Annotated in this window: 53 protein-coding genes, 1 tRNA gene and 2 rRNA genes (2 of these 56 only partly in view); 33 read left to right on the forward strand and 23 right to left on the reverse strand. The window is 71.3% G+C overall.

Annotated features, from left to right (window positions below):
* From ACK4TT_RS10290 to ACK4TT_RS10315, 6 genes are all read left to right on the forward strand, one after another.
* Nucleotides 1-1049 (forward strand): 23S ribosomal RNA (locus ACK4TT_RS10290); it begins 1738 nt to the left of the window's first position.
* A gap of 71 nt (nt 1050-1120) precedes the next feature.
* Nucleotides 1121-1235: ribosomal RNA gene (rrf, locus tag ACK4TT_RS10295) — 5S ribosomal RNA — on the forward strand.
* 61 nt (nt 1236-1296) lie between these two features.
* Nucleotides 1297-1373, forward strand: a tRNA-Met gene (locus ACK4TT_RS10300).
* A gap of 169 nt (nt 1374-1542) precedes the next feature.
* Nucleotides 1543-3384 (forward strand): transglycosylase domain-containing protein, encoded by a 1842-nt coding sequence (locus tag ACK4TT_RS10305; protein WP_410212951.1) that lies wholly within the window; start codon nt 1543-1545, stop codon nt 3382-3384.
* Nucleotides 3385-3406: 22 nt separating this feature from the next.
* Nucleotides 3407-3823, forward strand: a complete 417-nt coding sequence (locus tag ACK4TT_RS10310; RefSeq protein WP_409639193.1) for a hypothetical protein — start codon at nt 3407-3409, stop codon at nt 3821-3823.
* Nucleotides 3824-3888: 65 nt separating this feature from the next.
* Complete coding sequence (locus ACK4TT_RS10315; RefSeq protein ID WP_410212952.1) at nt 3889-4365, forward strand: hypothetical protein; 477 nt, start codon at nt 3889-3891, stop codon at nt 4363-4365.
* Here ACK4TT_RS10315 and ACK4TT_RS10320 read toward each other — a convergent pair.
* Entirely contained in the window at nt 4362-5126 is a 765-nt protein-coding gene (locus ACK4TT_RS10320; RefSeq protein ID WP_409639199.1) for an SDR family NAD(P)-dependent oxidoreductase, read from the reverse strand. The genes ACK4TT_RS10315 and ACK4TT_RS10320 overlap by 4 nt on opposite strands.
* Entirely contained in the window at nt 5123-5857 is a 735-nt protein-coding gene (locus tag ACK4TT_RS10325) for an SDR family NAD(P)-dependent oxidoreductase (RefSeq protein ID WP_409639202.1), read from the reverse strand. Before ACK4TT_RS10325 ends, ACK4TT_RS10320 begins: the two co-directional genes overlap by 4 nt.
* A gap of 120 nt (nt 5858-5977) precedes the next feature.
* Between ACK4TT_RS10325 and ACK4TT_RS10330 the strand changes: the two genes are divergently transcribed.
* From ACK4TT_RS10330 to ACK4TT_RS10345, 4 genes are all read left to right on the forward strand, one after another.
* Complete coding sequence (locus ACK4TT_RS10330) at nt 5978-6943, forward strand: alpha/beta fold hydrolase (protein WP_410212953.1); 966 nt, start codon at nt 5978-5980, stop codon at nt 6941-6943.
* A 2-nt stretch (nt 6944-6945) separates the two neighbouring features.
* Nucleotides 6946-7581, forward strand: coding sequence for a glutathione S-transferase family protein (locus ACK4TT_RS10335; protein WP_410212954.1), 636 nt, complete (start codon nt 6946-6948; stop codon nt 7579-7581).
* Between the two features lie 96 nt (nt 7582-7677).
* Nucleotides 7678-9528 carry an AMP-binding protein gene (locus ACK4TT_RS10340; RefSeq protein WP_410212955.1) on the forward strand — a complete coding sequence of 617 codons (1851 nt, stop codon included), beginning with the start codon at nt 7678-7680 and terminating at the stop codon, nt 9526-9528.
* A gap of 14 nt (nt 9529-9542) precedes the next feature.
* The gene (locus ACK4TT_RS10345) at nt 9543-10385 is read left to right on the forward strand and encodes a crotonase/enoyl-CoA hydratase family protein (RefSeq protein ID WP_410212956.1); all 843 of its coding nucleotides are present in this window, start codon (nt 9543-9545) and stop codon (nt 10383-10385) included.
* Nucleotides 10386-10457: 72 nt separating this feature from the next.
* On the opposite strand, the gene ACK4TT_RS10350 is transcribed toward ACK4TT_RS10345, so the two are convergent.
* The gene (locus ACK4TT_RS10350) at nt 10458-10742 is read right to left on the reverse strand and encodes a hypothetical protein (protein ID WP_410212957.1); all 285 of its coding nucleotides are present in this window, start codon (nt 10740-10742) and stop codon (nt 10458-10460) included.
* Nucleotides 10743-10945: 203 nt separating this feature from the next.
* Nucleotides 10946-11686, reverse strand: coding sequence for an SDR family oxidoreductase (locus ACK4TT_RS10355; RefSeq protein WP_409639220.1), 741 nt, complete (start codon nt 11684-11686; stop codon nt 10946-10948).
* A 58-nt stretch (nt 11687-11744) separates the two neighbouring features.
* Between ACK4TT_RS10355 and ACK4TT_RS10360 the strand changes: the two genes are divergently transcribed.
* On the forward strand, nt 11745-13748 hold the full coding sequence (locus tag ACK4TT_RS10360; protein WP_410212958.1) for a TonB-dependent receptor: 2004 nt from the start codon (nt 11745-11747) through the stop codon (nt 13746-13748).
* On the opposite strand, the gene ACK4TT_RS10365 is transcribed toward ACK4TT_RS10360, so the two are convergent.
* Nucleotides 13745-14953 (reverse strand): LLM class flavin-dependent oxidoreductase, encoded by a 1209-nt coding sequence (locus tag ACK4TT_RS10365; RefSeq protein ID WP_410212959.1) that lies wholly within the window; start codon nt 14951-14953, stop codon nt 13745-13747. The genes ACK4TT_RS10360 and ACK4TT_RS10365 overlap by 4 nt on opposite strands.
* 181 nt (nt 14954-15134) lie before the next feature.
* Here ACK4TT_RS10365 and rlmJ point away from each other — a divergent pair, with 181 nt between their 5' ends.
* From rlmJ to ACK4TT_RS10395, 6 genes are all read left to right on the forward strand, one after another.
* Nucleotides 15135-15962: a 23S rRNA (adenine(2030)-N(6))-methyltransferase RlmJ gene (rlmJ, locus tag ACK4TT_RS10370; RefSeq protein ID WP_409639229.1), complete on the forward strand. Its 828-nt coding sequence runs from the start codon at nt 15135-15137 to the stop codon at nt 15960-15962.
* Nucleotides 15963-16024: 62 nt separating this feature from the next.
* Nucleotides 16025-16474: a hypothetical protein gene (locus tag ACK4TT_RS10375; protein WP_409639232.1), complete on the forward strand. Its 450-nt coding sequence runs from the start codon at nt 16025-16027 to the stop codon at nt 16472-16474.
* Nucleotides 16475-16529: 55 nt separating this feature from the next.
* Complete coding sequence (locus ACK4TT_RS10380; RefSeq protein WP_409639394.1) at nt 16530-17090, forward strand: sugar transferase; 561 nt, start codon at nt 16530-16532, stop codon at nt 17088-17090.
* A gap of 173 nt (nt 17091-17263) precedes the next feature.
* Nucleotides 17264-17497, forward strand: coding sequence for a hypothetical protein (locus ACK4TT_RS10385; protein ID WP_409639235.1), 234 nt, complete (start codon nt 17264-17266; stop codon nt 17495-17497).
* A 59-nt stretch (nt 17498-17556) separates the two neighbouring features.
* Complete coding sequence (locus tag ACK4TT_RS10390; RefSeq protein WP_409639239.1) at nt 17557-18063, forward strand: c-type cytochrome; 507 nt, start codon at nt 17557-17559, stop codon at nt 18061-18063.
* A gap of 4 nt (nt 18064-18067) precedes the next feature.
* A complete protein-coding gene (locus tag ACK4TT_RS10395; RefSeq protein WP_410212960.1) occupies nt 18068-18739 on the forward strand; it encodes a cytochrome b/b6 domain-containing protein in 672 nt (223 codons plus the stop codon).
* Here the strand turns inward: ACK4TT_RS10395 and ACK4TT_RS10400 are convergent.
* Nucleotides 18736-19068 (reverse strand): hypothetical protein, encoded by a 333-nt coding sequence (locus ACK4TT_RS10400; RefSeq protein ID WP_409639245.1) that lies wholly within the window; start codon nt 19066-19068, stop codon nt 18736-18738. The genes ACK4TT_RS10395 and ACK4TT_RS10400 overlap by 4 nt on opposite strands.
* 164 nt (nt 19069-19232) lie before the next feature.
* On the opposite strand from ACK4TT_RS10400, the gene ACK4TT_RS10405 reads away from it, so the two are divergent.
* The 3 genes from ACK4TT_RS10405 to ACK4TT_RS10415 all read left to right on the forward strand — a co-directional run bounded on the left by ACK4TT_RS10405 (nt 19233) and on the right by ACK4TT_RS10415 (nt 21454).
* Nucleotides 19233-19973, forward strand: coding sequence for a PaaI family thioesterase (locus ACK4TT_RS10405; protein ID WP_410212961.1), 741 nt, complete (start codon nt 19233-19235; stop codon nt 19971-19973).
* 54 nt (nt 19974-20027) lie between these two features.
* Nucleotides 20028-21170: an L-lactate dehydrogenase gene (locus ACK4TT_RS10410; protein WP_409639250.1), complete on the forward strand. Its 1143-nt coding sequence runs from the start codon at nt 20028-20030 to the stop codon at nt 21168-21170.
* 89 nt (nt 21171-21259) lie between these two features.
* Nucleotides 21260-21454, forward strand: a complete 195-nt coding sequence (locus tag ACK4TT_RS10415) for a hypothetical protein (protein ID WP_409639252.1) — start codon at nt 21260-21262, stop codon at nt 21452-21454.
* A 183-nt stretch (nt 21455-21637) separates the two neighbouring features.
* Here ACK4TT_RS10415 and ACK4TT_RS10420 read toward each other — a convergent pair whose 3' ends face one another.
* Nucleotides 21638-22915 carry an amidase gene (locus ACK4TT_RS10420; RefSeq protein ID WP_409639255.1) on the reverse strand — a complete coding sequence of 426 codons (1278 nt, stop codon included), beginning with the start codon at nt 22913-22915 and terminating at the stop codon, nt 21638-21640.
* Between the two features lie 73 nt (nt 22916-22988).
* Between ACK4TT_RS10420 and ppc the strand changes: the two genes are divergently transcribed.
* Nucleotides 22989-25685: a phosphoenolpyruvate carboxylase gene (gene ppc, locus ACK4TT_RS10425; RefSeq protein WP_409639259.1), complete on the forward strand. Its 2697-nt coding sequence runs from the start codon at nt 22989-22991 to the stop codon at nt 25683-25685.
* Nucleotide 25686: 1 nt separating this feature from the next.
* A complete protein-coding gene (locus ACK4TT_RS10430) occupies nt 25687-27093 on the forward strand; it encodes an AMP-binding protein (protein WP_409639262.1) in 1407 nt (468 codons plus the stop codon).
* A gap of 99 nt (nt 27094-27192) precedes the next feature.
* Here ACK4TT_RS10430 and ACK4TT_RS10435 read toward each other — a convergent pair whose 3' ends face one another.
* Nucleotides 27193-28047: a pirin family protein gene (locus ACK4TT_RS10435; RefSeq protein WP_409639265.1), complete on the reverse strand. Its 855-nt coding sequence runs from the start codon at nt 28045-28047 to the stop codon at nt 27193-27195.
* A gap of 55 nt (nt 28048-28102) precedes the next feature.
* On the opposite strand from ACK4TT_RS10435, the gene ACK4TT_RS10440 reads away from it, so the two are divergent.
* Nucleotides 28103-28921, forward strand: a complete 819-nt coding sequence (locus ACK4TT_RS10440; RefSeq protein ID WP_409639268.1) for an acyl-CoA thioesterase — start codon at nt 28103-28105, stop codon at nt 28919-28921.
* Here ACK4TT_RS10440 and ACK4TT_RS10445 read toward each other — a convergent pair.
* Nucleotides 28918-29352, reverse strand: coding sequence for a hypothetical protein (locus ACK4TT_RS10445; protein ID WP_409639271.1), 435 nt, complete (start codon nt 29350-29352; stop codon nt 28918-28920). The two genes, ACK4TT_RS10440 and ACK4TT_RS10445, sit on opposite strands and share 4 nt — an antisense overlap.
* 150 nt (nt 29353-29502) lie before the next feature.
* Here ACK4TT_RS10445 and ACK4TT_RS10450 point away from each other — a divergent pair, with 150 nt between their 5' ends.
* The 3 genes from ACK4TT_RS10450 to ACK4TT_RS10460 all read left to right on the forward strand — a co-directional run bounded on the left by ACK4TT_RS10450 (nt 29503) and on the right by ACK4TT_RS10460 (nt 34908).
* Entirely contained in the window at nt 29503-31617 is a 2115-nt protein-coding gene (locus ACK4TT_RS10450) for a M13 family metallopeptidase (protein WP_410212962.1), read from the forward strand.
* Nucleotides 31618-31621: 4 nt separating this feature from the next.
* Nucleotides 31622-32434, forward strand: a complete 813-nt coding sequence (locus ACK4TT_RS10455; protein WP_409639277.1) for a TrmH family RNA methyltransferase — start codon at nt 31622-31624, stop codon at nt 32432-32434.
* A gap of 68 nt (nt 32435-32502) precedes the next feature.
* Nucleotides 32503-34908, forward strand: a complete 2406-nt coding sequence (locus ACK4TT_RS10460; protein WP_410212963.1) for an ATP-binding protein — start codon at nt 32503-32505, stop codon at nt 34906-34908.
* 35 nt (nt 34909-34943) lie between these two features.
* Here the strand turns inward: ACK4TT_RS10460 and ACK4TT_RS10465 are convergent, their stop codons facing one another.
* The 4 genes from ACK4TT_RS10465 to ACK4TT_RS10480 all read right to left on the reverse strand — a co-directional run bounded on the left by ACK4TT_RS10465 (nt 34944) and on the right by ACK4TT_RS10480 (nt 38104).
* On the reverse strand, nt 34944-35630 hold the full coding sequence (locus ACK4TT_RS10465; protein ID WP_409639283.1) for a hypothetical protein: 687 nt from the start codon (nt 35628-35630) through the stop codon (nt 34944-34946).
* A gap of 185 nt (nt 35631-35815) precedes the next feature.
* On the reverse strand, nt 35816-36355 hold the full coding sequence (locus ACK4TT_RS10470) for a hypothetical protein (RefSeq protein WP_409639285.1): 540 nt from the start codon (nt 36353-36355) through the stop codon (nt 35816-35818).
* Between the two features lie 145 nt (nt 36356-36500).
* On the reverse strand, nt 36501-37301 hold the full coding sequence (locus tag ACK4TT_RS10475; RefSeq protein ID WP_409639289.1) for a DODA-type extradiol aromatic ring-opening family dioxygenase: 801 nt from the start codon (nt 37299-37301) through the stop codon (nt 36501-36503).
* 224 nt (nt 37302-37525) lie between these two features.
* Complete coding sequence (locus ACK4TT_RS10480) at nt 37526-38104, reverse strand: NADPH-dependent FMN reductase (protein WP_409639292.1); 579 nt, start codon at nt 38102-38104, stop codon at nt 37526-37528.
* 139 nt (nt 38105-38243) lie between these two features.
* Here ACK4TT_RS10480 and ACK4TT_RS10485 point away from each other — a divergent pair, with 139 nt between their 5' ends.
* Nucleotides 38244-39170: a LysR family transcriptional regulator gene (locus tag ACK4TT_RS10485; protein ID WP_410212964.1), complete on the forward strand. Its 927-nt coding sequence runs from the start codon at nt 38244-38246 to the stop codon at nt 39168-39170.
* 5 nt (nt 39171-39175) lie between these two features.
* On the opposite strand, the gene ACK4TT_RS10490 is transcribed toward ACK4TT_RS10485, so the two are convergent.
* The 3 genes from ACK4TT_RS10490 to ACK4TT_RS10500 all read right to left on the reverse strand — a co-directional run bounded on the left by ACK4TT_RS10490 (nt 39176) and on the right by ACK4TT_RS10500 (nt 41377).
* Nucleotides 39176-40006: a DUF6644 family protein gene (locus tag ACK4TT_RS10490; RefSeq protein ID WP_409639297.1), complete on the reverse strand. Its 831-nt coding sequence runs from the start codon at nt 40004-40006 to the stop codon at nt 39176-39178.
* Nucleotides 40003-40614, reverse strand: coding sequence for a DUF6644 family protein (locus ACK4TT_RS10495; protein WP_409639300.1), 612 nt, complete (start codon nt 40612-40614; stop codon nt 40003-40005). The genes ACK4TT_RS10490 and ACK4TT_RS10495 overlap by 4 nt, the downstream gene beginning before the upstream one ends.
* Nucleotides 40615-40840: 226 nt before the next feature.
* Nucleotides 40841-41377 carry a hemerythrin domain-containing protein gene (locus ACK4TT_RS10500; protein ID WP_409639303.1) on the reverse strand — a complete coding sequence of 179 codons (537 nt, stop codon included), beginning with the start codon at nt 41375-41377 and terminating at the stop codon, nt 40841-40843.
* A gap of 109 nt (nt 41378-41486) precedes the next feature.
* On the opposite strand from ACK4TT_RS10500, the gene ACK4TT_RS10505 reads away from it, so the two are divergent.
* Nucleotides 41487-42518, forward strand: coding sequence for an NAD(P)/FAD-dependent oxidoreductase (locus ACK4TT_RS10505; RefSeq protein WP_409639306.1), 1032 nt, complete (start codon nt 41487-41489; stop codon nt 42516-42518).
* Nucleotides 42515-43684: an acyl-CoA dehydrogenase family protein gene (locus ACK4TT_RS10510; RefSeq protein WP_410212965.1), complete on the forward strand. Its 1170-nt coding sequence runs from the start codon at nt 42515-42517 to the stop codon at nt 43682-43684. The genes ACK4TT_RS10505 and ACK4TT_RS10510 overlap by 4 nt, the downstream gene beginning before the upstream one ends.
* Here the strand turns inward: ACK4TT_RS10510 and ACK4TT_RS10515 are convergent.
* On the reverse strand, nt 43681-44376 hold the full coding sequence (locus ACK4TT_RS10515; RefSeq protein WP_409639312.1) for an energy transducer TonB: 696 nt from the start codon (nt 44374-44376) through the stop codon (nt 43681-43683). The genes ACK4TT_RS10510 and ACK4TT_RS10515 overlap by 4 nt on opposite strands.
* Before the next feature lie 123 nt (nt 44377-44499).
* Between ACK4TT_RS10515 and ACK4TT_RS10520 the strand changes: the two genes are divergently transcribed.
* Complete coding sequence (locus tag ACK4TT_RS10520; protein ID WP_409639398.1) at nt 44500-45321, forward strand: transglycosylase SLT domain-containing protein; 822 nt, start codon at nt 44500-44502, stop codon at nt 45319-45321.
* Nucleotides 45322-45323: 2 nt separating this feature from the next.
* On the opposite strand, the gene ACK4TT_RS10525 is transcribed toward ACK4TT_RS10520, so the two are convergent.
* Nucleotides 45324-46520 carry a CaiB/BaiF CoA transferase family protein gene (locus ACK4TT_RS10525; protein ID WP_410212966.1) on the reverse strand — a complete coding sequence of 399 codons (1197 nt, stop codon included), beginning with the start codon at nt 46518-46520 and terminating at the stop codon, nt 45324-45326.
* Nucleotides 46521-46568: 48 nt separating this feature from the next.
* Nucleotides 46569-48350: a hybrid sensor histidine kinase/response regulator gene (locus ACK4TT_RS10530; RefSeq protein ID WP_410212967.1), complete on the reverse strand. Its 1782-nt coding sequence runs from the start codon at nt 48348-48350 to the stop codon at nt 46569-46571.
* 168 nt (nt 48351-48518) lie between these two features.
* Here ACK4TT_RS10530 and ACK4TT_RS10535 point away from each other — a divergent pair, with 168 nt between their 5' ends.
* Nucleotides 48519-49658, forward strand: coding sequence for a DUF2336 domain-containing protein (locus ACK4TT_RS10535; protein ID WP_409639321.1), 1140 nt, complete (start codon nt 48519-48521; stop codon nt 49656-49658).
* A gap of 50 nt (nt 49659-49708) precedes the next feature.
* Nucleotides 49709-50494: an NUDIX hydrolase gene (locus ACK4TT_RS10540; protein ID WP_409639324.1), complete on the forward strand. Its 786-nt coding sequence runs from the start codon at nt 49709-49711 to the stop codon at nt 50492-50494.
* A 5-nt stretch (nt 50495-50499) separates the two neighbouring features.
* Here ACK4TT_RS10540 and ACK4TT_RS10545 read toward each other — a convergent pair whose 3' ends face one another.
* The 3 genes from ACK4TT_RS10545 to ACK4TT_RS10555 form a co-directional block, all read right to left on the reverse strand.
* Complete coding sequence (locus ACK4TT_RS10545) at nt 50500-50985, reverse strand: Hpt domain-containing protein (protein ID WP_409639327.1); 486 nt, start codon at nt 50983-50985, stop codon at nt 50500-50502.
* An 80-nt stretch (nt 50986-51065) separates the two neighbouring features.
* A complete protein-coding gene (locus ACK4TT_RS10550; RefSeq protein ID WP_409639330.1) occupies nt 51066-51848 on the reverse strand; it encodes an NAD kinase in 783 nt (260 codons plus the stop codon).
* 43 nt (nt 51849-51891) lie between these two features.
* On the reverse strand, nt 51892-53001 hold the full coding sequence (locus ACK4TT_RS10555) for a DUF2336 domain-containing protein (protein ID WP_409639333.1): 1110 nt from the start codon (nt 52999-53001) through the stop codon (nt 51892-51894).
* Nucleotides 53002-53131: 130 nt separating this feature from the next.
* Here ACK4TT_RS10555 and glpK point away from each other — a divergent pair, with 130 nt between their 5' ends.
* On the forward strand, nt 53132-54628 hold the full coding sequence (glpK, locus tag ACK4TT_RS10560; RefSeq protein ID WP_409639336.1) for a glycerol kinase GlpK: 1497 nt from the start codon (nt 53132-53134) through the stop codon (nt 54626-54628).
* Here glpK and selD read toward each other — a convergent pair.
* Nucleotides 54625-55312 carry the 3' portion of a selenide, water dikinase SelD gene (gene selD / locus ACK4TT_RS10565; RefSeq protein ID WP_409639339.1) on the reverse strand. Its footprint extends 356 nt past the window's final position, so only the last 688 of its 1044 coding nucleotides appear in the window; the start codon falls outside the window, past its right edge — the gene reads right to left on this strand; it ends in the stop codon at nt 54625-54627. The two genes, glpK and selD, sit on opposite strands and share 4 nt — an antisense overlap.

Below are 55312 nucleotides of genomic sequence, written 5' to 3' on the forward strand. Positions count from 1 at the left end.
ACGCCTGCCCGGTGCCGGAAGGTTAAAAGGAGGGGTGCAAGCTCCGAATTGAAGCCCCGGTAAACGGCGGCCGTAACTATAACGGTCCTAAGGTAGCGAAATTCCTTGTCGGGTAAGTTCCGACCTGCACGAATGGCGTAACGACTTCCCCACTGTCTCCAGCATAGGCTCAGCGAAATTGAATTCCCCGTGAAGATGCGGGGTTCCCGCGGTCAGACGGAAAGACCCTATGAACCTTTACTGCAGCTTCGCCTTGGCGTTAGCGGCAACATGTGTAGGATAGGTGGGAGGCTATGAAACCGGGGCGCCAGCTCTGGCGGAGCCAACCTTGAAATACCACCCTTGTTGCCGTTGACGTCTAACCGAGGTCCGTTATCCGGATCCGGGACATGGCGTGGCGGGCAGTTTGACTGGGGCGGTCGCCTCCCAAAGTGTAACGGAGGCGCGCGATGGTGGGCTCAGAGCGGTCGGAAATCGCTCGTCGAGTGCAATGGCATAAGCCCGCCTGACTGAGAGACTGACAAGTCGATCAGAGACGAAAGTCGGCCATAGTGATCCGGTGGTTCTGCATGGAAGGGCCATCGCTCAACGGATAAAAGGTACTCTAGGGATAACAGGCTGATTTTGCCCAAGCGTCCACAGCGACGGCAAAGTTTGGCACCTCGATGTCGGCTCATCACATCCTGGGGCTGGAGCAGGTCCCAAGGGTTCGGCTGTTCGCCGATTAAAGTGGTACGTGAGCTGGGTTCAGAACGTCGTGAGACAGTTTGGTCCCTATCTGCCGTGGGTGTACGAAGCTTGAGAGGATCTGTCCCTAGTACGAGAGGACCGGGATGGACACACCTCTGGTGGACCTGTCGTGGCGCCAGCCGCGCAGCAGGGTAGCTAAGTGTGGAATAGATAACCGCTGAAAGCATCTAAGCGGGAAACTAACCTCAAAACAAGGCTTCGCTGAGAGCCGTGGTAGACCACCACGTTGATAGGCCAGATGTGGAAGTGCGGCGACGCATGGAGCTTACTGGTACTAATCGCTCGATCGGCTTGATCGTTCTTATCAAAACTCATGAGAGCCTTGTCTTTGCTCTCTGATGTCGTCTCGACAAAGCATCCGCTTCGTTGACCTGGTGGCTATGCCGAGAGGTCCCCACCCGATCCCATTCCGAACTCGGTCGTTAAGCCTCTCAGGGCCGATGGTACTTCGTCTTAAGGCGCGGGAGAGTAGGTCGCCGCCAGGTCTACCAAGCGGATGCAATGATCCAGAACCCTTCAAAACACGATCACTAACACCGGCTTTGCCGCGGGGTGGAGCAGCCCGGTAGCTCGTCAGGCTCATAACCTGAAGGTCACAGGTTCAAATCCTGTCCCCGCACCCAAGATCGATCGGCCCTCGCGCACCCCGCGGGGGCCGTTTGCGTATGTGCGGCCGCCGGGACGGACGCCTCGCAGCGGCGGATTACGGCGAATTATCTTGGCCTTAGGACCTGCGCGCGACAGAAGGGGCCGACGCTGGGGGGCGTCGTCCTGCGCTCGAGGAGCTGAAGCGTGATCGGCCTTGCCCTAGCCGCCAACCTGGTCGTGGCCCAGGCGCCGGAACTTCCGCGCCTGCCGGAGATCCGGCGCGATCCCCAGATCACCTATGTGGACCGGTCGGGCGCCGTGATCGGGGTGCGAGGGGGCCGCTACGGCCCGCCCGTGGATCTCGCCAAGCTGCCGGCCTATGTGCCGGCCGCCTTCGTGGCCATCGAGGACCGGCGGTTCTACGAGCACAACGGCGTCGATCCCCGCGGCATCGCCCGCGCCGTCGTCGTGGCGGTGGGCGAGGGGCGGGCGACCCAGGGCGCGTCCACCATCACCCAGCAGCTCGCCCGCAACCTGTTCCTCAGCCAGGACCGCACCCTGGAGCGCAAGGCGACCGAGATCGCCTACGCCCTGCAGCTCGAACGCGCCTACACCAAGAAGCAGATCCTCGCCCTCTATCTCAGCCGGGTCTATTTCGGCTCGGGCGCCTACGGCCTGGAGGCGGCGTCCCAGCGCTATTTCAACAAGCCCGCGTCCCGCCTGACGGTCCGTGAGGCCGCCATCCTCGCCGGCGTGCTGCGCTCGCCCACGAACTACAACCCCGCCGAGGAGACCGAGGCCGCGCTCCAGCGCTCGAAGCTGGTGCTGGAGGCCATGGTCGAGACCGGCGCGCTCACGCCCGCCGCCAAGGCCAAGGCGCTGGCGCAGACCCCGCGCATCTACAAGAATCCGCCAGCGGAGCCTGCCGAATACTTCATCGACTGGATCGACGGGAACGTCCGCCAGACCGTCGGCAAGGTGAAGGCCGACATGGTGGTCGAGACCACGCTCGACCTGCAGATGGAGATGGCCGCGGCCGACGCGGCCAGGAGCACCGTGGCCCGTCACAAGGCCGCTCGCGCCGAGCAGGCGGCGGTCGTGGCCGTCGACGGCCTGGGTCGCGTGCGGGCGATGGTGGGCGGCCTGGACCATAGCGCCGCGCCCTACAACCGCGCCGCCAGCGCCAGACGCCAGGCGGGCTCGGCCTGGAAGCCGTTCGTCTACCTGACGGCGCTGGAAGCGGGCTGGACGCCCGATACGCCCGTGGTCGACGAGCCGGTGACCATCGGGACCTGGTCGCCCGAGAACTACAGCCAGACCTTCCTGGGCCCCATCACGCTCGAACAGGCGGTGGCCCAGTCGATCAACACCGTGGCCGCGCGCGTGGCCGACGAGGTGGGCCGCCCGGCGGTGGCCGCCACGGCGCGGCGGCTGGGGATCGCCTCGACCGTCAACACCGACCCGGCGATGGCGCTGGGAACGACGCTCGTCTCGCCGCTGGAGATGACCACCGCCTATGCGGTGCTGGGCAACGGCGGCTACCGGGTCCAGCCCTATGGCATCGAGCGCATCCGCACGCGGGCGGGCGTGACCCTTTACCAACGCAAGGCGCCGGCGCCCGTGTCTGTCGTCGGCAATCCGCCGCTCAGCGACCTGAACCGGATGCTGCGCACGGCGATCACCTCGGGAACCGGGGCGCGGGCGAGGATCCCGGGCTACGACCTGGCGGGCAAGACCGGCACCACCTCCGACTACAAGGACGCCTGGTTCTGCGGCTACACCGGCGGGCTCGCCGCCTGCGCCTGGGTGGGCCGGGACGACAACACGCCCATGGGCCGGATCACCGGCGGCGGCGCGCCGGCGGAGATCTGGCGGGGCTTCATGACCACGGCGCTGAAGCGCATTCCGGTGATCCCGATCCCCGCCGGGCCCGCCGTGCCACCGCCGCCGCCCGAAGAGGTCGCCCCCGAGGCGCCCCCACTCGAACCCGCACAGGCGGCCGAAACGCCCGCCCAGGACTTGCCTCGTGACCCCACGGGAGGCTAGCCCTAGGACAAGGGGAGAGCCGATGCGCCTGAGGACCTGGACGAGCGCCGCCCTCGCGGCCGGACTGGCGGGCGCCGCGGCGGCCCAAGGCCCGAACCTGGCGGGCCAGATGAAGCATGTGGTGAACCCGGCCGCGCTCGCCTTCTGGGCGGCGGGCAACGAGCCGCCCGAGCGCGAGACGCCACAGGCCGCCGAGGCGCGCTGGCGCGCGGCCCAGGCCGCGGCGAAGGTGCTGGAAGCCGAGGGTCGGAAGCTCGCCCAGGCGCCCTATGCCCGCCCCGGACGCTGGACGGAGTTCGCCGAGGCCATGGCCCAGGCGGGCGCCTCGGCCGGACCCGCGCTACAGGCCCGCGATGCGGAAGGGGCGTTCGCGGCGGGCGGCCGGCTCTACGATTCCTGCGACGGCTGCCACAAGGTCTACGCCCCCGTGCTGCGCTGAGGGCGCCATACGGCCGCCGCGATGCTCGGCCAATCCGGTGGAGGTCGCCCCTTCCGGAGTTGCGCATGCGCCGTCTATTCCTCGTCTTCACCGTCCTCGCCGTTCCGACGCTGGCCCACGCCGAGCCGGTGTCGGAGGCGCGCTCGGCCGTGGGCGCGTGCCTGGCGGCGATCATCGACGGGGCGCCGGTGCCCGACCAGATCAAGGGCGACAACGCGGAGATCCGGCGGGAGAGCCAGCCCGCCACCTGCACCGTGACCGTCACCGGCGGCGAACCGGCGGCCGTGCGCGCGGGCGTGATGGAGGCGCTGGAAAAGCGGGCCGAGCGCTTCTCGCCGGCCAAGACCCGATGGGATGCCGGCGCCTTCGCCAGCCGCGAGACCTTCTGCAGCCTGCCGGCGCGGCGGTCGTTCAACGTACTCGTCAGCACCGCCAGGCCCGGCGAGCCTCTGACGCTGACCGCCACGGTGCTGGAGACGAAGGAGCGGGATGCGCGCTGCGACCGCGACGAAGGCGTGCAGAGGCCCCTTCTGACGAACTAGGCGTTCCGCGCCATCAGGCCGCCGTCCACCGGGATGGTCGCGCCGGTGATGTAGGAGGCGGCCGGCAGGCAGAGGCTGAGCGTCATGTGGGCCACCTCCTCGGGCGTCCCATAGCGGCGCAGCGCCGTGCGCCGGCGCGCGAAGGTCTCGCGGTCGACCTCGGACAGGCTCTCGGTCATGCCGGTGAGGATCGGCCCCGGGCAGATGCAGTTGACGGTGATCCCCTCGGGACCGAGTTCGACGGCCAGCGCTCGGGTGAGGCCCGTGACGCCCGCCTTGGCCGCCGCGTAGGGGCTGTCGCGCGAGGTGGCGCCCAGGGCTTCGGTGGAGGCGATGTTGACGATCCTGGGGGCCGTGGAACGGCGCAGGTGGGGCAGGGCGGCGCGGACCAGCCGCTGGTGGGCGGTGAGCAGGACGGCCATGGCGCGTGTCCAGACGTCCTCGTAGTCCTCGGAATCTATGGGAGAAAAAGCCGATATACCGGCGTTGTTGACCAGGATGTCGAGGCCGCCGAACCGCTGGGCGACCTCGTCCACCACGCGGCGGATGGCGGCCGGATCGGAAACGTCCAGCGTCCAGGCCTCGGCGCTGAGGCGGTGGGCCTTCAGGGCTTCGGCGACGGCGGCCGCGCCGTTCGCGGAGACGTCCGTGACGGCCACGTGGGCGCCCTCGGCGGCGAAGAGTTCGGCGGTGGCCTTGCCCATTCCGCCGGCGGCGCCGGTGACGAGGACGACGGAGCCTCGGACGGAACGGCTGGTCATGACAGCGAAAGGCCTCCGTCCACGATGAGGGTCTGGCCCACGACGTAACCGGCTAGCGGCGAGGCGAGTAGCAGGGCGGCGCCCGCCATGTCCGCGGGCGTGCCCATGCGGCCAAGGGGGATGGCGCGGATCGCCGCCTCGCGGCGTTCGGGATGCCCGGTCGTGACCTTGGTGAGCTTGGTGTCCACGAGGCCGGGCGCGAGGCCCACGACGCGGATGCCCTCGGGCGCCCAGGCCTCGCCCAGGGTCTTGGTCAGGCTGACCGCGCCCGCCTTGGAGGCGGCGTAGGCCGGGTTGCCCCGGTTGGATTGGAAGCCCGAGACGGAGCTGACGATGACGATGACGCCCCGGCGGGCGGTCAGGGCCGGCCTGAACTTGCGGGCGCAGTCCATCAGGCTGTCCAGGTTGACGGCCATCACCCGGTCCCAGCCCTCGGGTTCGAACTCGGCCCGGCGGTACTGCACCGTCCCCTGGCAGAGGATCAGCACGTCGAGGGGGTCGATGGCCGGCGCGGCGGCGATCTGCGCGCGGTCGCCGACATCCACCATGGCGTAGGCCAGGCCGGTCAGGTCGGAACCCTCGACACCGGCGTAGTCGGCCGCCGTGGCCTGAGTGCCCCAGACGTGGACGGCGGCGCCATGCTCGCGGAAGCCGTGGGCGATCCCGTTGCCGATGCCGCTGGAGCCGCCCACCACCAGCACCGTCTTGCCGCTGAAATCGAGCGCGTCCATCGGCGTCCTCCCGCCGCCATGCTCCGCGCGGGAAGGCGGACGGTCAACGATGACGCCGGGTCAGGCTTGCCAGGGCGCGCGGGCGGGAGAAGCATGCCCGTCAAACCGCGAGGGAAGCATATGCCCGAACTGCGCACGGTGGACGCCGGCGAGGTCCGGATCAGGGTGGCGACCAAGGGCGAGGGGCCGCTCGTCCTAATGGTGCACGGCTTTCCCGAGAGCTGGTTCTCATGGCGCCACCAGATCGACCCGATCGCCGACGCCGGTTTCACGGCGGCGGCCATCGACGTGCGCGGCTACGGCGGCTCGGACAAGCCGTATCCCGTCGAAGCCTACGCCATGGAGAAGCTGACCGCCGACGTGGCCGGGGTCGCCCAGGCGCTGCAACCGGGGAAGCCCGCCATCCTGATCGGCCACGACTGGGGGGCGCCCATCGTCTGGAACACGGCGCTCACCCGGCCCGAGGCGGTGAGCGCGGTGGCGGGCCTTTCGGTGCCGTACCTGGGCGTGCCCACGCGGCCGTTCACCGAGGTGTTCGACGCGCTGTTCACGCAGAAGGGGCGGTTCTTCTACCAGGCCTGGTTCCAGAAGATCGGGCCGCCGGAGGCGGAGGCCGAGGCCGACGTGCGCGGCTTCCTGCGCAAGTTCTACTACGCCATCTCGGGCGACGCCCCGCCGGACGCCTGGCCACAGAAGGCCGCGGATGCGACCCTGCTGGAGGGGCTGGTCGACCCCGATCCCTTCCCCGCCTGGCTGACCGAGAACGAGCTCGACTACTACATCGCCGAATTCCGGGAGTCGGGCTTCCGCGGGCCCATCAACCGCTACCGCAACCACGAGCGGGACTTCGCCTGGCTGCAGGGCTTCAAGGACCGGGTGATCGAGCGGCCCGCGCTGTTCATCGGCGGGACCAAGGACCCGGCCAGCACGGCCTTCGGCGGCATCGCCGATCCGATCGCGGCCATGCGCCCGTTCGTCCCGGACCTGCGGGGCGGCCACATGCTGGAGGGCTGCGGCCACTGGACCCAGCAGGAGCGGCCGGACGAGGTGACGGCGCTGCTGCTCGACTGGCTGAAGGGACTCTGATGATGATCGAACTGTGGCACTGCCCCGACGCCCGCTCCTTCCGCCCGCTCTGGGCCCTGGAGGAGCTGGGGCTGCCCTACGAGCTGCACCTGCTGCCTTTCCCGCCGCGTGTCCGCCAGCCCGAGTACCTGGAGGTCAATCCGCTGGGGACGATTCCCGCCATGAAAGACGGCGCGACCTTCATGACCGAGTCCGCGGCCATCGTGCAGTACCTCGTGACCCGCTACGGGCCGAGCGAGCTGGCGGTCCCGGCGGACGATCCCGCCTACGGCGCCTGGCTGAACTGGCTGCACTTCGGGGAAGCGACCCTGACCTTCCCGCAGACCCTCGTGCTCCGCTACCGCACCTTCGAGCGCGGCCGCGCCGACCAGGCCGCCGACGACTACGCCAAGTGGTTCCTGAGCCGCCTGCGCCACGTCGACCGAGCTCTGGCCCAGAGCGATTGGCTATGCGCCGACAGGTTCACGGCGGCTGATATTTCAGTGGGTTACGCACTTCTCCTGGCGAGCCATCTGAAGCTATCCGAGGCCTTCACCCCGGCCATCGCCGCCTATTGGGAACGGCTCAAGGCCCGCCCCGGCTTCCAGGCCGCCAGGGCCGCCCAGAAGATGGACCTCGCCGAGGCGCTGTCCTCCTGACCGTGACGTGACGGAAGCTTACGTGGGGGCGCGCTTGCCCGCGTTCCGCTTTGGCCTAGGCTTTCCCCAAGACCCGAGCACAAGGGGAGGAAAGCCATGAGCCCGGCCGACGATCCAGGCGCCGCCGCGACCAAGCCGCCCTTCAAGCCGCTGCCCCAGAAGGCCCCGGACGTGACCGTCGAGCGCCGGGCGGACGGCTCCTATCTGATCCGCTCGAACCATCCACCGGGCGAGGGACCGCGCTCCATCGCCCACCTGCTGGCCGACCGGGCCGGCCAGCATCCCGACCGGCCCTACATCCTGCAGCGCGCGCCGGGCCACGGGCCGTGGGTCGGCGTCACCTACGGCGAGGCCCTGGCGGCGGCCGAAGGCATCGCCCAGTCGTTGCTGGACCTGGGGCTGACGCCCGCCGACAGCGTCATGGTGCTCTCGGCCAATTCGGTGGAGCACGCCCTCGTCATGCTGGGCTGCTACACGGCCGGGATCCCGGTGGCGCCGATCAGCCCCGCCTATTCGCTGATGTCCACCGACCACGCGAAGCTGAAGCACTGCTTCGAGACCGTGAAGCCCAAGGTGGTGTTCGCCCAGTCGAGCGAGATGTTCGCCCGGGCCTTCGAGACCCTGCGGGCGCTAGACCCACGTCTCGTGTTCGTCACCGTGGATGGCGGGAACGGCACGGTTCCGCTGTCCGAGCTGACCGGCGCGCGGGCCACCTCGACGGTGCACGAGGCGCGAGAGCGGCTGCATCACGGCACGGTCGCCAAATACCTCTTCACCTCGGGCTCAACGGGCATGCCCAAGGGCGTGCCCCAGACGCACGGCATGTTCGCGGGCGTCATCGCCGGCCAGGAGGGCCTGCGCGACGAGGACCCCGATCCGGACAACCCACCCCAGGCCCTGGACTGGATGCCCTGGAGCCACATCTCGGCGGGCAATATCGCCTTCAACGGCAACCTGTGGGCGGGCGGGACCCTGCACCTGGACGAGGGCAAGCCGATCCCGGGCATGTTCGAGACCACGATCAGGAACCTCTACGAGGTCTCGCCGATGGTGTTCGGCTCGGCGCCGGTGGCCTTCGGCATGCTGGCCGAGGCCATGGAGCGAGACCCTGTCCTCAGGGCCAGCTTCTTCCGAAACCTGCGCTACATGGGCTACGGCGGCGCCACGCTCTCGAACGACATCTACGAGCGGATGCAGGCCCTGGCTATCGCCGAGACCGGCCATCGCATCCCGCTCACCACCATGTACGGCGCGACCGAGACGCAGGGGATCACGGTGGTCCACTGGATCACAGAGCGGGTGGGCCTGATCGGCCTGCCGCTGCCGGGCATCACGCTGAAGCTCGTCCCCAACGGCGCCAAGCTGGAAGTGCGGGTAAAGGGGCCGACCGTCACCAGCGGCTACCACAACGATCCCGAGAAGACCGCGGCGGCCTTCGACGAGGAGGGGTTCTACAAGCTGGGCGACGCCTGCCGCTTCCTCGATCCCGAAGACCCCAAGCAGGGCCTGGTGTTCGACGGCCGGGTGACCGAGGACTTCAAGCTGGACAGCGGCACCTGGGTCTCGGTGGGGACGCTCAGGCCCGACCTCGTGGCCGCGTGCAGCCCCTACGTTTTCGACATGGTGCTGTCGGGCCAGGACAAGCCGTTCGTCGGCGCCCTGGTGTGGGCGGCGCCGGCGGCGATGGCGGCGCTGGGCGAGGACCCGCTCGGCACGCTGACGGCGATCCTCAAGGAACGCTTCCGGGCGTTCAACGCCGCGGCCGGCGGCTCGTCGCGCCAGATCGGACGCTTCGTGATCCTGACCGAGCCGCCATCGATCGATGCGGGCGAAATCACCGACAAGGGCTATGTGAACCAGCGCGCCACGCTGGAACGGCGCCAGGCGCTGGTGGACGCGATCTACGCCGACCCGCCCGGGCCGGGCGTGGTCGTCGTGCGGGAATGAACGGAGTGTCTGAGATGAACGATCGGGTGAGCGTGGACATCCAGGGCGGCGTCGCCGACGTGCGCCTGGTGCGGGCCGACAAGATGAACGCCCTCGACAACGCCATGTTCGGCGCCCTGATCGAGGCCGGCGAGCGGCTGAAGGGCGAGACGGGCGTCCGCGCGGTTGTCATCTCGGGCGAGGGCCGCGCGTTCTGCGCCGGCCTCGACATGGGCAACTTCCAGTCCATGGCCTCGGGCGAGCGGACGGGCGGCGGCAAGGGCTCGGCCGGGCCGCTGCTGACGCCCGACCGCACGCCGGGCGGCTCGAACCGCGCCCAGCACGCCTGCATGGTCTGGCGCGAGATTCCCGTGCCGGTGGTGGCCGCGGTCCACGGCGTGGCGTTCGGCGGCGGGCTTCAGCTCGCCCTGGGCGCGGACCTGCGGTTCGTCACGGCGGATGCGCGGATGTCGGTCATGGAGATCAAGTGGGGCCTGGTGCCCGACATGGCCGGGATGGTGCTGACCCGCGGCCTCGTGCGCGACGACATCATGCGCGAGCTGACCTGGAGCGGTCGGGTGTTCAGCGGCGAGGAGGCGGTTCAGCTCGGCTTCGCCACCCGCGTCTGCGCCGACCCGAGGGCCGAGGCGCTGGCCTTCGCCCGCGACGTGGCGGGCAAGAGCCCGGACGCCATCCGCGCCGGCAAACGGCTGCTGAACCTGATGGGCCGGGGGGACCAGCACGAGATCCTTCTGGAGGAGAGCCACGAACAGGCCGCCCTGATCGGCTCGCCCAACCAGGTGGAGGCTGTGATGGCCAATCTCCAGAAGCGGGAGCCCGCCTTCAAGGACGCCGCGACGTCGAAGGTGGAGGCCTGAGGGGGGCTTTCGAAGCCAAAGACTCCGGGGGGCGTGTCGCCGCCCGCCCGGAGCCCTCTCCCCCCGGAGGTCCTAGCGCGAGGCGACCTGCGTCGGCATGGCCGCGAGCGCCGGGTTGCGCGACTGGCTGAGCGCGGCGGCGATGGTGGCCTCCATGCACGAGGCCCGCATCTCGCGCGGGAAGGCCGAGCTCATGGTGGCCCGCGCGCAGACCGACTTGGCGGCCTTCACGATCTCGGCGTGGAGCTGCTCGGGGCTCTTGCCGGCGGTCGAGATGCGCATGGTCTGGGCGCCGGCCGGAGCGGCGATCAGCGTGGCGACAGCCGCGGCGGCGGCGGCGAAGACGAAACGGTTCATGGGTTTGGTTTCCGGGTCAAAGGGTTGCGACAACCCCTTTCCGGCGTTCCTCTCGGGCGGCGGCCGGCGACTGACGTCCGGCTGGCGCGTCCTTGAGTCGGAGAATCCACGCCGTCGCTTCGCTTCGCAACTGCGATGGTGCGGCGCAGCATGAAGTTCGTGGAAGCTGCGCGGCGTGTAGGCGCCGGTCGCCCGCGAATGCGTCAGCCGCGGCCGATGAACGGCATCTGGGTGGCCATGACGGTCATGAACTGCACGTTGGCTTCCGGGGGCAACCCGGCCATGTAGAGCACCGCGTCGGAGACGGCCTTCAGGTCCATGACCGGTTCGGGCTTCAATGTCCCGTCGGCCTGGGGGACGCCCCGGGCGATGACGCGGGTCATGTCGGTGGCGGCGTTGCCGATGTCGATCTGGCCGCAGGCGATGTCGTAGGCCCGGCCATCCAGCGAGGTGGACCGCGTGAGGCCGGTGATCGCGTGCTTGGTGGCGGTGTAGGCGACCGAGCGGGGGCGGGGGACATGGGCCGAGATCGAGCCGTTGTTGATGATCCGCCCGCCGCGCGGGTCCTGGTCCTTCATCAGCCGGAAGGCGGCCCGCGTGCAGAGGAAGGCCCCGGTGAGGTTCACGTCCACCACCCGCTTCCAGGCGTCGAGCGCATGGTCCTCCAGGGGAACGGGCGGCGCGCCGGTCCCGGCGTTGTTGAACAGCAGGTCCAGCCGGCCGAAGCGGGCCTTGGTCTGGGCGAACAGGGCGTCGACCGCCGCCTCGTCCGCCACGTCGGCGGGAACCACCAGGGACTCGCCTGTCGAGAGGGCGGCGGTCTCCTCCAGCGCCTCGCGCCGGCGGCCGGCCAGGACCACGCTCCAGCCGGCGTCCAGTAGCGCCAGGGACACAGCCCGGCCGATCCCGCTGCCCGCGCCCGTGACGATGGCAACCTTGCCCATTGCGCAGCCCTTCTCCGATGGTTAGCCAAGCCTCGCCATACCAGACTTACGAGGGATCATGCCCGACCTTCCGCCGCCGCCCGCCGCCGACGTCGAAGCCGTCGTGGTCCATGCGCCGAGGCTGGCCCCGCTGGGGGGCGAGGCCGCGTTCAGCGCGGTGCGGATCGGCCCCGAGATACTGGGGGAAACCCCGCGCCTGGACGAGGCCCTGAAGACCGCGCCCGGCGTCTCGCTGTTTCGCCGCACGGGCAGCGAGGCGGCGAACCCGACGACCCAGGGCCTGTCGCTGCGCGCGATCGCGCCGTCGGGGGCGGGCCGGGCGCTGGTCACCCTGGACGGCGCGCCGCAGAACGATCCCTTCGGCGGCTGGGTGATCTGGAGCGCCCTGCCGCCCGAGGGGCTGGACGGGGCGACGGTGGTGCGGGGCGCCGGAGCGGGGCCCTATGGCGCGGGCGCGCTGACGGGCGTGGTGGCGCTCCAGGAGCGCGGCGCGCGGGACGGGCTGGCGGCGCTCGACGTCTCGGCGGGCGGGCGCGACAGCTACCGGGCGGCGGTCTCGGGCGGGACCGAGCACGTCCTGCTGACGGCGGCGGCCTCGAAGACCGACGGCTACCACGCCGTACGCGGCTCCCGGCGGGGCGCGGCCGACGCGCGGGTGTCGCTGGAGGACGCCTCGGGCGCGCTGCGGCTGCAGCACGACTTCGACGGAGTCCAGGCCGCTGCGCGCGTCTCGGCCTTCAGGGAGATCCGCGGCGCGGGCCTCGTGGGCGCCCGCTCGGTCGCCTCTGGCCAGTCGGCCACGGTGACGCTGGCGCGGCCGGCGGATGTGGGCGTCGGCGGCTGGCGGCTCCAGGCCTGGGTGCGCGAGAGCGACCTGAAGAACAGCTCCGCCGCCGTCGCCGCCGGGCGCACGGGCACGACGCCCGCCAACGACCAGTACAAGACGCCGGCCACCGGCTATGGCGTCAACGCCGCCGTCCAGGGCCGGCTGGACGGGATCGCCTGGGAGGTCGGGACCGACGTGCGCTGGACCGACGGGACGGTGCATGAGCGCTTCCGGTTCATGAACGGCGCCTTCACCCGCGATCGCGAGGCGGGGGGCAAGACGGTGGTGGGCGGGGTCTACCTGGAGGCGGCCTACGACCAGGGGCCGTGGCTGCTGACCGGCGGGGCGCGGATCGACCGCTCGAAGTCCAGCGACGCGGTCCGCCGTGAGCGGGATATCGCCACGGGGGCGCTGACGCTGGACCAGCATCCTGAGGGCTCGGCCGACACCACGCCCACGGGCCGCCTGGGCGTGCGCCACGACCTTTCCGACGGCCGCTATGTGCGGGGCGCGGCCTATGCGGCGTTCCGGCCGCCGACGCTGAACGAGCTGCACCGGCCGTTCCGGGTCGGCAACGACATAACCGAGGCCAATCCGGCGCTGAAGCCCGAGACCCTGCAGGGGATCGAGGCGGGCGTGGGCGGCGAGGGAAAGGTCGCCTGGAGCGCCACCCTGTTCTGGAACCGGCTGAAGGACCCGATCACCAACGTCACCATCGGCTTCGGGCCGGGGACCTTCCCCACGGCGGGCTTCGTGCCGGCGGGCGGGGTGCTGCGCCAGCGCCGCAACGCTGGCCAGATCGAGGCCTGGGGCGTCGAGGCCGAGGCGTCGGGCGACCTTTGGGCCGCGCTCTCCTGGCGGGTGGCGGGCGCCTTCACCGACGCCGAGGTGGCCGGCGGAACCGCCGCCCCGCAGCTCACCGGCCTCAGACCGGCCCAGACGCCGAAGTACACCGTGACCGGCGGGCTCGAATGGCGTCCCGCCGCGGCGCTGAACCTGTCGCTGGACGCCCGCTACGAGAGCGCCCGCTGGGAGGACGACCTCAACAGCCGCCGCCTGAACGCCGGGGTGCTGGTGGACGCCCGCGCCGCCTGGCGGCTGTCGGAGACCTCCGAAGTCTATCTGGCGGCCGAGAACCTGACCGATGAGGCGCTGGAGGTGGGCGAGACCGCCGACGGCGTCGAGAGCTACTCGGCGCCCCGCACGATCCGCGTAGGCTTCGCGATCCGGCGCTAATCCTTCTTGGGCTGGGCGGCGCCGACCAGGGCGGCCAGCTCGGGGCGGATGTCCTCGGCGCCCTTCTCGGCGATGTGCTGGGCGATGCGCGCGCCCATGGCGGCCATGGTCTGGCCGGTGAACTCGGCCTTGTTCCTGGCCACCCAGGCGATCGAGGCGTCGCGGTTGTCGTTGAGCTGCTGGAACTTCGGAAAGACGTAGCGCGCCATCAGCTCGTAGGACCGCTTCTTGGCCTCCCACGGCGCCCAGTTGTGGTCCATCAGCAGGAAGCAGCCGAAGCCGCCGCTCTGGTCGACGAGCTGCTGGATGCGGGCGGCCGCGTCGTCGGGCGTGCCGATCACCGCGGTGCCGCTTTCGATCAGCGCCTTCACTGGGTCGGGCCCCTCGGGCACGACAGGCAGGTTGGCGATCTCCTTGAAGTAGTAGATCCACTTTTCCAGGCCGAACCGGCAGTCCTCCATGGCCTGTTCGCGGGTCTCGGCGATGTGCATGGGGCCCACCAGGCGCCAGGCGCTGCGGTCCATGGTCTGGCCGTGCTCGGCGGCCTGCTCGCAGGCGATGTGCCAGTTCGACGCCAGCGCGTTGAAGGCGGCGGTCCCCGTGGCGCCCAGCGACAGCAGGCCCACGCCGTGGCGGCCAGCCGCCCGGGCGCCCGTGGGCGAGACCTGGCTCGCCACCGCGATCTCCACCGAGGGGCGGGAGTAGGGCGTCATCTGCAGCCTGGCCTGCCACAGCTCGAACCAGTCGGACTTGTGGGTGACCTCCTCGCCGCGCATCAGCCGGACCAGGACCTCCAGGGCCTCGTCCATGCGGTCGCGCTGCTTGGCCACCGGAATGCCCATCATGAAGGCGTCCGAGACGAGGGCGCCGGGCCCCACGCCGAACATCACCCGGCCGCGGGTCATGTGGTCGAGCTGGTTGATGCGGTCGGCCAGCATCAGCGGGTGGTGGTAGGGCAGGGACGAGACGCCGGTGCCGAGCTTGATGCGGTGGGTGCGCCCGGCGGCGGCGGCGATCATCAGCTCGGGGCTGGCGATGAGCTCGTAGCCGGCCGAGTGGTGCTCGCCGAACCAGGCCTCGTCATAGTCCAGCCGGTCCATGTGTTCGACGAGTTCGAGGTCGCGCTCGAGGGCGAGGGTGGGGTTCTCGTCCACCGGGTGGAAAGGCGCGATGAAGGCGCCGAAGCGCAGGCGCTGGCCGAACATGGGTTCCCTCCGAGGCGCGTGTGTCCGCGCTTATCGGCGATCACCATAACGGCGGTTGGAACGTGCGCGCCAGGGCGCCGCCACGTTAGGCGGCGCCCATCATCCGGCGGTCGCCCCTCTACGCGCCGGGCGGCAACGTGGTATGCGCAGGGCCGGTTCCGCCCGCAGCCTTCGGATTCCCTTGAACTATCGCCACGCCTTCCACGCCGGGAACTTCGCCGACCTCGTGAAGCACGCGGCCCTGCTGCGGCTGCTCGCGCGGCTGACGGCGGGCGGGCCGCCGCTGACCGTGATCGACACCCACGCGGGGCGGGGCCTCTACGACCTGGCCGGTCCCGAGGCGCGCAAGTCGGGCGAGGCCGAGGCCGGGATCGTGCGCCTGATGGCGGCGAAGGCCGCGCCCGAGGCCTTCCGGCCGCTCATCGAAGCCGTGGCGGCGCTGAACGGCGGGGGCGCGGTGCGGCGCTATCCGGGCTCGCCGTGGCTGATCGCCCAGGCGCTGCGGCCCGGCGACCGCTACCTGGCCTGCGAGCTTCGCAAGGAGGAGCACGACGCGCTGCGCAGCGCCCTGAAGGGCCACGCGAACGCGAAGACGCTGTGCGCCGACGGCTATGCGGCGGCGGTCGAGCGCTGCCCGCCGCGTGGGCGGGTCCTCCTCGTCATCGATCCGCCGTTCGAGAAGGCCGACGACTACGGCCGGATCGTGGATACGCTCGCGGCCGCCCGGGAGAGGAACCCGCTGGTCCAGGCCCTGATCTGGCTGCCGCTGAAGGACCTGGAGACCTTCGACGCCTTCCTGCGCGACCTCGAGGACGGCGTGGACGGCGAGGTCGAGATCGCCGAGGCCCGTATCCGGCCCCTCGCGGACCCCATGAAGATGAACGGCTGCGCGCTCGCGCTGGTCGGCGTTCCTGGCCTGACGACCGATCTTGAGGCGATCTGCGGCTGGGTCGCTCAAGCCTTGGGCGAGGGCGGCGGATCGCGCGTCTACCGGCTCGCGTCATCGTAAATTCGCAAACCGCCGGTCGCCCGCCGTGGTATGTTGCAGCGCAGCAATCGCAGGAGGCGATGATGGCGATCCTTTCCGAGACCCCTGAACTTCCCAAGGCGGCGGTGAGTCCGCAGGCCCTGGTCGGCGCGGCCTCGCCGCTGTGGGCCTATTTCGGTGGCGCGGCGGCCACGGGCCTGGCCTGGTGGTGGATGACGCGGTTCACGCCGCAGAACCTGGAAGCCATGTTCGAGACGGCGGCGGTCGCGCCGCTGAAGGCCGTGGAAGTGGCGGAAGACGCGGTGGTCGAGGAGATCGCCGCCCCGCTCCAGGCGGCGGCCGAACTGGTCCCGGCGGTCACCTCCGGGACGATCGAGGCGGCCGAGACGGTGGAACCGGTCATGGGTGGAGAGGCCGCGCCGCTGGGGCCGGTGGCCGCCGAGCTGATCCGCGAAGAAGAGGCCGTCCAGGCGGCGGCGACGCCCGTCAGGCCCCGCCGCACGCCGCCTGTTCCACCCTCCAGCGACACCTGACCTGGCGGACTCCGGCTTGGCGGACTCCGGCGGCGCGCCTTAAGAACGGGGCGTGCTGAAGCGCGCCTTCGACATCGCCGTCTCGCTCGTGGGCCTGCTGGTCCTGTGGCCGTTCCTGCTGGCCCTCGGTCTGGCGGTGCGGTTGGACAGTCCGGGGCCGGCCATCCACTGGTCGAGCCGGGTGGGGCGCGACAACCGCCTCTTCCGGATGCCGAAGTTCCGCACCATGCGGACCGACACGCCCGATGTCGCCACGCACCTGCTGGAGAACCCGGAGCGGTGGGTGACGCCGCTCGGCCGGTTCCTGCGGCGGACCAGCCTGGATGAACTGCCCCAGCTCTGGAGCGTGCTCGCGGGCGACATGAGCCTCGTGGGGCCCAGGCCCGCGCTCTACAACCAGGACGACCTCGTGGCCCTGCGCACCGAGGCAGGCGTCGCGCGGCTGCGGCCCGGAGTCACCGGCTGGGCCCAGATCAACGGCCGCGACGAGCTGCCCATCCCCGAGAAGGTCCGGCTGGACCGCGAGTACCTCGACCGCATGTCGCTGGCCTTCGACGTACGGATCATCCTGGCCACGGCGCTCGCCGCCGTCAGCGGCCGGGGCGTAAGCCACTAGCTTCCCTCGGGAACTCACCCGGGCAGGCCGCACGTTGAATGGAGGCCCGGAGCGAAACCCGTGAGCAACGAAGCCTCTCAGACCCCGCCCGGCCGCCGCCGGTCTTCCGAACGCCCGCAAGCCCCGAGGCGTCCGGTCAGCGGGCGCGGGACTCGGCGCGGATGCACCGCGAGATGACCATCGCGGGAGATCCGCACGTCCATCTCTCGTACTGGCAGCCCTCGGCCACCGTGGAACGCGTGCGCATCGTCAACGCGCCTTGGGCCGGGCGCGAACCCCCGGGGACCTTCGACAGCATCGCCGTGCGGATTGGGCTGATCCCGCTGCTCCGGAGCGACGCCAACTGCGGCGCCGTCCTGGCGAGCGCCGACAGGCAAGTCGCGCCCATGAAGGGCGAGGGCCGTTGACGCGCCCGGCCGCGCCCCGGCAATCTCCGTCGCGACGTAAGCTTGGAAGGGTGAAATTCATGGGTGTCGGTATCAGCAAGGGCGCGGCGCTGGCGATCGCGCTGGGCGTGGGCTCGGCGACGGTGGCCGGCGGGGCGCTGGCCCACAACGAGCCGATGCCGAAGGGGCCGCTGAGCCCCGGGGCCAAGGCCGCCCACCAGCGGCACGCCAACTTCGAGAAGCTGGGCGGCGCGTTCAAGGCGCTGAACGACGAGCTCAAGAAGGACCAGCCTAGCAAGGCGGTGGTCCAGGCCCAGACCAAGACCATGGCCGATCTGGCCAACGCCCTGCCCACCTGGTTCCCGCGCGGCAGCGGCGTCGAGGCCCGGCCGAATAGCGAGGCCAAGCCCAACATCTGGACCGACGCGGCGGGCTTCAGCGCGGCGGCCTCGAACCTTCAGGTGCAGGTCTCGAAGCTGAACCAGCTCGCGCTGTCCGGCGACATGGCCGCGGTGAAGGGCCAGGTGCGGGCCACCGGCGGCGCCTGCAAGGCCTGCCACGACAAGTACCGCCAGGAGAAGGACTGAGGCCGTGGCGGCGCCGGAGGGAGGCGTGCGGGCGCGGCTCTGGGACGCGCCGGTCCGCATCGTGCACTGGGCGCTGGTCGCGTTGATCCTGTTCTCCTGGTGGGCCTCGGAGGATCACCTGAACTGGCACCGCTGGAGCGGCTACACGATCCTCGGGCTGGTGGTGTTCCGCGTCCTCTGGGGCTTCGCCGGCGGCGGGGCGGCCCGGTTCGCGAGCTTCGTGAAGGGGCCCGGACAGGTCGCAGCCTACGCCCGCACCCTGTTCGACCGCGCGCCTTCCAACGTCCCCGGCCACAATCCCATGGGCGGCTGGAGCGTGCTGGCGATCCTGGCCGTGCTGCTGGTCCAGGTGGGGACGGGCCTGTTCACCGTCGACATCGACGCCTTCGAGGGCGGGCCGCTGTCGGACCGGGTCAGCTTCGAGACCGGCCGCGCGATGGCCGAAATCCATGAGCTGGTCTTCCGCGTGCTGCAGGGCCTCGTGGTCTTGCACGTGGCGGCGGTGGTCTTCTACCTCGTCTACAAGCGCACGAACCTGATCCGGCCGATGGTCACCGGCTGGCGGACGTTCCCGTCCGATCCGGGGCTGGCGGGCGCGCCGGCCTGGCGTTTCGTGCTGTGCGTCGCCGTGGCCGCCGCGCTCGCGTGGTTCGTGTCGAAGGGGCTTCGCCTCTAGCTGCGGTCGGCGTACTCGCGCAGGCAGGTGAGCCAGGCGTCCTCGCGGGCCTTCTCGGCCTCGCGCAGCTTGGCCTCGGCCTCGCGCACGCCGGCGTCGTGCTTGCGCCATTCGGCGACGGCGCCCTCGCGGGCGGCCCGGGCGGACTCCATGGTCGGGAAGCGGGCGAGGACGGCGCGCACCGAATAGCTCACCGGCGGGCCCACGGTCTCGCGGTCGGGATAGAAGCCGGTGATGGAATCCCCGGTCTCGCTGTCGATGTGGAACACGTCCGCCCAACCGGCGTGATGGCGCATCAGGGCCCAGGGACGTTCGATCCGTTCGCTCACCGATATCTCCTCATCGAATCCGCTTCTCGATGGTGCAGGCTAAGCCTTAGCGCGCCCGCTCCCCGCCTCCAACGCCGCAGCGGCGATTTCGGCTTCCATTCCCCGGCGTCGGCATGGAAAAGCCCGGGCCATTGCAACGATGGCATTCCGGTAAGAGCGTCGCTTTGTCGAAAGTCATGATCGGCCGCCAGTTCTGCGGCCCGCCGAATTCCGGCAATGGGGGATATGTCTGCGGCGTGCTGGCCGACGGCCTGGCCGAAGACCTGAACGGGCCGGTCACGGCGGTGCTGCGCGCGCCGATCCCGCTGGACGTGGACCTCGACCTCCAACGCGGCGAGGACGGCATGGTCCTGAGCGGCCAGGGCAGCCTGATCGGCGCGGCCGGCCCGGCGAGGGTGGAGCTTCCCGAGCCGCCCCCGTCACCCGGCCTCGAGGCCGCCCGCGCGGCCGGCGCGCGCCACATCGGCCACACCCAACGCACCCACCCGATCTGCTTCACCTGCGGCACGGCCCGGGAGGAGGGCGACGGGCTGCGGGTGTTCGCCGGACCGCTGGAAGGCGCAGAACCTGGCGTCGTGGCCTGCACGTGGGTGGCGCACCCGAACTTCGCCGGCCCGGATGGAACGATCGCTCCCGCGGTGGTCTGGGCGGCCCTGGACTGCCCCGGCTACTTCGCCTGGGTGGAGAAGGAGGGCCGCCACGGCGCGCTGCTCGGCACCATGACCGGCGAGATCCTGCGTCGGCCGAACGCCGGGGAGGAATGCGTCCTGGTCGCCTGGCCGATCGCCAGGGACGGCCGCAAGGAGATCGCCGGCGTGGCGATGTATGACCTGGACAATAGATTGATGGCCCGCGCCCATCAGGTCTGGATCGTCATCGGGCCGCCCCCGGGTCAGGCGGCCTGATCTTGCGCTTGGGCGGGCGAGGCTTCACCTTCGCGGCCCGGCGGGAGGGACGGCATGCGCGCGGCTTCGGTTTCCGACTATCGTGAACTTGCCCGGCGCCGTCTTCCCAGGATCTTCTTCGAATACATCGACGGCGGCTCCTACGCCGAGGTGACGCTCGGCCGGAACGTGGCCGACCTGGAGGCCATCGCGCTGCGTCAGCGGGTCATGCGGGACATGACCGACCTGAAGATGTCGGTCGAGACGCTGGGCCAGACCCTGTCCCTGCCGGTGGGCCTGTCGCCAGTGGGCATGGCGGGCATGTACGGCCGGCGCGGCGAGACCCAGGCGGCGCGGGCGGCGGCGGCGGCGGGCGTGCCCTTTTGCCTCTCGACGGTGGGCGTCTGCTCGGTGGAGGAGGTGGCCGCGACCGGGACCCCGCCCTGGTTCCAGCTCTACATGCTGAAGGATCGCGGCTACATGCGCGAGCTGCTGGCCCGGGCCCGCGAGCTGGGTTCGCCGGTGCTGGTGTTCACCGTGGACCTGCCGATCCCGGGCGCCCGGTATCGCGACATCCGCTCGGGCTTCACGGGCGCCTCGAAGCTGGAGGCGGCGCTCGCCCAGGCCTGGGACGGGATCACCCATCCGGGCTGGACCTGGGACGTCTTCGTCCACGGCCGGCCGCACACCCTGGGCTCGGTGGCCGGGGCGGTGAAGCAGGGCGGCCGGGTGACCGACTTCCTGGCCTGGATCGCACGCAACTTCGACCGTTCGGTCACCTGGAAGGACCTGGACTGGGTGCGCGAGAACTGGGACCGGCCCATCGTGGTCAAGGGCGTGCTGGACCCCGAGGACGCGCGCGACGCGGTCCGGGCGGGCGCGCAAGGGCTGGTGGTGTCGAACCACGGCGGCCGTCAGCTCGACGGCGTGCGCTCGTCCATCTCGGCCCTGCCGAAGATCGCCGACGCGGTGGGGAACGACCTGGAGCTCTTCATGGACGGCGGGGTCCGCTCGGGCCTCGACGTGCTGAAGGGCCTCGCCCTGGGGGCCAAGGCCTGTTTCATGGGCCGCCCCTGGGCCTATGCGCTCGGCGCCGGCGGCGAGCCCGCCATCCGCAAGATGCTGGACACCATCCGCGCCGAGCTGGCCGTGGCGATGATCCTGACCGGCTGCAACGACGTGCGCGCGGCGGGCCGCGACCTGCTGGACCTGGACTAGCGGGCCGCGATCACGATTTCGCAACTGCGAAACACTGGAGGAAACCCAAGCCTGTTCCGGGTGTTAAGTCGCCGGGACGGAGTACGAACATGCATGAACCGCGGTCGTTCGCCTATTCGCTGAGCCGCAGCGAAGCGGGCTGGACCTGGAGCGTCTATGACGAGGACGGCGTCACCGTCGCCCGCGGGGCCGGCGCCACGCGGGCCGCGGCGGAGTCCGCCCTGCAATCCCTCCTGAGGACCGCGCCGCCGGGCTCGGCGCCCGAAGGAAGTTGCGTCTCCTGAAGCCCACGCCTGCCTGACGGTTCCCAAGACGGTTCGAGACCCGGGCCCTGATGCTGATCCTCGGGGCAGTACCCTGGCGCCCATCTGGCTGGCGGCCGGCGCCTGGGGGCGGTCTGGCGTCTGCTGGACTGGGCGGTGCTGCGCGGGATCAGCGGCAAGGCGCGCCGATAGATGCGCGCGGGGCTACCCGAACCCCGAGAGGTCGGACGACCGCCCGTTCCAGCCCGAGACCCGCTCGAAGGCCGCGCCCAGCGCCACCACGCCGGCCTCGTCGCCCGGCCGCCCCAGGATCTGCAGGCCGGCCGGAAGCCCGCCCGCGCACAGGCCGCAGGGGACGGTGATCGCCGGCAGGTCGAGGTAGTTGGCGGCGCGGGTCAGGCGGCTGAGCGGGGAGGTGGTCTCGTCCACGTCGTCGATGGGCGGCGCCGGGATCGGGCAGGTGGGGGAGAGGAGCCCGCCGTAGGGCGCGAGCCAGTCGTGGAAGGCCCGCTGGTCGGCGGCGCGGCGGGCGTGGGCGTCCGCGAGCTGCTCGTCGGTGATGTCGCGGCCGGCCTCGAAGCGACGGACGATCCAGGGGTCCATCTCGTCGCGCCAGCGGGCGATGCGCTCTCGCCAGATGCGCCAGCCTTCCCCCGCCATCAGCAGGCCGTTGGCGGCGAAGGACTGCTCCAGCACCGCCGGCGGCTCCACCGTCTCGACCGAGAGGCCAAGGTCGCGCAGGCGGCCGATCGCTTCGCCATAGAGCCGCGTCACGTCGGGATCGACCTCGCCCAGGGCGTCGAGCGGCAGGGCGGCCAGGCGTCGGCCCCGAACCTCCGCCGACAGCGCCGCCTCGGCGTCGAAGGGATCGCGAACCGCGTCCGCGCCGTCCGGGCCGGAGATCGTCGCCAGCATGCGGGCGGCGGTCGCCACGTCGCGGGCCAGAGTTCCCACCGTGTCGAGGGCCGGGCAGAGCGGATGGACGCCCTCTAGGCTGACGAGGCCGCGGCCGGGCTTCAGGCCGACGACGCCGCAGACGGCGGCCGGAATCCGCACCGAGCCGCCGGTGTCCGAGCCCAGGGCCGCGTCGCACATCCCCGCCGCCACAGCCACGGCCGAGCCGGAGGACGAGCCGCCGGGGACGCGGTGGACCCGGGCGTCCCAGGGATTCCACGGCGCGCCGACCGCCCGGTTCGTGCCCCAGCCGCCATAGGCCAGCTCCACCGTGTGGGTCTTGCCGACCGCGCTCCACCCGGCCTGGAGCAGGCGCTGGACGGCGAGGGCGTGGCGGGCCGGGTTCGGGTCGAGCGGAACGCGCGCGCCGCCGCCGGTGGGGACGCCCGCCACGTCGAACAGGTCCTTGATGGCGAAGACGGGGCCGTCGAGGTCCTCGCCCAGCAGCGGCGGATCGAAGACCGTCACGAAGGCCCGGAGGCGGCCGTCGTGGCGGCGGATGCGGGCGAGCGCCTCGTCGGGAGTCATGGGGCGACTATCGCCGAGCGGGATCGCCGAAACCAGATGACGCGCGCGGCCCGGGCGGCTTTAACCTAACGTCATGGCGCAACCGCTTCCCATTCAGCTCCGGGCCACCGTCCGGTTCCTCGGCCGCGTCCTGGGCGACGTGATCCGGGCCCAGGACGGCCAGGCCGTGTTCAACCAGATCGAGGAGATCCGCCAGGCCTCGGTGGGCTTCCACCGGGAAGGTACGCCCGAGGCGGCGGGCCTGATGGCGCAACGGCTGGGCGCGCTCAGCCTGGAAGACACGGTCCGCTTCGCCCATTCGTTCGCCTGTTTCCTGCTGATCACCAACATCGCCGAGGACCAGATCCAGCGGGGCCGTATCCGGGCGGGCGACGAGCGGGCCGACACCCTGGCCGGCGCGCTGCGCGCGCTCGCCGCCGAGGGCGTGGGCCGCGAGGCGGTGGTCGACCTGTTGCGCGGCGCCCTGATCGCGCCGGTGATCACCGCCCACCCCAGCGAGGTCCGGCGCAAGAGCGTGCTGGACCGCCAGAGCGCCATCGCCCGGGGCCTCGACGACTACGAGCGGGCGGACAGCGACGCCGGCCGGGCCGCCGCCGAGCGCGAGCTGATGCGGGAGGTGTCGATCTTCTGGCGCACCCGGCTCCTGCGGCAGGTGAGGATCGCGGTCAGCGACGAGATCGAGAACGCCGTCTCCTATTTCGAACGCAGCTTCCTGGAGGCCCTGCCGGCCCTCTACGCCCATTGGCGCGGCGTGCTGGGCGAGGCCGAGGCCCTGCCGAGCTTCCTGCGCGTCGGCACCTGGGTCGGCGGCGACCGCGACGGCAACCCCTATGTGACGCCGCAGGTGATGCGCCAGGCCCTGGCCCGGCAGTCGCGGGCGGCGCTTCGGCTCTACCTCGACCGGGTGCACGCCCTGGGGGCGGAGCTCTCGATCTCGGCCGAGCTGGCGGGGGTGACGCCCGGCCTCCAGGCCCTGGCCGACCGGGCGCATGATCCCTCGCCGCACCGGGCCGACGAGCCCTATCGCCGGGCGCTGACCGGCGTCTATGCGCGGCTGGCGGCCACCTATCCCCTGCTGACCGGCGAGGCGCCGCCCAGGCCCGCCAGCACGCCGGGCGAGCCCTATGCGTCGCCCGCCGAGTTCCGGGCCGACCTCCAGACGGTGCTGGATTCCCTGCTGGAGAAGCACGGCGCGGCGTTCGCCGAGGGGCCGCTGCCCGACCTGCTGCGGGCGCTGGACACCTTCGGCTTCCACCTGGCGACCCTGGACATGCGCCAGAACTCGGCCGTGCACGCCCGGGTCTGCGCCGAACTGCTGGAGACCGCCGGCGTCATCGACGACTACGAAGCCCTGGACGAGGCCAGCCGCTGCCAGCTCCTGCTGTCGGAACTGCGCCATGGCCGGCTCCTGGCCTCGCCGTTCGCGACCTACGGGGAGGAGACCACGCGCGAACTGGAGGTCCTGGCGGCGGCGGCCGAGATCAAGCGGCGCTACGGCCCGGACGCGATCCGCGCCTACATCGTCTCGAACACCACCTCGGTCTCGGACCTGCTGGAGGTCTATCTGCTGCTGAAGGAGGTGGGCCTGTTCCGGCCCGGCGCGCCGCCGACCGCCGACATCCTGGCCGAGCCCCTGTTCGAGACCATCGAGGACCTGCGCGCGGCGCCCAAGACCATGGCGCGCTACCTGGAGCTTCCGCTGATCCGCGACCTGCTGGCCCAGGCGGGACTGCAGGAGGTGATGATCGGCTATTCGGACTCCAACAAGGACGGCAGCTACCTGACCTCCACCTGGGAGCTGCACAAGACCTCGCGGGCCCTGGCCTCGGTGGTGGGCGGCTGTGGCCTGCGCCTTCAGCTCTTCCACGGCCGGGGCGGGGCGGTGGGGCGCGGCGGCGGCTCCAGCTTCGAGGCCCTGCTGGCCCAGCCGCAGGGAACGGTGGGCGGGCGCATCCGCATCACCGAGCAGGGCGAGGTGGTGGCCAACAAGTACGCCGATCCTGAACTCGCCCGCCGCAGCCTGGAGACGCTGACGGCCGGCGTGGTGCTGGCCTCGCTCCGGCCCCACGCCGCCGCCGACCTGACGGCGCCCCACACCAAGGCCCTGGACGCGCTGGCCCGGACCGCCATGGGCGCCTACCGAGGCCTCGTCTACGAGACGCCGGGGTTCGTGGACTACTTCTTCGCCGCGACCCCGATCGCCGAGATCGCCGACCTGAACATCGGCAGCCGGCCGACCTCGCGCCAGGCCAGCCGCAGCATCCAGGGCCTCAGGGCCATCCCCTGGGTGTTCTCGTGGTCGCAGTCGCGGGCCATGCTGCCGGGCTGGTACGGCTTCGGCTCGGCGGTGGCCAACGGCGGCGTCGCCATGAGCCAGCTTCGCGAGCTCTGGGAGTCCTGGCCGTTCTTCGCCACCACCCTCGCCAACATGGAGATGGTGCTGGCCAAAGGGGATCTCGGCATCGCCGGGCGCTACGCGAGCCTGGTGGAGGACAGGGCGCTCGCCGAGCGGGTGTTCGGCGAAATCCGCGCCGAGTGGGACCGCACGGTCGGCGCCCTGCTGGAGATCACCGGCCAGGGCGCGCTCCTGGAGCACAATCCGGACCTGGCCGCCGTCATCCGCTCGCGCCTGCCCTACATCGATCCGCTGAACCACCTGCAAATCGAGTTGATCCGGCGCCGCCGGGCGGGCGATGACCAGGAGGCGGTGCGCCAGGGCATCCACCTGACCATCAACGGCGTGGCCGCGGGGCTGCGGAACACGGGATAGAATGTCGAACCATCTCTACGACCTGCTGGCGGGCGGCTTCCCGGCCGACCGGTCCAGGCCCTGCTTCCTGCTGGGCGACGGAAGCGCCATCAGCTACGGCGACCTCGAAGCCGGCGCGGGCCGCGTGGCCGCCCGCCTGATCGCCGAGGGCGTGCGGCCCGGCGACCGGGTGGCGCTGCAGGCCGAGAAGAGCCCCGAGGTCATCATGGTCTACCTCGGGGTGCTGAAGGCCGGCGCGGTCTTCCTGCCGCTCAATTCGGCCTACACGGCCGCCGAGGTGGACTACTTCCTGGCGAACGCCGAGCCCGCGGTCTTCATCACAGACCCGACGGCCTGGGTGCGGGACGCCGCCGTCCATGCGCCGCTCGAACGGGCGGTCCCGCGCGCGGCGGAAGACCTGGCCTCCCTGATCTACACCTCGGGCACCACGGGGCGCTCCAAGGGGGCGATGCTGAGCCACGGGAACCTGGCGGCCAACGCGCTGGCGCTGCACGCGGCCTGGGGCTTCACGCCCGACGATGTGCTGCTGCACGCCCTGCCGGTGTTCCACGTCCACGGCCTGTTCGTGGCGCTGCACTGCGCGCTGCTGAGCGGGTGTCCGATGATCTGGCTGCCGAAATTCACGGACGCCGAGGTGCTGGCGGGCCTGGAGACGGCCACCGTGATGATGGGCGTGCCGACGTTCTACACGCGCCTGCTGGCCAACCCGGACTTCACGCGCGCGCGGGCGGCGGGCGTGCGGGTGTTCATCTCGGGCTCGGCGCCCCTGCTGCCGTCCACCTTCGTCGAGTTCGAGGAACGCACCGGCCAGCGCATCCTGGAACGCTACGGGATGAGCGAGGCGGTGATCATCACCACCAATCCGCTCGACGGCGAGCGGATCGCGGGCTCGGTGGGTTATCCGCTGCCGGGCGTGGAGCTGCGCATCGGCGGGGGCGAAGACACGGGCGTCATCCAGATCCGCGGGCCGAGCGTGTTCGGCGGCTACTGGCGGATGCCCGAGAAGACCGCCGAGGAGTTCACCGCCGACGGCTTCTTCATCACCGGCGACGTGGGACGCCAGGACCCGGACGGGCGCGTCTGGATCTCGGGCCGGGCCAAGGACCTGATCATATCGGGCGGCTACAACGTCTACCCCAAGGAAGTGGAGCTGGTGATCGACGAGATGCCCGGCGTGATCGAAAGCGCCGTCATCGGCGCGCCGCACCCCGACTTCGGAGAGGGCGTGGTGGCGGTGGTGATCGGCGAGGGGGACGAGGCCGCGATCATCGCCGAAGCCCGCCGCCAGCTCGCCGCCTACAAGACGCCCAAGCGGGTGGTGTTCGTCGACGACCTGCCCCGCAACACCATGGGCAAGGTGCAGAAGAACCTGCTGCGCGAGCGCTATGCGGGGGTGTTCGCGACCTGACCCTTGTCGCCCTCTGGCGGGAAGCGCCGAAGCGCGGCGCGGGCGCGGCCTGGGTCGTCCGGGCGATCGCCTGGGCCCACGCCCCGCGATCCCGGCCGATCAGGGCGCGACGGCGTCGAACCGTCCGGCCTGGTAGTCGCGGACGGCGGCGTAGATCTCCTCGGGCGTGTTCATGACGAAGGGGCCGTGGGCGACCACGGGTTCGTTCAGCGGCTCGGCATGGCCGAAGAGCACGCAGGCGTCGGAGGAGGCCGTGATCTCGACCGTGTCGCCGGCCAGGTCCAGCTCTGCCAGGTGGAAGGCCGGGACCGCCACGCCGTTCACCGCCGCCTCGCCGCGGACGACGTAGAGGAAGACGTTGCGGCCGCGGAGGGAGCCGAAGCCAACCTTCGCGCCGGCCTTCAGGTCGATGACGCTCATGAACACGCCGGTGAGCGAGTCGAAGGGACCCGTCCCGCCGCCCCAGCGGCCGGAGACCAGACGCACGGTCGCGCCGCCCGCGTCCAGGGCCGGGATCGCCTCCGCCTGGAGTCCCGCGTAGCGCGGCCGGGTCATCTTCAGGCGGCCCGGCAGGTTCACCCAGAGCTGCAGGATCTCCAGCGGACCGCCGTCGCGCTTGAAGTCCTCGGGCGAGACCTCGGCGTGGATCAGGCCCGACCCGGCGGTCATCCACTGCACCCCGCCGGCATGGATGACGCTCTCGTGGCCGGCGGAATCGCGATGGGCGAGCTCGCCCTGGAGGATGAAGGTCACGGTCTCGAAGCCGCGGTGGGGGTGCGGGCCGAAGGGCAGGCCGCGGTTGCCCGGCGGATAGACCTGGGGGCCATGGTGGTTGAGGAACAGGAAGGGGTCGACCTGCGGCAGGCGCGGGCCGGGCAGGGGGCGCCGCGTCACCAGATCGCCGATGTCGTCGCGGACGGCGGGGTGCTGGGCCAGGACGGTCTTGGCGGGCAAGGCGGGCTCCTTTCCGGCTTGCGAAGCGCCGCCATGCGCGCTTTTGAGAACCGGGATGGACAAGCTCTTCTTCGATCTGCGCCCGACGCACAACCCGCACCGGTGGTACATGCCGCTCACCGACGACGTGTGCGTGGGCCCGCCCGGCAAGATGTTCATGTTCGGCGGCGTGGGCCTGGGCTCGGCGGTCGCGGCCATGGAGCGGACCTGCCAGCGGCCGGTGGTGTGGGCGACGGCCCAGTACCTGTCCTACGCCAACCCGCCCAGCGTGGTGGACCTCGACGTCTGGACTCCGGTCTCGGGCAAGTACAACACCCAGGCGCGCGTCGTGGGCCACGTGGACGACCGGGAGATCTTCACCGTCAACGCCGCCCTGGGCGAACGGCCGAGCGACCTGTCGCACCAGTGGGTCGAGATGCCCGACGCCCCCAAGCCCCGGGACTGCGAGCCGGCCGAGCACTGGCGGGGATCGGGGCGGGGGCTGCACAGCCGCATCGAGGTCCGCGTCGCCAAGGGGCGCTACGGCATGGACCGCAACGGCCAGGCCGAACCCGACGGCCGCTTGCTCCTGTGGATCCGGCCGCGCGAGGGCTTCGTGGTGGATGCGCCCATGCTGGCGATCATGGCCGACTTCGTGCCCTCGGGGGTCGGCAACGCGCTGGGCAAGAACGCCGGCGGCAACAGCCTGGACAACACCATCCGCATCCGCCGGATCGTGCCGACGGAGTGGGTGCTGTGCGACATCCGCATCCACGGCGTGCACGGCGGTTTCGCCCACGGGGACATGCACCTGTTCGCCGAGGACGGGGAGCTGATGGCCATGGCCAGCCAGTCGCTGATCGTGCGGGTCCGCGAGAGCGCCGACGAGCGCTAGAACGGCTCGGCGGCGACGCCCGGCCGCTCGTTGTCCCAGATCATCGAGACGATCCGCCAGCCGAGGTCGGGGTCCCTGTAGAGCTGGATCGAGTTGATCCCGCGCCGTTCGGGGACGGCGTCATCGGGCGCGCGGCGGGCCTCGTAGAGGCTCCAGGCGTGGGCCATGTTCCCCAGCACGTCGATGCGCCGGGCGATCTCCACCTCGAAAAACGGATTGGCCATGAAGAACGGGGCCACGTCCTCGGCGTAGGCCTCCTGGGACATGATCTTGATCCAGGCCCGGCCGGCCTCGTCCACGCCGGTGCGCATCTGGCGCGACTCCGGATGGAAGGCGGCGGCCTGGCGCGACCAGTCGCGGGGGCCCGCGGGGCCGGAGATCATGGCGTACATCTCGTCGATCACCGCGCCGATCGCAGCCCGTTCGTCCATGGCGGGATTCCTCCGTTACGCCCCTGCGGTCACATGCGCCGCAGGGCCGCCGCAAATGACAAAGCTGTAAGGCGCGCGACCGGCGGCGGGGTGTAAGAACACGGCCAAACGCGCGCGGCCGACGCCGCGCCCCGGAGAGAGACGTTCGAGATGACCATCCGCCTTCACGGGTTCGCGGCGGCCTCCGCCGCGGCCCTGCTCACCGCCTGCGCCACGGCCGCCCCGCCGCCGCCCGCCGTGACCGCCGCCGCGCCGGCGCCCCAGCCCGCGCGCCCCAAGCCCCAGGTCGGCGCCTTCGGCTTCGACGTGTCGGGCATGGACACGTCGGTCGCGCCCGGCGACGACTTCTTCCGTTACGCCGCCGGCAAGTGGGCGGACCGCACCGAGATCCCGGCCGACCGCTCCAACATCACCGCCTTCTCGGTGATCGCCGAGATGGCGGCCAAGCGCACCCGGACCATCATCGAGGACGCCGCCGCCTCGAACGCACCCGAGGGCTCGGAGGCGCGCAAGATCGGCGACTACTTCGCCAGCTTCATGGACGAGGCCCGCATCGAGCAACTGGGCGCGGCGCCGCTGAAGCCCGAGCTGGACCGCGTGGCGGCCATTCGCACCCGCAAGGACCTCTCGCGGGAGCTGGGCGCCGCCCTTCGCGCCGACGTGGACGCCATCAACGCCACCGACTTCTACACCGACCGGCTGCTGGGCCTGTGGGTGGCCGAGGACCTGAACGACACCTCGATCTACCGGCCCTACCTGATGCAGGGCGGCCTGGGCATGCCCGACCGGGAATACTACCTGGGCGACAGCCCGCGCTTCCAGGAGCTCAGGACCAAGTACCAGGCCCACGTGGCGGCCATGCTGAAGCTGGCCGGCTTCGAGCAGGCCGAGGCCCGCGCCGCCCGGATCATGGCCCTGGAGACCGCCATCGCCCGCCAGCACTGGACGGTGGACGAGACGAGCGACGTCCTGAAGGCCAACACGGTCTGGACCCGCGCCGAGCTGGCGAAGAAGGCGCCCGGCATCGACTGGGACGCCTTCCTGGCCGCCGCGGGACTGCAGGACCAGCAGCGCTTCGGGGCCTGGCAGGACACGGCCATCGCCGGGCTCTCCAGGCTGGTCGCCACGCAGCCGATGCAGGCCTGGCGCGACTACCTGACCTTCCACGCGATCGAGCGCGGCGCGCCCTATCTGTCCAAGGCCTTCGCGGACGAGCATTTCGCGTTCAACGGCCAGGCGCTCACCGGCACGCCGCAGCAGCGCGAACGCTGGAAGCGGGGGGTGGACTTCACCAGCAACGCGATGGGCGAGGCGGTCGGCAAGATCTACGTCGAGAAGCACTTCTCGCCCGAGGCCAAGGCCAAGGCGGGCGAGATGGCCCAGAACGTGCTGAAGGCCTTCGGCCAGCGCATCGACGCCCTGGACTGGATGAGCCCCGAGACCAAGGCCGAGGCCAAGCGCAAGCTCGCCAACTTCAAGGTCAATGTCGGCTATCCCGATGCGTGGCGGGACTATTCGGGCCTGCGGGTCGTCCGCGGCGACGCCTACGGCAACTGGCAGCGGGCCGAGCTGTTCGAATACCGCCGCAACGTGGGCAAGCTGGGCCGGCCCGTCGACCGCGGCGAGTGGTTCATGACCCCCCAGACGGTGAACGCCATCTTCGCCCCGTCGCAGAACTCGATCAGCTTCCCGGCGGCCATCCTGGAGCCGACGTTCTTCGATCCCCACGCGGACGATGCTGTGAACTACGGGGCCATCGGCGGGGTCATCGGCCACGAGGTCAGCCACGGCTTCGACGACCTGGGCGCGCAGTTCGACGAGAAGGGGAACCTGCGCAACTGGTGGACCGCCTCCGACATGGCCCGCTTCAAGGCCGAGACGAAGAAGCTGGCCGACCAGTACAGCGCCTATGAGGTCCTGCCGGGCCTCAACCTCAAGGGCGAGCAGGTGCTGGGCGAGAACATCGCCGACGTGGCGGGCCTGGCCACCGCCTGGGATGCCTACAGGCTGTCGCTGGGCGGCAAGACGCCCGAAGCCATCGACGGCTTCAGCGCCGAGCAGCGGTTCTTCCTGGGCTGGGCGCAGAACTACCGGTCGAAGTACCGCGAGGCCGCCCTGCGCCGCATCGTCGTGACGGATGTCCACTCGCCGGGGCCGTACCGGGCGATCACGGTGCGCAACCTCGACCCCTGGTACGGGGCGTTCGACGTGAAGCCGGGGCAGAAGCTCTACCTGGCGCCGGCCGACCGCGTGAAGATCTGGTAGCGGCTTGGCGCAGGTCCATCCGGTCACGGAGCCCGATGATCCTCGCATAGAGGGCTACCGCGAGGTGCGCGAGCGCGACCTTGCGGGCCGCGAGGGCCTGTTCGTGGCCGAGGGCCGGGTGGTGCTGGAAAAGGCGGTCCGGGCCATCCCGGACCGCATCGTCTCGGTGCTGGTCGCCGAGAAGCGGCTGGATTCCCTGGCGGACGTGATCGCGAACCTGGCGCCGGGCACGCCCGTCTACGCCGCCAGCCAGACGGTGATGGACCGGATCGTGGGGTTCCCGATCCACCGGGGCATCCTGGCGCTGGGCCGGCGCGTGGCGGTCCCGGCGAAGCGCCTCCTGGCCGGCCTGCCGCCGGAGGCCCTCGTCGTCGGGCTGGTGGGGATCGCCAACCACGACAACATGGGCGGCCTCTTCCGCAACGCCGCGGCCTTCGGCGCGGACGCGGTGCTGATCGACGCCGGCTCCTGCGATCCGCTCTACCGCAAGGCCATCCGCGTCAGCGTCGGCGCGGCCCTGACCGTCCCGTTCGCCAGGCTCGCCCCGGACGAGGACATGGCCGAGGTCCTGGCGGCCGCGGGGTTCGAGGTCCTCGGCCTGACGCCGAGGGGCGAGGTCGAGCTTTCGGAGCTGGAGCCGGCGCCCCGCACGGCGGCGCTGTTCGGCGCCGAGGGGCCCGGACTGCCCGAGGCGGTGATGGCCCGGGCGCGGACCGTGCGCCTGCAGATGGCCGGCGGCTTCGACTCCCTGAACGTGGCCACCACCAGCGGCATCGTCCTTCACCATATTTCGGCCCGACGAAATTCCCGAACGTAAGTCTGGGCTTAACCTCGATCGGCGATCCTCTTCGGCCGGAGACGGCGAAGCCGCCGTCGGGGAGGACCATGAAGCGTCTGCGGAAACGCGCTGCCGAGAAGGCGCCGGCCGGGCTTGAGCAGTCCGGACCGGTGTTCGATCGCGCCACGCGCCTGGCCCGGACGCTGTTCGGCCCCGTGGACGCCCAGATCACCCTGCTGGACGGCGACCGGGTGTGGCACAGCCGGGGCGGTGGCACCTCGTCGGCGGGGCAGGCGCTGGGCGTGCGCGAGGTGATGCGCACCGGCGAGCTCGTGTGGTGCGAGGACTGCCGCGAGGACCCGCGCTTCCGGGAGGACGCCGCCGTCGTGGGGCCGCCCTACGTACGCTTCTTCGCCGGCGCGCCGATCCGGCTGGAGGACGGCTCCACGCCCGGCGCCATCTGGGTGGGCGGGTTGGAGCCGCGGGCCTTCGACCAGACGCTGGCGTCGCGGTTGCAGGATCTGGCCGGCGTGGTGGCGGACGAGTGGGCCCGGGTCCGCGCCCGCCAGGCCCGGACCAGCTATGAGAAGACCCTGGGCGCGGTGATCGACGCCATGCCGATCTCACTGGTCCTCACCGACCGCGACATGCGGGTGATCTACGCCAGCCCGCCGTGGATCCAGGCGCGCGGCCTCACGGGCCGGCAGGTCATCGGCCGGACGCTGTACGAGCTGCGGCCTGACATGTTCCTGAAGTGGCGGGACAGCCTGGAAGGCGCCGTGGCGAGCGGCAAGGGCTACAAGGTGGAGCGCCTGGGCCTGGCCCGGCCCGACGGCCGCAAGGACTGGGTGAAGGTCGAGGTCACGCCCTGGTACGACCACGAGGGCAAGGTGGGCGGCCTGATCATCGGCTCGTTCGACATCACCGCGGTGGTCGAGGCCCTGGAGCGCACCGAGCGCTCCGAGGAACGGCTGAAGCTCGCGATGCAGCTCGCCGACATCCACGTCTACGAGATGGACTACGTCCGCCACGAGCTCACCAAGGTGGGCGCCGAGGACACGTTCTTCGACAGGCCCAAGACCTATCGCGAGATGGCGCGGGACATCTGGGACACCGTCGACCCGCGGGACCGCGAGGAGGCCATCGGGGCCTGGGTGCGGCATGTGCAGGAGGGGGCGCCATTTAGCCCCGAGTACCGGGCCCACCGGAAGGACGGCAAGGAGGTCTGGGTCGCCAGCACCGCGCGCCTGACCACGGACGAGGCCGGCAGGCCCGTTCGCCTGATCGGCGCCATACAGAACATCACCAAGCGCAAGGCCCAGGAGCGGGCGCTGGTGCAGGCCAAGGAGGAGGCCGAGGCCGCCAACCGGGCCAAGAGCGCGTTCCTCGCCACCATGAGCCACGAGATCCGCACGCCGTTGAACGGGGTGCTGGGCATGGCCCAGGCCATGGCCGCCGACGAGCTGACGCCGGCGCAGCGCGACCGGCTGGACGTGATCCGCCAGTCGGGCGAAAGCCTGCTCGCCATCCTCAATGACGTGCTGGACCTGTCGAAGATCGAGACCGGCAAGCTGGAGCTGGAGGCGGCGGAGTTCGACGTGGCTGAGCTGGCCCAGGCGGTGCACGCCACCTTCGCCGCCGTGGCCGACAACAAGGGCCTGGACTTCGACCTGATTGTGGAGCGGAGCGCCAGGGGCGTCTATCTCGGCGATCCCGTGCGGGTGCGCCAGATCCTCTGGAATCTGGTCTCCAACGCCCTGAAGTTCACCGACCGCGGCAGCGTGCGGGTAAAGATCGGCGCCCGGCGCGGCGTCGTCGCCATCGAGGTGATCGACAGCGGCATCGGCATCGCGCCGGATCAGCTCGCCTACCTGTTCCGCAAGTTCGAGCAGGCCGACGCCTCGACCACCCGCCGGTTTGGCGGCACCGGCCTGGGCCTGGCGATCTGCCGGGAGCTGGCCGAGCTGATGGGGGGCGAGATCTCCGCGTCGAGCGCGCGGGGCCAGGGCGCGACGTTCACGGTGAAGCTGCCGCTGAAGAAGGTCCCCAAGGGCCGGGCCCAGCCCAAGCGGCGCGGCCCGAGCGACCCGCGCGAGGCCGAGGCCGAGCGTCCCCTGCGCATCCTCGCCGCCGAGGACAACGCCATGAACCAGCTCGTGCTCAAGACGCTGCTGGCCCAGGTGGGGATCGATCCTGTCGTGGTGCCCGACGGCCGCGAGGCGGTGGCCGCCTGGGAGCGCGAGGACTGGGACGTGATCCTGATGGACGTCCAGATGCCGGTGATGGACGGGCCCACCGCCACGGCCCTGATCCGCACCCGAGAGCGGGCCCTGAACCGCCCGCGCACGCCCATCGTGGCCCTGACCGCCAACGCCATGTCGCACCAGGTGGCCGAATACGCCGAGGCCGGCATGAACGGCTACGTCGCCAAGCCCATCGAGGCCGCGCGGCTGTACGAAGCCCTTCAGGCGGCCGTGGAACGCGGCGAAGCGGCTAGGGCGGCGGCGGCTTAGGTTTCAGGGCGTTCTAGGCAGGTCGGTGCGGCTTCCTATTGAGTGCCGTCGCCCGTCGAGCCTTGTGCCGGCTTGCGGAGCCCTGCGAGCAAGCGCGAGCGCCACATGTCTAGAGGTTCGAACGCCGCCCAATAGAGGTCCCGCACCTGGATGAGCGATGCGTGTGTATCGGCGTGAATCCGTAGCCGAATGCGGCGCCTCCGATAGGTGGTCTCGAACTCGTCGCCGATCAGGTTGTTGACGTACAGGCTACCTTCCGGCGTGGAGTGTTCGGCGCGACCATTAGGCGTCCCGTACATCATACCGAATGAGTGCTGTGCGCTGTGGCGCATGCCTTCTACATTCGGAAACAGCGTCCGGAAGGTCCTTGTGGCCTGGCGCTTCTTGGCGACGTTCATTGCGGCTCGAACGCTCGGGCAATGACCCAAGTTGATGCCGATGGCCGCCATCTCTTCATAGAAGCGAAAGACGGAGCCGGTGGCGTCACGTGCGGCGATGAACGTCCACTCGCGGAACTTGTCGCTTTCGGCGCGGGAATCGTCGTCGCGAAGCCGCTTCAGCATTTCCGCGCTCGCGTGCTCGAAGAGCTGGACGGCACCCATGAAGGCGCGACACTCATCATCGAGCCCGCGCAGAAGCATGTTGATTACGTCGGCGTGTTCTCGCTCAGGCTCAGAGTACGAGACGGTGTTGATGCGGGGGGCAGCGAAGGCGCTTGCCATGTCATCTTCGGCTCATGAACGATTTGGGCCTGCTCACCCAAAGGAAGCCGCCTCCCGCCGCAATAAGGCGATCAAACGCATGCTCGCCGCCCGGCCGCAACCGAGAATAGCTGAGCCTCCGAAGGCGCCGAATACGGTTTCCCCGTCCCTGGGACAGTTCTCCGCCGCGAAGCCCCTGACTCGGGCTAGTACGCCCCTGGGATGCGATCCTTGAGGGTGTAGGTCTTGCCGTTCCAGGGCCAGCCGGACGGGGCATCGTCCCAATCGCTGTTGCGCGCGAAGAGGCCGCTCATCTGGAACCCGCCGCCGAAATCCGCCATGCGGCATTCCAGGTAGGTCTGCTCGACCCAACAGTTCATACGCGGAAAATCCAGGGCGTCCCCTGGGCGCAGGACGACGGCGGGTTGTTCCTGGGCGTCGAGCGGGATTACCATAAGCGGGCCGTCCTCGTAGTCGCCCACCCAGGAGTGCGGGACGCACTTGTCGTCCTGGCACGCGATCCTGACCTTGTCGTTGGCGCAGGCGATCCAGCCTCCGTGGACGCGGCAGGCGACCGAGCGGTCGGCAACGGTATAGAGGCCGTCACGGGCCTCGATCATGCGCCATTTTTCCGTAGCGCCCGGCGCCTTCCCGCCCAGCGCCCGCCGCACCGCGCCCTCGGGCAGCATCGGCAAGACGACGAGGGCGAGGAGGACAAGAAGGCCGGCGACGATCTTGGCGCGCATCGGAGGCTCCACCGTGACGCCTCGGAACGTAGCAGGAACGATGAGGCTGTCGAGCCCCACCGGGGCCCGACGTCCGGAGGCCCTCCGCGGCGGGGGTGTGCGCCGTGGGGGAGAGGGGAGGGCCTACGGGTCCCTCGCTGGGGGATCAGGCGGCGAGCGGGAGCGGCTCGCCGAACTCGATGGCCGAGATCACCACGTCCATGACGGTGTCGCGGAAGGCGGTGCGGGCGGGATCGCGCCCGGCCGCGCCTGCGCAGACCATCAGCGGGATCAGGTGCTCCTCGCGCGGGTGGGCCTCGCGGCCGAACGGCGCCTCGGCCCACCGGGCGAGGCGGGCGGGATCGGCGGCCGCCTCCTCCAGCCAGGCGTCGAAGCGGGCGGACTTCCCGGTGAAGGCCGGCGAGAAGCCGCGCATGTTGTGCCAGCTCATGCCCGACCCCACGATCAGCACGCCCTCGTCCCGGAGGGGGGCGAGCGGGCGGCCGGCGGCGAGGTGTTCCCGGGCGTCCAGCCCGGCCTTCAGCGAGAGCTGCACGACGGGGATGTCGGCCTCGGGCGTCACCAGCTTCAGGGGGATGAAGACGCCGTGGTCCCAGCCGCGCTCCGGGTCGGCCGCCGAGGCGATGCCGGCGCCGGCCAGGAGGCCCCGGACGCGCGCCGCCAGCGTGGGCGAGCCGGACGCGTCGAAGGTCAGTCGGTAGGTGTGCTCGGGGAAGCCGTGGTAGTCGAAGATCAGGCCCGGGCGCTCGCCCGAGCCCACGGTGAAGACGGGCGCCTCCCAGTGGCCCGAGACGACCAGGATCGCCTTCGGCCGCTCCGGCAGGCCGGCGACCAGCCCGCGCAGATAGGCTTCCGTGCGGGCCCAGGCGTCAGCCGGGCCGCGGGTCCACGCCATGAAGAAGCAGGGACCCGCGCCGTGCGGAATGTAGACCGTCGGGAGGCGCATGGCTTTGGTCCTTGGTTCAATCGACATTCAATGGGCCGCCGCGGCCTTCCGGGGAGTCGGCATTCCCTTCTTCTCCTCCCCCATTGGGGGAGGGGGACCGGCCGAAGGCGGGTGGAGGGGGCCTGACGATAGGCTCGGCGCTTCCGGCAAGCCCCCTCCACCATGCTAGTGCATGGTCCCCTCCCGACGGGGGAGGAGAGACCTTGGCCGGCGTCCGACGAAGCTTAGGCCGCGGCTTTCCCGGCCGGTTCGGCCAGGATGCGCTCGATCCAGGCGGCGAAATTCTGGCCGAATCCCTTGAGGAACTCGGCCGTGGACTCGTTCACCAGTTCGCCGTTCTCGCCGAACAGGGTGAAGGCGGCGCCGATGTAGGCTTCCTGGCTCAGCAGCGGCACGTTCAGGAACACCAGCGACTGGCGCAGGTGGTGGTTGGCGCCGAAGCCGCCGATGGCGCCGGGCGAGACGCTGATGACCGCGCCGGGCTTGCCGTTCCACACGCTGGAGCCGTATGGGCGCGAGCCCACGTCGATGGCGTTCTTAAGGACGCCGGGGACCGAGCGGTTGTATTCGGGCGTGACGAACAGCACCGCGTCGCGGGCGGCGATCTCCTTCCTGAACCGGGTCCAGGCTTCGGGGGCGCCGGCGGCTTCGACGTCCTCGTCGTAGTGGGGCAGGTCGCCGATCTCGATGAAGTCGAACGTCAGGCCGGGGGTGAGGGCGGCCAGCGCCTTGGCGACCTTGCGGTTCACCGAGTCCTTGCGGAGGGAACCGACGACGACGGCGACGGTGCGGGGTTGGGACATGGAGGTCTCCGGGCTCTCAGGGGAGGAAAATCACGCGGCGCGGGGCGGGGCCTCGGCCTGCAGCGAAGGTGGGCCCGGTCAGGTCCGTTGATAATCCGCCAGAATTGGATGATTGTGCTTCCGAAAAGGAAACAATCCGATGGACCGGCTGGACGAACTCGGCGCCTTCGTGGCGGTGGCCGACGCGCGGAGCTTCACGCAGGGCGCGCGCAAGCTGGGGGTGTCCAGCGCCCAGGTCTCGAAGCTGGTGGCCCGGCTGGAGAACCGCCTGGGCGCGCGGCTGCTGAACCGCACCACCCGCGACGTCTCCCTCACCGACACGGGCCAGGCCTATCTGGAGCGGGCGCGGGAGCTGCTGCAGGGCTTCGAGGCCCTGGAGACCTCGGTTCGCGACCAGACGGGCCCGAGCGGCCTCTTGAAGGTCTCGGCGCCGGTCTCGTTCGGCCGCAACCAGCTCACCCCGGCGCTGCTGGACTTCGCCTCGGGCTGCAACGCCGTCTCGCTGGACGTGGTGTTCAGCGACCGAATGGTCAATCTGGTTGAGGAGGGCTTCGACGTGGCCGTGCGCATCGGCCACCTGAGCGACTCCTCACTGGTGGCGCGGCGCCTCGCGGCGGTGCGGATGGTGACCTGCGCCTCGCCCGGCTACCTGGCCCGGGCCGGCACGCCCACGTCGCTGGAGGACCTGACGCGCCACGAGGCCGTGCTCGACACGAACGTGCGCGACCCCACCATCTGGCGCTTCGGGCCGCAGTCCGAGCCCCGGGAGGTGCGGGTGCACGGGCGGCTGCGCTTCAGCGGGGCCGAGGCCTGCGCGGCGGCGGCCGTTGCCGGCTTCGGCCTGACCCGCACCCCGGCCTTCGCGGTGGCCGACGACCTCCGGGCCGGGCGGCTGGTCCCGGTGCTGTGCAACCATGAGCCCGAGCTGGTCCACGTGCACGCTGTCTATCCGCACGCGCGGCACCTGGCGGCCAAGGTGAGGGCCTTCGTGGACTTCCTGGCGGCGCGCTACGCGGGCGAGCCCGAGTGGCACCAGGGCTGGGGCAGCCGCCACCCGGTTCCCTGAACTCCTTACGCGAAGGCGATCCAGCGGCCGGCGGCGGCGGTCATCACCCACACCAGGATGGCGGCGTAGGCCAGCGCCTTGGCCGCGGGCCCCGCGGCGTCATCGCGGGCCGAGGTCGCGACCTGCACGCCCGCCATGCCCAGGATCCAGGCCGTGAAGGCCAGGGCGAAGGCCTTGTTGACCGGGTCCAGCCGGGCGAAGTCGTCGGCCGGGATCATCACGTGGGTTGCGGCGGTCTGGACGATCACCAGGACCCCCAGCCCCAGCAGGTAGACGATGCGCAGCGCGCCCCGGGTCACGAAGGCGGCGATCAGGGCGGCGGCGAGGATCACGTGCCAGAGGCCGGGACTGACCAGCTTGGCCGTACCGAACACGGCCAGGCCCAGGCCGAAGAGGGCCAGGCCCACGACCGCCCAGAGCTTGCCCGCGCCGCCGAGCAGGCCGTCCCGCCGGGCCGCCGGCATGGCGACGCCGTAGGTGAGGACGATGGCGGCGGCCAGGCCCAGCATCTTCGCGGTGAAGGCCTCGGACGTGTAGAGCCGCTCGGCGTTCGAGGACCCGATCAGCAGGCCGGACACGATCACGCCCACGACGCCGAGGTTGAGCCAGGGCCGGACGTTGCGCTCGACCTCGGCCGGGCTCTCCTCGGTCAGGCCGTGGCCGATGAGGCGCAGGTTGAGCAGGATGCTCGCCCCGCCCAGCAGGGCGATGGAGAGGATGTGCAGCACCTCCCACTGGGCGAAGTAGGGCTTGATCCACGCGCCGGGGAAGGTGTCGTCCAGGCCGGCCACCCAGGGGGCGAGCGCCGGGAAGAAGTCCTGCGGGGCCATGCTCATTGGGCCACATCCTTCAGATCGACGGCGCCGCGTTCGGACGTGGCGCAGGACTGGGCGACGTTGGCCCAGTGGGGCAGGGGCTTGCCGCACTCCAGCCAGTCGTAGGCGATGAAACGGCCGAAGGTGATGACGGTGACCCAGGCCAGGATCGACACCAAGGCCGAGAGGCGGGCCGCGGCCGGCGGCTTCGGCGCGGCGTCCCAGTCCTGGCGGTTCCGTTGCACCCGGAAGTGGAAAACGAGGATGTTGATCATCGCCGCGGCGATGAACACGAGCTTCAGGCGGAACCAGAGATTATGGTAATAAAGCAAGGGCTTGGCGTAGAAGAGCGCGAGGCCCGTGGCGATCATCACGGCGAAGCCGAAGACCGTGAGCGGCAGCACCCGGTCGCTGAGCACCGACACCCGCGTGTTCCGGAACGCCACGCCCAGCAGGCGAAGGTCGACCAGGAAGATGGTGCCGGCGAACAGCATCAGCGCCAGGACGTGCGTCCCTTCCAGGAGTCCCCAGAAGTTCAGCGAACTGGCCAGCGCCTCGCTCCAGGACATGGCGAGGTCGCCCTCGCCCTTGCCCAGCTCGGTCGCAAGCCAGACCAGGAAGTCTCGCAACACGTTTCCGCCCCCCAAAACATACCGGTCTTTCTATAGCGGAGGTCGCACGAGTCGATTGCGGCCCTGCTACGTTCCGGAAATCTGCCCTCGCTCCCGCCGGCGGCCGCTCGTACGGGGCCGCTCGTCTTCGTTATCGAAGGTAAGGTACGCGAGCCGGCGGGCCGACGGCAACGGTTTTCGAGCGGGCGGTCAGGCCGCCGGGGCGAGCGCTTCGGCCATGCGGCTAGGGGGTGGTCCGCATCTGGGCCATCAGCTCCTCGCGGCGGGCCTTGAGCTGCTCGCCGACGGCGCGGGTGTCCATCTCCGACTTCCGGACCTCGGGGAAGTACTCCTGCTCCTCCTCCTCGACGTGGTGCTCGATCATCTCCTTCAGGACGGTGACCTTGGCGTCGTACATCTCGTCGGACGGGTCCATCTGCTCGATCTGGGCCATCAGGTCCTTGGCCGCCTGGTGCTCGACGATCGCCTCGTTGACGATGTCGTCGTCGTCCAGGAACTCGCGCGAGGCGGGGTAGAAGATCTCCTCCTCGATCTGGGTGTGGACCTTCAGCTCCATGTCGATCCGGTTGAAGATGCGCAGCTTTTCCTGTGCGTCCTTCGCCTTCTCGTACTGGCCGAACAGCTTCTCGACGGCGCGGTGGTCGGCCTTGAGCATGGCCACGGCGTCCTTCAGCCGCGAGCGGGAATCGGCGGTCTTGCGGCGGCCCGAGGACGTGGGTTTGGCGTTCTTGGCTTCGGTGCGGGCGGCGGCGGTGGGCATGGGGTCTCTCCAGGGTTGGCGCGGCTCGCCGTGTTGAACCCGCCTCCGCCGCCACGGTTCCGGCGCCCGCGGCCTTGATTTTCCAGGCCGGGGCGGGTCGTTAGCGGACATGAGCGGACAGACGCGGGTGACGATCGCGGGCGCCGGCGCCCTGGGCTTGAGCTGCGCGCTCGCACTGGCCGACGCCGGCGTTGGGGTGACGGTTTGCGATCCGGCCGAACCCCTGGCCAACGCCTCCGGCGTGGCGGGCGGGATGATTGCGCCGGCCTTCGAGGCGGTGCTCGATCCCGAGGCCCGGGGACACCTGGCGATCCTGCTGGCGGCGCGCGACCTGTGGCCGGGTCTCGCCGAGCGGGCGGGGGTGCGGCTGGATCGCTCGGGCGCCCTGGCGGTCGGGTCCGACGCCTGGCTGGAGAAGGTGGCGGCGGGCTTCGCCGGCCTGGGCCTGCACCCCGCCGAGATCGGCCATGCGACGGCCACGGCCATGGCGCCCGGCCTGTCGCCCGAGTTCCCGCGCGCGCTGTTGATGCGCGAGGACTGGCGGATCGCGCCCGGCGCGGCGCTTTCGGGCCTGCGCCGCGCCGCCGAGGCCGTGGGCGTCGCGTTCCGCCGCGAGCCTGCGACCGGCCCGGTCCCCGGCGAGGTTCTGGTGGTCGCCACCGGCGCGGGCCGGGGGCTGAGCAACGTCGCACCCGAGCTTTCGCGGCTCTCCCCGATCAAGGGCCATATCGTGCGCGCCGCCGCGGCGCCCGGCGCGGTCACGGTGCGGGGCGAGGGCGTCTATGTGACCCCCGCCGACGAGGGCGTGGCCGTCGGCGCCACCATGGAGCCGGGACGCGACGACGTTGAGATCGAGCCGGACAAGGTCGAGCCGCTGCGCCGGGCGGCCGCGCGCCTCTTCCCGCACCTCGCCGACGCTCCGTTCGAGATCGGGGCCGGGGTGCGCGGCGCGACCCCGGACGGCCTGCCGATGGTGGGCTGGAGCGAGGCGCCCGGCGTGCTGCTGGCGGTGGGCGCACGCCGCAACGGCTGGCTGCTCGCGCCGCTGGTGGCCAAGGTGGCGGCGGCTTGCGTGACGGGGCGTGACCCTGGTCCCCATGGCCCGCGCTTCGACCCGGGGCGCTTTGGGGGGGCGGCATGAACGGCTTCTGGTTCACCGACGAGCAGCAGGCGATCCGCGACGGGGTCCTGAAGCTCTGCGAACGCTTCGACGCCGAATACTGGCGGCGCACCGACGAGACCGGCGACTTCCCGGAGGCCTTCGTGGCGGCCATGGCCGAGGCCGGCTGGCTGGGCGCCGCCATGCCGGTGGAGCTGGGCGGCTCGGGCCTGGGGCTCACCGAGGCCGCCATCGCCATGCAGGCGGTGGCCGAGAGCGGGGCGGGCTTCTCGGGCGCCAGCGCCCTGCACCTCAACATCTTCGGCCCCATGCCGCTCGCCAGGTTCGGGACCGACGAGCAGAAGCGCAAGCTGATCCCCCGGCTGATTTCGGGCGAGGACCGCATGTGCTTCGGCGTCACCGAGCCCGACGCCGGCCTCGACACCACCCGCGTCGCCACGCGGGCGGTCCGCACGAACGACGGCTACGTCATCTCGGGCCGGAAGATGTGGACCACCATGGCCCAGCGGGCGACCAAGATGCTGATCGTCGCGCGCACGACGCCCCGGGACGAGGTGAAGAAGCCGCACGAGGGGATCAGCCTGTTCTACGTCGACTTCGACCGGGAGAAGATCCACGCCCGGCCGATCCCGAAGATGGGTCGCAAGGCGATCGAGTCCAACGCCGTCTTCATCGACGACCTGCACGTCCCCGCCGACGCCCTGGTGGGCGAGGAGGGACAGGGATTCCGCTACCTGCTGGAGGGGCTGAACCCAGAGCGGGTGCTGATCGCCGCCGAGGCCGTGGGCCTGGGTCGCGCGGCCCTGAAGAAGGCGGCGGCCTACGCCAGGGAGCGGGTCGTGTTCGGCCGGCCCATCGGCCAGAACCAGGGCGTGGCCCATCCGCTGGCCCGCTCCTGGGCCGAGCTGGAGGCGGCGAACCTGATGGCCTTCAAGGCCGCCGCGCTCCACGACGCCGGACGTGACTGCGGCGCCGAGGCGAACGCGGCCAAGTACCTGGGCGGCGAGGCGGGCTTCCGCGCCTGCGAGGCGGCGGTGCTGGCCCACGGCGGCATGGGCTACGCCAAGGAGTACGACGTGGAGCGGTACTTCCGGGAGGCGATGATCCCGCGCATCGCCCCCGTCAGCCGGGAGATGATCTTCAACTATATCGCCGAGCGGGTCCTGGGCCTTCCGAAGAGCTACTAGGCGCGATCCCGGGGCAGGCGGAAGCGGATCGGGATGCGGACCTCGCCGCCCTCGACCGCGCGGCCGTCCACGGTCTTGGGGCTCATGCGGAAATAGCGCGAGAGCTTGAGCGCGGCCTCGCCGAAGCCCTCGCCGGCGGGACTCTCCGACGTCACCTCGCAGGCCGCCACCGAGCCCTTGGCCGTCACGGCGCAAGAGATGGTCGCCGCGCCCTCCAGGCCCTTCCGCAAGGCGGCGTCGGGATAGTAGCGCGCCAGGTCGTCGGCGTCGGGCCGCCGGAGCCAGGTGGGATTGCCGATCACCGGATCGTCGGCGGGCGCGGCGATCGCGGGCGGCGGGTCCAGCGTCGCGATCGGGCCGATCGGCGGCGGGCCGATGTGTTCGGGCGGATCGACCGGCAGCGGGTCCACGGGACCGGCGACGGGGTTCAACGGCTTGTGCGGCGTGATCGTGCTCGGCGGATCCTCGACCGGCTTCGGCGGCGGCGGCGGCCTGAAGCGGTCGAAGATCTTCCCGTCGATGGCGGGCGGCTCCGGGTAGGGGACCACCCTGGGCGGCGCGAACTGCATCATGGCCAGGTAGGCCGCGACGCCGGCGTGGGCGGCGACCGAAAGTCCCACGATGACGGTGGTTCGCGAGACGCGGCGGCCCTTGGGGGTGAAGCCAGAGGCGATGGAAGCCAGGTGAGCCATGTCCGAACTCCGAAGTTACAAGCGTAATATGTCCTAGATGTGAGCTCGAAAATTACATATGTCAACCACTGCGCGACGACATGGTTAGCGGCGCGTTAACCATGCCGGGCCCACCCCATGGGCATGGCCGTCCAGGGGATTCGCGGAATCGTCGAGGCTGCGATCGAACGCGCCTCCAAGGCGACGGGCGTCGACTTCAGCTTCCTGATGAAGACCGCGGGCCGCGAGAGCGGCCTGAACCCGACGGCGCGGGCCTCGACCTCGTCGGCGGCCGGGCTCTTCCAGTTCGTCGAGCAGACCTGGCTGCAGACGCTGAAGACCCACGGCTCGAAGTACGGCTACGCCCGCTACGCCGAGCTGATCACCCAGGGAGACGACGGCCGCTACCGCGTGAACGGGGCGGAAGCCCGCCGCGCGGTCATGGACCTGCGGCTCGATCCGCACGCCGCCTCGCTGATGGCCGGCGAGCTGGCCTCGGACCATGCCGCTTATCTGAAGGGCCGGGTGGGGCGCTCCCCCACGGCTGGGGAACTCTACGCCGCCCACTTCCTGGGACCCCAGGGCTCGGCCAAGCTGATCGAGGCCGTGCAGAGCCGGCCCGGCGCATCCGCCGCGGCCCTGTTTCCCGACGCGGCCCAGGCCAACCGCTCGATCTTCTACCGCGACGGCCGCGCGGCCACGGTCTCGGAGGTCTACGCCAACCTCACCCGCACGGCAGGGGGCCACGAGGCGGTCAGCGGCTCCGGCGCCTCGGACGACGACGGCGGCTTCCTCGAATACGCCTCGGCGCGGCGGCTCTCGCGCCAGCGCGAGCAGGAGGCTCTGGTGGCGCTGATCCTCAAGGGCGCCCAGCCGAACGACCAGCTCGGGGTCGGCAGCCGGCTCACCGGCTCGCTGTTCACCTCCGAGATGCTCAAGATGCTGTCGGACAGCCGCGACGGCTGAGATCAGGCCGCCGCCCCCGCCGCGAACATCGCTTCGATCTCGGCTTCCGCGTAGCCCAGCTCGGCCAGCACCTCGCGGGTGTGCTCCCCCAGTTTCGGCGAGGCCGGGCGCCGCTCGGCGTCGGCGCCGGGGAAGCGGGCGGGGGAGGCGACCGAGCGGAACGTCCCGCCCTGGCCGTCCTCCACCTCCACGAAGGCGCCGGCGGCCGCGGCCTGGGGATCGGCGGCCACGTCGGCGGGCGTCTGGACCGGCGCCCACACGAGGTCCGCGGCGTCGAGACGGCGGGCGATCTCGTCGAAGGGGAGAGCAGCGAAGGCCTTGTCGAACTCCACGGTGAGTGCGCGGGCGTTCTCGCGCCGGGCCTTGCCGCTGGCGAAGCGTTCGTCGGCGACGAGGTCGGGCCGGCCGGCCGCCTGGCAGAAGGCCTCCCAGCCGCCGCCCGCGCCGCGCGGATTGTGCACGAACCAGCGGCCGTCGGCGCTCCGGTAGAAGTTGGCCAGGGCGTTGATCGGATTGTCGCGGGTGCGGGCCGAGGCGAGGCGGCCGAACTTCAGTTGCACCGCCAGGTCCGAGCCCATGACGTAGATCCCCGTCGCCAGCAGCGAGGTCTGCACGAGGCGGCCCTGGCCGGTCCGCTCGCGCTCGTAGAGGGCGGCAAGGATGGCCGAGACGGTGGCCAGCGAGGTCGTGTGGTCGCCCACGCCAGAGCGCAGCAGGAAGGGGTCCATGCCCTTGGGGGCGGTCATGCTGGCCACGCCGGCGCGGGCCCAGAAGGCGGTGACGTCGAAGCCGGGCTTGTGCGCCTCGGGCCCTTCCAGGCCGTAGCCGGTGATGACCGCGTAGACGAGGCGGGGGTTGGCCTTGCGCAGGGTCCCGTCGTCGAGGCCCGCCCGCTTGAGCGACGCGGGGCGGACGTTGGTCAGGAAGACGTCGGCCTGGGCGGCCAGCTTGGCCAAGGCCGCGCGGCCCTCTGGCTTGGAGATGTCGAGCACGATCCCGCGCTTGCCGCGGTTGTCGAGGTCGAAGGTCGGATTGGCGCCCAGGTCCGTCTTAAGGTCGCCGAAGATGTGGCGCATGGCGTCGCCCTCGGGCCGTTCGACCTTGATCACGTCGGCGCCCCAGTCGGCCAGGATGCACGCGGCTCCCGGCCCGGCGATGTAGGCGGTGAAGTCGACGACCTTCAGACCTTGCAGCAGCACGCATCCCTCCCGTTTTGAAGGGCATTTAAACGCGTGTTGGAGACCTTGTCAGGCCACCGCGCGGTCGTTGGCGGCGGGGCGGGCCGACAGGGCTTCGGCGATGGCGCGGGCCGCGGCGGTCACGGCCACCGGCCGGCGCAGCAGGGCGTCGGCTCCGGCGGTCTGGCAGTCCCGGGCCTCGTCCAGGTCCCCCCCGATCAGGGCGACCACTGGCGTGCGAGCGGCGTCCCCGGTCAGGCGGCGGAGCGCGGCGATCGTCTCGGGCCCGTCCATCCCGGGCATCCGCCCCGACACCACGGCGAGGTCGAAATCGCAGATCCGGGCGAGCTCCACCGCGCGGGTCCCGTCGACCGCGTGGACGACCTGGTGGCCGAGCTGTTCGAGAGTGGCGCGCAGCATGGCCGCGCCGAGGGGGTCGGCGTCCACCGCCAGGACGCGCAGGCGCCGGCCCTCGGCCTCGAGGGCGGGCGGGGCGTCCGCGGAAGGCGCCTCGGCGGCGGGGTCGAAGGGCAGTTCCAGGGTGAAGCAGCTTCCGACGCCGACGGCGCTCTGGGCGCGCACCTCGCCGCCCATCAGCCGGGCGAGGCGGCAGGCGAGCGGCAGGCCCAGGCCCGCGCCCGGCGCGCCGGCGCTGGTCCGGGCGATCCGCTGGAAGGGTTGCAGGGCGAGCGCCAGCTCCTCGTCCGATAGGCCCGGGCCGGTGTCGGCGACGGCCACGGCGATCCGGCCGTCGCCGGTGCGGGTCAGGCGCGCCTCGATGCGGCCGCGCAGGGTGAACTTCACGGCGTTGCCGATCAGGGCGGAGAGTATCTGGCGGGCCCGGGCGGGGTCGGCGATGGCCGCGCCGGCGCCGCCGGATGCGAGGTCGGGCTCAACGTGCAGGGCGATCTCCAGCCCCTTGGCCGCGGCGGCCGGGCGGTGCAGCAGCACGAGGTCGCGGGCGAGGCCCACGAGGTCCACGGGCCGGGGCTCGACGCTGAGGCGGCCCGCCTCGGCGGTCTCGGCGTCCACGGTGGTGTTCAGCACGGACAGGAGGTCGTTCAGGGCGTCCAGCGCGGCCGAGAGCTGCTGGCGCGAGGGGGCGGCGCGGCCGCCCTTGCCGGCGGCGGCGGCCAGCACGTGGGTGACGCCGGTCAGGCCATTGCGGATCTCGTCCGACAGCGTGGAGACAAGGTCGGACTTGGAGCGGGCCAGGCGCCGGGCCGCCTCGGCCTGTTCGGCCCGTTCGGCGATCAGCACCTCGCGCTCGGCGGCCAGCAGGAACTGGCTGCGCAGGATGCGGTTCACGAGCAGGGCCAGCGCCAGCGACAGGGCGGCGGCGCCCCAGCTCAGCCTCGCCAGATCATGGTCCTCGGGCCGGCTGAACAGCACGGCGAGGGGGCCGGCGAGCGCCGCCGGCGTGACGATCAGCAGGCTGGGCAACCAGGGTGCGGCGAAGAAGACGCTGATCAGCGAGGCCGCCAGCGACAGCAGCAGCAGGCTCTCCCGCGCCGGTCCCGCGCCATCGGCGAAGACGGCGAGCTGGGCGATGGCGCCCGACCACAGGAGGCCGCCCAGGATCTGCACCCGAGCGCGAATCTTCAGGTCCAGCGCGCGCGGCGTCCTCAGCCAATGGGCGATGGCGTAGAAGGCGCCCCAGCCGATGGTGAAGAGGACGAAGCTGGCCGCCATCCACATGGCGTTGGCCGCGTGGCTGCCCACCCAGACGAGGACCGGCAGGCCCACCAGGAACGCGCCCACCGCATAGGGCAGGAGCCGGGCCTGGGCCTTCATGCCCTGTTCGTTGATGGTAAGGCCGCCGGCGTCGCGGGCGTCGTCTGCCTTGACCACGGGGGGCCTCCTTCCGAAGCTCGGCGGAAGCCTGCGCCCGGTCCGGTTGGCGGGCGGTTACGCGAGAGCGTTAATCCACAGATTCGGCCGGCAACCTTCGATTAAGCTTAACTGGAGAAAACTCGACTCGTGGGACTCCGGTCCCGGGGCCTGGGGATTTCGAGGGGCATGGCGACCACGCGTTCGGCGCTGACGGAGAGCGATATCCGCACGCTGCTGAAGGGCGCCACCCCGGACGAGCGGGCGGCGGCCGCGCGCAAGCTGTGCGGCGCCATCGAGCGCGCGCCCATGTCGGACGAAGACCGCACTCTCGCCGCCGAGATCCTGCGGGTGATGGCGGCCGACGCCGCCGAACTGGTGCGCCGGGCGCTGGTGGACACCCTGAAGGCCTCGCCGGTGGTGCCACGCGACGTGGCCCTGAAGCTGGCCCGCGACGTCGAGAGCATCTGCCTGCCGATGCTGGCCTTCTCGCCGGCCTTCACGGACGAGGATCTGGCCGAGATCGTCCGCCTCGGCGGACCGGTGCGCCAGCTCGCCATCGCCAAGCGTCCCGTCCTGAGCCGCACGGTCACCGACGCCCTGGCGGAGCATGGCGGCGAGCGCGCGGTCTCGTCGGCCTGCGGCAACGACCGCGCCGAGTTCACGGAATCCGCCCTGCAGAAGGTCATCGACCGCTTCGAGCAGTCGGAGCGGGTGCTGGCCGCCATCGCCTATCGCTCGGTCCTGCCGCTGTCGGTTACCGAGCGGCTGATCACCCTGGTCAGCGACCAGCTCCGCGATCACCTGATCACCCGCCACGCGATCTCGCCCGAGCGGGCCATGGAGATCGCCATGGGGACCGCCGAGCGGGCCGCGGTCGATCTCGTGGACCAGGCCGGCCGCGCCGCCGATATGAAGGGCTTCGCGGCCCACCTGCGGGCCGAGAACAAGCTCACCGCGTCCCTGCTGCTCCGGGCCTTGGCGCACGGGCACATGACGTTCTTCGAGTGGGGCGTGGCCGAGCTCGCCGGCGTGCCGCACCACCGGACCTGGCTGATGATCCACGACGCCGGCCCCCTGGGTCTGCGGGCCATCTACGAGCGCGCAGGGCTTCCGGCCCGCCTGTTCCCGGCCTTCCGGGCCGCGGTCGACGCCTTCCACGCCCTGGAGTTCGACGGCGGCGTGCGCGACCGCGAGCGGTTCCAGGAGCGCATGCTCCAGCGCTTCCTCACCCAGCCCCAGGCGGCGACGCGCGAGGACGTGGACTACCTGCTGGAGCGGATGAACCGCAGCCGCCCTGCGTCGCGTGACGTGGCGGAAACCGCCTAAAACCGCCTGAAACCCTTGCCCGGGCTCCCCGCCGAGCCCAAGCTTGAGTCATGAGCCAAGCCCAGAACGCCGTGGAAATCCGTCCGGCGGCCACCATCCTCCTGCTGCGCGACGACCCGGCCTTCGAGGTCCTGATGGTCAAGCGGCACCACCAGATCGACTTCGCGTCCGGCGCCCTGGTCTTCCCGGGCGGCAAGTCGCACGCCGGCGACCATGACCCGGCCTGGGCCGACCACGCCAGCGGCTGGGACCGGTTCGACGCCGAGCAGCGGGGCCTGCGGATCGCGGCGATCCGCGAGGTCTTCGAGGAGGCCGGCCTCCTGCTGGCCGAGCACGCCGACGGCGCGCCGTTCGCCGAAGCCTGTCCGCTGGAAGTCCGCGAGGCGGTGGACGCGGGCCGGCTGGCGTTCCTGGACGTGGTGCGGGAGCTGGGCGTGCGGCTGAGCCTGGAGGCGCTCACCGTCTTCGCCCGCTGGATCACGCCGCCGATCATGCCCAAGCGGTTCGACACCTGGTTCTACGCCGTGCGCGCGCCCGAGGGGCAGCTCGCCGCCTGCGACGGGCGCGAGACCGTGGACGCCGAATGGATCGCGCCCTCGGAGGTCCTGCGGCTGGCCGAGGCGGGCGAGCGGACGGTGATCTTCCCCACCCGCATGAACCTGCGGCTGCTGGGGGAGGCGGCCAGCGCGGCCGATGCGGTCGCCCGGGCGCAGGCGCGCGAGCTTGTCACCGTGACGCCGAAGGTGGAGGTGCGGCCGGAGGGACGCGTGCTGGTGCTGCCGCCGGAAGCTGGCTACGGCGATGTGGCCGAGCCGCTGGAGCGGATCGGCGCCTGAGGCGCCTAGGCGCCGAATTCCCGGACGCGGCTTTCCAGTTCCTGGACCAGGGCCTTGCCGACCGGATGGTCCTCGCCCTTGATGCCGTCGCGGACGGCGGCCTTGATCGCGTCGATGTGGGCGTCGATCAGCGGCATGGGCGCGTCGAGGCGCTTGTCCTTGTCGTCGATCAGCCGGCACAGCAGGCCGGCGATACGGGTGATCAGCGGGAAGCCGTAGGTGGAGCCCAGGCCCTTCAGGTCGTGGGCGCGCAGGTAGAGCGTGTCCATGCTCTCGACGGTGACGCCGCTGGCGCGGACGCCCTGGCGCGCGGCCTCGAGCTTGCCGACCTCGTCGTTCAGCCACTGGGCGAAATTGCCGGAAAGGCTCTGCAGCGCGGCCTCGGCCTTGGCGATCGCCGCGGCGTCGATGGCGCCCAGCCGGCCGCCGCCGACCTTCAGGCGAAGGGCGTTGGGCGGCTGGATCAGGTGACCGGACTTTGGCTCGCTCACTGGGGCTCTCCTGGCAGGGTCGCCCGGCGATCTTAAGGACAACCCGTTAATAACACCTGAGCCGTGGGCGGACCTGTTGCTCAAACGGAGAATTGTTCGGCGAGCACGCGCTCTTCGAGGCTACGGCCGGCGTCGAAGAGCATGGTGATGGAGACGCTCCGGTCCTCGGCCACATTCACATGCGTGACATCCCGGACCTCGAAATTGTCGGCCACGGCGCTGACCGGCCGCTTGTCGGCCTCGAGTACGTCGAAGGCCACCTTGGCGGTGTGGGCCAGGAGGGCGCCGCGCCACCGGCGAGGCCGGAAGGCGCTGATCGGCGTCAGGGCCAGGATCTTGGCGTCGAGCGGGATGATCGGCCCGTGGGCGGAGAGGTTGTAGGCCGTGGAGCCGGCCGGCGTCGCCACCAGGGCCCCGTCGCACTGGAGCTCGCCCAGCCGCACCTTGCCGTCGACCGAGATCCGCAGCTTGGCGGTCTGGCGCGTCTGGCGCAGCAGCGAGACCTCGTTGAAGGCCAGCGCCACGTGAGTCTCGCCGCGGATGTCCTGCGCCGTCATGCGCAGGGGATGGATGACGGCCTTCTCGGCGGCGTTGATCCGGTCGAGCAGACCGTCCTCGCTATACTCGTTCATCAGGAAGCCGACCGAGCCGCGGTTCATGCCGTAGATCGGCTTGCCCGATTCCATGCGCCGGTGGACGGTCTCGAGCATGAAGCCGTCCCCGCCCAGGGCCACGATCGCCTGGGCCTCGGCCTCGCCGGCGTCGCCATACCGCTCGACCAGGCGGGCGCGGGCCTCCTGCGCCTCCGGGCGGTCGCTGGCCTCGAAGGTGAGGCGCGTGACGAAGGGTTCGGGCTTGAACATCGGCCGGTCAGAAGCGCTGAAGCCGGCGCGTCTGTCAAAGGTCTTAAAGCGACTTGGCGGCCTGCCGGAACGCCGCGCCGGCGACGGTGGGGGTGACCGGGGCGAAGGCTCCGGAGGCCCGCCGCGCGGACTCCGCGCCGCCGCCCGGCATCCCGTCGTTCAGGCTACGGACGAGCTCCAGGATGGTCGGGAAGGCGCTGCGATCGATGCCCACGGCGGCGCAGGCCAGGCCCAGGAGCTCGGGCCGGTCGGAATCGATGGCCCGCCGGATGTGGTCGGGCTCGAAGCGTCCCAGCATCGACAGCGCCGTGATGAACAGCGTCAGACGTCCCTCGCGCAGGGCGCGGACGAGGTAGCCGGGCCGAAGCTGGCCCGCGGCGTGCAGCTTGTCGATCAGCCGCCGCTCCATCTCCTCGCGCTCGCCGTCGCGGGCGAGGACGACCATGGACTGGCTGTCCCGGGGCACGCCTGCGTGGGCCTCGGCGACGGCCGCGGCCATGACCCGGTCCAGGGCGTCGGAATCCAGCCGGAAGCGCTCGGCGAGCGAGCGGCGCAGCGCCTGGCCCACCCACAGGTACAGCCGCTCGGCCAGGTCGCTGGTCAGGCGGGGATGGCGAGACAGAGGCGTGCGCAGGGCCGCGATCTGGCGCGACATCTCGACCAGCTCGGCCATGTCCCGCGGGGAGAGTTCGGCGGTCGGATTGCCGGCCAGCGCCGTCAGAACGGCGGGCTCGGCCTGGTGCAGGATCGCGGAGACCACGTTCTGGGAGATCTTCGGCCGGCGCGCGATCTCGATCTGGTGCTCGATGGTGGCCTCGACCAGCAGGCGCACGAGGTCCACGTCGCGCAGCAGCGGGCTGTCGGCGATGATCGGGCGGGCGATCTCGATGTCGTCGAGCGCGAGCACGTTGACCAGGGCCGGCGGGGCCCAGTCGGCGGTGGCGAGCTTCTCGGCCAGCCGCTTGCGGATGTCGCGCTCGGCCTCGACCACGAGGCTCATGAAGATGGAGCTGAGGAGCGCCTGGATCGGTTCGGCCTGCATGGCCTCGCCGGCGTGGGGCGTGTCGCACAGGTCCACGATCGCCAGGAGAAGGCGTTCGCGGTCCGCCGGCGCGCGGCTCTTAGCGAGGTCGAGCAGACTTTCGCTGCTCATGGCGAGGCTCACCCCAACCCCCAATCTTGTCCATTCTGAACACGACGGTAGCCAATTAGCCGGCCGCGAATGAAAACATGCTTAAAGTCCGCGACGTTCGCTCAGGACACGGGAAGGGGACCGAGGAACCATGGCCGAACCGCTGATTCTCGCGCTCGACCAGGGCACCACCAGCACCCGCGCGATCCTGTTCGCCGCCGACGGCCGGGCGCTGGCCGAGGCGGGCCGGCCGCTGCGCCAGCACTACCCCCGCGACGGCTGGGTGGAGCACGACGCCGAGGAGATTTTCGAGGCCTCCGTGGCCGTCCTGCGCGAGGCGGTGGAGAAGGCCGGCCGCGGCATGGCCGAGGTCAGCGCCATCGGCGTCACCAACCAGCGCGAGACGGCGGTGATCTGGGACCGGGAGACGGGCCAGCCGATCCACCGCGCCATCGTCTGGCAGGACCGCCGCACCGAACCCGCCTGCCAGCGCCTGCGCGAGGACGGCCGCGAGCCGCGGGTGACCGAGATCACCGGCCTGCTGCTCGATCCATATTTTTCCGGGACGAAGTTCGCCTGGCTGCTCGACAACGTGGCCGGGGCCCGCGAGGCGGCCGGGGCGGGGCGCCTGCTGGCCGGCACCATCGACGCCTGGGTGATCTGGAAGCTGACGGGCGGGCGGGTCCACGCCACCGACGCCACCAACGCCTCGCGGACCCTGCTCTACGACATCGGGCGGGGGGAATGGTCGGCCGAGATGGCCGACATGCTGGACGTGCCGCTCGGCCTGATGCCGGACGTGCGCGACTGCGCCGACGACTACGGGGAGACGGAGGCCGGCCTGCTCGGTCGCGCGGTGCCGATCCGGGGCGTGGCCGGCGACCAGCAGGCGGCCCTGATGGGCCAGGGCTGCGTGCGGCCGGGCGAGATGAAGGCCACCTACGGCACCGGCTGCTTCATGCTGGTCAACACCGGAGAGACGAAGGCGCCGTCACGGTCGCGGCTGCTGACCACCATCGCCGCCCGGGTGGGCGGGCGGACGACCTACGCCCTGGAGGGCGCGATCTTCATCGCCGGCGCCGCGATCCAGTGGCTGAACGAGGGTCTGGGCGTCCCCGGCGGGCCCCAGGCGGCCGAGGCGCTGGCGGCGAGCGCGCGGCCGGATCACGGCGTGACCCTGGTGCCCGCTTTCACCGGCCTGGGGGCGCCGTGGTGGGACGCCGGCGCCCGGGGCGCGATCTTCGGCCTGACGCGGGATTCCGGGGTCGCCGAGATCGCCCAGGCCGCCTTCGACGCCTGCGCGCTGCAGACCCGCGACCTGATCGAGGCCATGCGCGCCGACGCCCCCGACGCCTTCGCGGGCGACGTGGAGATGCGGATCGACGGCGGCATGTCGAAAAGCGCCTGGTTCAGCCAGCGGCTGGCCGACCTGATCGGCGTGCGTGTCTGCCGGGCGTCCTATCAGGAGACGACGGCTCTGGGCGCGGCCCTGTTCGCGGGCCTGGGCGCCGGAATCTACGCCAGCGTAGAGGAGGCCGCGGCCTCGCGGCCGGGCACGGAAGGCTATGCGCCCGCGCCCGACAATACGCTGCGGGAGTCGGCCTACGCCCGCTGGCTGGACGCCGTGGCGCGGGTGCGGACCGGCTAGACGATCCGCACTTCCGCCGGCCCCTCGACCATGCGGCCCACGATCCGCGCCGCCTCGAATCCGCGCGCGTGGGCCAGCGCGAGGACCCGCTGGGCCGCCTCGGGCGCGACGGCGATCAGCAGGCCGCCGCTGGTCTGGGGGTCGGTCAGCAGGTCGCGCCGCCAGTCGGGCTGGTCCGCCGGCTCGCGCACCGCCTCGCCGTAGCTGGCCCAGTTGCGCCCGGACGCGCCCGTGCGGACGCCGGCCTGGACGAGGGTCTCGACGCCCGGCAGCAGGGCGGGCGAGGCGGCCTCGATCTCGGCGGCGAGACCCGCGCCGCGGCACATCTCCAGCGCGTGGCCCAGCAGGCCGAAGCCGGTGACGTCGGTCACGGCGTGGACCTCGGCGATCTCGGGCAGCTCGGCGCCCAGGGTGTTCAACCGCGTGGTGGAGGCGATCAGGGCGTCGTAGCCGGCGGCGTCCAGGCGCTCCTGCTTGAAGGCGGCGCTCAGCACGCCCACGCCCAGGGCCTTGGTCAGGATCAGCACGTCGCCCGCGCGCGCATTCCGATTGGCCAGCACCCTGTCGGGATGGACGAGACCCAGCGCCACCAGGCCGTAGATCGGCTCGACGCTGTCGATGGAATGGCCGCCCGCCACGGGAATCCCCGCCTCGGCGCAGACCGAGGCGCCCCCCGCAAGGATC

This window comes from Phenylobacterium sp., assembly GCF_046463815.1.
Lineage (GTDB): Bacteria > Pseudomonadota > Alphaproteobacteria > Caulobacterales > Caulobacteraceae > Phenylobacterium.

Bases quoted from the DNA above. Each gene is read 5' to 3' on its own strand.
- ACK4TT_RS10540 (WP_409639324.1), top strand. From the start codon at position 49,709: ATGAGCCAAGCCCAGAACGCCGTGGAAATCCGTCCGGCGGCCACCATC.
- ACK4TT_RS10480 (WP_409639292.1), bottom strand. From the start codon at position 38,104: ATGTCCCAACCCCGCACCGTCGCCGTCGTCGTCGGTTCCCTCCGCAAG.
- ACK4TT_RS10410 (WP_409639250.1), top strand. From the start codon at position 20,028: ATGCGCGCGGCTTCGGTTTCCGACTATCGTGAACTTGCCCGGCGCCGT.
- ACK4TT_RS10390 (WP_409639239.1), top strand. From the start codon at position 17,557: ATGGGTGTCGGTATCAGCAAGGGCGCGGCGCTGGCGATCGCGCTGGGC.
- ACK4TT_RS10330 (WP_410212953.1), top strand. From the start codon at position 5,978: ATGCCCGAACTGCGCACGGTGGACGCCGGCGAGGTCCGGATCAGGGTG.
- ACK4TT_RS10315 (WP_410212952.1), top strand. From the start codon at position 3,889: ATGCGCCGTCTATTCCTCGTCTTCACCGTCCTCGCCGTTCCGACGCTG.
- ACK4TT_RS10430 (WP_409639262.1), top strand. From the start codon at position 25,687: ATGTCGAACCATCTCTACGACCTGCTGGCGGGCGGCTTCCCGGCCGAC.
- ACK4TT_RS10345 (WP_410212956.1), top strand. From the start codon at position 9,543: ATGAACGATCGGGTGAGCGTGGACATCCAGGGCGGCGTCGCCGACGTG.
- ACK4TT_RS10510 (WP_410212965.1), top strand. From the start codon at position 42,515: ATGAACGGCTTCTGGTTCACCGACGAGCAGCAGGCGATCCGCGACGGG.
- ACK4TT_RS10500 (WP_409639303.1), bottom strand. From the start codon at position 41,377: ATGCCCACCGCCGCCGCCCGCACCGAAGCCAAGAACGCCAAACCCACG.
- ACK4TT_RS10515 (WP_409639312.1), bottom strand. From the start codon at position 44,376: ATGGCTCACCTGGCTTCCATCGCCTCTGGCTTCACCCCCAAGGGCCGC.
- ACK4TT_RS10340 (WP_410212955.1), top strand. From the start codon at position 7,678: ATGAGCCCGGCCGACGATCCAGGCGCCGCCGCGACCAAGCCGCCCTTC.
- ACK4TT_RS10460 (WP_410212963.1), top strand. From the start codon at position 32,503: ATGAAGCGTCTGCGGAAACGCGCTGCCGAGAAGGCGCCGGCCGGGCTT.
- ACK4TT_RS10555 (WP_409639333.1), bottom strand. From the start codon at position 53,001: ATGAGCAGCGAAAGTCTGCTCGACCTCGCTAAGAGCCGCGCGCCGGCG.
- ACK4TT_RS10465 (WP_409639283.1), bottom strand. From the start codon at position 35,630: ATGGCAAGCGCCTTCGCTGCCCCCCGCATCAACACCGTCTCGTACTCT.
- ACK4TT_RS10310 (WP_409639193.1), top strand. From the start codon at position 3,407: ATGCGCCTGAGGACCTGGACGAGCGCCGCCCTCGCGGCCGGACTGGCG.
- ACK4TT_RS10440 (WP_409639268.1), top strand. From the start codon at position 28,103: ATGGACAAGCTCTTCTTCGATCTGCGCCCGACGCACAACCCGCACCGG.
- ACK4TT_RS10415 (WP_409639252.1), top strand. From the start codon at position 21,260: ATGCATGAACCGCGGTCGTTCGCCTATTCGCTGAGCCGCAGCGAAGCG.
- ACK4TT_RS10325 (WP_409639202.1), bottom strand. From the start codon at position 5,857: ATGGACGCGCTCGATTTCAGCGGCAAGACGGTGCTGGTGGTGGGCGGC.
- ppc (WP_409639259.1), top strand. From the start codon at position 22,989: ATGGCGCAACCGCTTCCCATTCAGCTCCGGGCCACCGTCCGGTTCCTC.
- ACK4TT_RS10520 (WP_409639398.1), top strand. From the start codon at position 44,500: ATGGCCGTCCAGGGGATTCGCGGAATCGTCGAGGCTGCGATCGAACGC.
- ACK4TT_RS10350 (WP_410212957.1), bottom strand. From the start codon at position 10,742: ATGAACCGTTTCGTCTTCGCCGCCGCCGCCGCGGCTGTCGCCACGCTG.
- ACK4TT_RS10445 (WP_409639271.1), bottom strand. From the start codon at position 29,352: ATGGACGAACGGGCTGCGATCGGCGCGGTGATCGACGAGATGTACGCC.
- ACK4TT_RS10535 (WP_409639321.1), top strand. From the start codon at position 48,519: ATGGCGACCACGCGTTCGGCGCTGACGGAGAGCGATATCCGCACGCTG.
- ACK4TT_RS10320 (WP_409639199.1), bottom strand. From the start codon at position 5,126: ATGACCAGCCGTTCCGTCCGAGGCTCCGTCGTCCTCGTCACCGGCGCC.
- glpK (WP_409639336.1), top strand. From the start codon at position 53,132: ATGGCCGAACCGCTGATTCTCGCGCTCGACCAGGGCACCACCAGCACC.
- ACK4TT_RS10450 (WP_410212962.1), top strand. From the start codon at position 29,503: ATGACCATCCGCCTTCACGGGTTCGCGGCGGCCTCCGCCGCGGCCCTG.
- ACK4TT_RS10375 (WP_409639232.1), top strand. From the start codon at position 16,025: ATGGCGATCCTTTCCGAGACCCCTGAACTTCCCAAGGCGGCGGTGAGT.
- ACK4TT_RS10385 (WP_409639235.1), top strand. From the start codon at position 17,264: ATGACCATCGCGGGAGATCCGCACGTCCATCTCTCGTACTGGCAGCCC.
- ACK4TT_RS10470 (WP_409639285.1), bottom strand. From the start codon at position 36,355: ATGCGCGCCAAGATCGTCGCCGGCCTTCTTGTCCTCCTCGCCCTCGTC.
- ACK4TT_RS10475 (WP_409639289.1), bottom strand. From the start codon at position 37,301: ATGCGCCTCCCGACGGTCTACATTCCGCACGGCGCGGGTCCCTGCTTC.
- ACK4TT_RS10335 (WP_410212954.1), top strand. From the start codon at position 6,946: ATGATCGAACTGTGGCACTGCCCCGACGCCCGCTCCTTCCGCCCGCTC.
- ACK4TT_RS10485 (WP_410212964.1), top strand. From the start codon at position 38,244: ATGGACCGGCTGGACGAACTCGGCGCCTTCGTGGCGGTGGCCGACGCG.
- ACK4TT_RS10365 (WP_410212959.1), bottom strand. From the start codon at position 14,953: ATGTTCGGCCAGCGCCTGCGCTTCGGCGCCTTCATCGCGCCTTTCCAC.
- ACK4TT_RS10490 (WP_409639297.1), bottom strand. From the start codon at position 40,006: ATGAGCATGGCCCCGCAGGACTTCTTCCCGGCGCTCGCCCCCTGGGTG.
- ACK4TT_RS10360 (WP_410212958.1), top strand. From the start codon at position 11,745: ATGCCCGACCTTCCGCCGCCGCCCGCCGCCGACGTCGAAGCCGTCGTG.
- ACK4TT_RS10355 (WP_409639220.1), bottom strand. From the start codon at position 11,686: ATGGGCAAGGTTGCCATCGTCACGGGCGCGGGCAGCGGGATCGGCCGG.
- ACK4TT_RS10550 (WP_409639330.1), bottom strand. From the start codon at position 51,848: ATGTTCAAGCCCGAACCCTTCGTCACGCGCCTCACCTTCGAGGCCAGC.
- ACK4TT_RS10505 (WP_409639306.1), top strand. From the start codon at position 41,487: ATGAGCGGACAGACGCGGGTGACGATCGCGGGCGCCGGCGCCCTGGGC.
- ACK4TT_RS10420 (WP_409639255.1), bottom strand. From the start codon at position 22,915: ATGACTCCCGACGAGGCGCTCGCCCGCATCCGCCGCCACGACGGCCGC.